This window comes from Streptomyces sp. NPDC058534 (assembly GCF_042717365.1).
Lineage (GTDB): Bacteria > Actinomycetota > Actinomycetes > Streptomycetales > Streptomycetaceae > Streptomyces.
The window spans coordinates 1-56,407 of sequence record NZ_JBHXNW010000050.1 but is presented as its reverse complement, the minus strand read 5'-3'; the positions used below and the strand labels follow the sequence as shown (position 1 = coordinate 56,407).

54 protein-coding genes (1 of these 54 cut by a window edge) are annotated in these 56,407 nt (G+C 70.3%); 20 read left to right on the top strand and 34 right to left on the bottom strand.

All coding sequences use genetic code 11. From position 1 onward, the window contains the following. The 3 genes from ACFWR9_RS27475 to ACFWR9_RS27465 all read left to right on the top strand — a co-directional run. On the top strand, positions 1-3,417 hold the 3' portion of the coding sequence (locus ACFWR9_RS27475) for a DUF6531 domain-containing protein (RefSeq protein WP_383846560.1). 1,188 nt of this gene lie to the left of the window's left edge; only the last 3,417 of its 4,605 coding nucleotides appear in the window; its start codon lies beyond the left edge, outside the window; the stop codon is at positions 3,415-3,417. Positions 3,418-3,431: 14 nt separating this feature from the next. After that, positions 3,432-3,959: a hypothetical protein gene (locus tag ACFWR9_RS27470; RefSeq protein WP_383846559.1), complete on the top strand. Its 528-nt coding sequence runs from the start codon at positions 3,432-3,434 to the stop codon at positions 3,957-3,959. Between the two features lie 130 nt (positions 3,960-4,089). After that, positions 4,090-4,422 (top strand): hypothetical protein, encoded by a 333-nt coding sequence (locus tag ACFWR9_RS27465; protein WP_383846558.1) that lies wholly within the window; start codon positions 4,090-4,092, stop codon positions 4,420-4,422. A 342-nt stretch (positions 4,423-4,764) separates the two neighbouring features. On the opposite strand, the gene ACFWR9_RS27460 is transcribed toward ACFWR9_RS27465, so the two are convergent. Then, positions 4,765-5,805, bottom strand: coding sequence for a hypothetical protein (locus tag ACFWR9_RS27460; RefSeq protein ID WP_383846557.1), 1,041 nt, complete (start codon positions 5,803-5,805; stop codon positions 4,765-4,767). After that, entirely contained in the window at positions 5,793-6,455 is a 663-nt protein-coding gene (locus tag ACFWR9_RS27455) for a hypothetical protein (RefSeq protein ID WP_383846556.1), read from the bottom strand. The genes ACFWR9_RS27460 and ACFWR9_RS27455 overlap by 13 nt, the downstream gene beginning before the upstream one ends. A 256-nt stretch (positions 6,456-6,711) precedes the next feature. On the opposite strand from ACFWR9_RS27455, the gene ACFWR9_RS27450 reads away from it, so the two are divergent. Continuing rightward, positions 6,712-7,086 carry a DUF192 domain-containing protein gene (locus ACFWR9_RS27450; RefSeq protein WP_383846555.1) on the top strand — a complete coding sequence of 125 codons (375 nt, stop codon included), beginning with the start codon at positions 6,712-6,714 and terminating at the stop codon, positions 7,084-7,086. Between the two features lie 125 nt (positions 7,087-7,211). On the opposite strand, the gene ACFWR9_RS27445 is transcribed toward ACFWR9_RS27450, so the two are convergent. Together ACFWR9_RS27445 and ACFWR9_RS27440 are read right to left on the bottom strand one after the other, a co-directional pair. Then, positions 7,212-7,772, bottom strand: a complete 561-nt coding sequence (locus tag ACFWR9_RS27445; RefSeq protein WP_383846554.1) for a hypothetical protein — start codon at positions 7,770-7,772, stop codon at positions 7,212-7,214. A 97-nt stretch (positions 7,773-7,869) separates the two neighbouring features. Then, positions 7,870-8,361 carry an ATP-binding protein gene (locus ACFWR9_RS27440; RefSeq protein ID WP_383846553.1) on the bottom strand — a complete coding sequence of 164 codons (492 nt, stop codon included), beginning with the start codon at positions 8,359-8,361 and terminating at the stop codon, positions 7,870-7,872. Positions 8,362-8,627: 266 nt separating this feature from the next. Here ACFWR9_RS27440 and ACFWR9_RS27435 point away from each other — a divergent pair, with 266 nt between their 5' ends. Next, positions 8,628-9,479 carry a helix-turn-helix domain-containing protein gene (locus ACFWR9_RS27435; RefSeq protein WP_383846552.1) on the top strand — a complete coding sequence of 284 codons (852 nt, stop codon included), beginning with the start codon at positions 8,628-8,630 and terminating at the stop codon, positions 9,477-9,479. Between the two features lie 9 nt (positions 9,480-9,488). Beyond that, positions 9,489-9,680, top strand: coding sequence for a hypothetical protein (locus ACFWR9_RS27430; protein ID WP_383846551.1), 192 nt, complete (start codon positions 9,489-9,491; stop codon positions 9,678-9,680). A gap of 9 nt (positions 9,681-9,689) precedes the next feature. On the opposite strand, the gene ACFWR9_RS27425 is transcribed toward ACFWR9_RS27430, so the two are convergent. The 12 genes from ACFWR9_RS27425 to ACFWR9_RS27370 form a co-directional block, all read right to left on the bottom strand. Further along, complete coding sequence (locus ACFWR9_RS27425) at positions 9,690-10,310, bottom strand: OmpA family protein (RefSeq protein WP_383846550.1); 621 nt, start codon at positions 10,308-10,310, stop codon at positions 9,690-9,692. A 7-nt stretch (positions 10,311-10,317) separates the two neighbouring features. Continuing rightward, the gene (locus tag ACFWR9_RS27420; RefSeq protein WP_383846549.1) at positions 10,318-10,896 is read right to left on the bottom strand and encodes a hypothetical protein; all 579 of its coding nucleotides are present in this window, start codon (positions 10,894-10,896) and stop codon (positions 10,318-10,320) included. A gap of 33 nt (positions 10,897-10,929) precedes the next feature. Further along, positions 10,930-11,529 carry a pilus assembly protein TadG-related protein gene (locus ACFWR9_RS27415; RefSeq protein WP_383846548.1) on the bottom strand — a complete coding sequence of 200 codons (600 nt, stop codon included), beginning with the start codon at positions 11,527-11,529 and terminating at the stop codon, positions 10,930-10,932. Next, positions 11,526-11,726 (bottom strand): Flp family type IVb pilin, encoded by a 201-nt coding sequence (locus ACFWR9_RS27410; RefSeq protein WP_383846547.1) that lies wholly within the window; start codon positions 11,724-11,726, stop codon positions 11,526-11,528. Before ACFWR9_RS27410 ends, ACFWR9_RS27415 begins: the two co-directional genes overlap by 4 nt. Before the next feature lie 345 nt (positions 11,727-12,071). After that, on the bottom strand, positions 12,072-12,971 hold the full coding sequence (locus ACFWR9_RS27405; RefSeq protein ID WP_383846546.1) for a DUF5936 domain-containing protein: 900 nt from the start codon (positions 12,969-12,971) through the stop codon (positions 12,072-12,074). 46 nt (positions 12,972-13,017) lie between these two features. Beyond that, on the bottom strand, positions 13,018-13,962 hold the full coding sequence (locus ACFWR9_RS27400; protein WP_383846545.1) for a type II secretion system F family protein: 945 nt from the start codon (positions 13,960-13,962) through the stop codon (positions 13,018-13,020). Positions 13,963-13,971: 9 nt separating this feature from the next. Then, a complete protein-coding gene (locus ACFWR9_RS27395) occupies positions 13,972-15,309 on the bottom strand; it encodes a CpaF family protein (RefSeq protein WP_383846544.1) in 1,338 nt (445 codons plus the stop codon). Between the two features lie 18 nt (positions 15,310-15,327). After that, positions 15,328-15,726, bottom strand: coding sequence for a TadE/TadG family type IV pilus assembly protein (locus ACFWR9_RS27390; RefSeq protein ID WP_383846572.1), 399 nt, complete (start codon positions 15,724-15,726; stop codon positions 15,328-15,330). Between the two features lie 13 nt (positions 15,727-15,739). Beyond that, complete coding sequence (locus ACFWR9_RS27385; protein WP_383846543.1) at positions 15,740-16,129, bottom strand: TadE/TadG family type IV pilus assembly protein; 390 nt, start codon at positions 16,127-16,129, stop codon at positions 15,740-15,742. Next, positions 16,126-17,382, bottom strand: coding sequence for a CpaE family protein (locus tag ACFWR9_RS27380; protein ID WP_383846542.1), 1,257 nt, complete (start codon positions 17,380-17,382; stop codon positions 16,126-16,128). The genes ACFWR9_RS27385 and ACFWR9_RS27380 overlap by 4 nt, the downstream gene beginning before the upstream one ends. A gap of 8 nt (positions 17,383-17,390) precedes the next feature. Further along, on the bottom strand, positions 17,391-18,098 hold the full coding sequence (cpaB, locus tag ACFWR9_RS27375) for a Flp pilus assembly protein CpaB (protein ID WP_383846541.1): 708 nt from the start codon (positions 18,096-18,098) through the stop codon (positions 17,391-17,393). A gap of 71 nt (positions 18,099-18,169) precedes the next feature. Continuing rightward, positions 18,170-19,117 (bottom strand): hypothetical protein, encoded by a 948-nt coding sequence (locus ACFWR9_RS27370; protein WP_383846540.1) that lies wholly within the window; start codon positions 19,115-19,117, stop codon positions 18,170-18,172. 263 nt (positions 19,118-19,380) lie between these two features. On the opposite strand from ACFWR9_RS27370, the gene ACFWR9_RS27365 reads away from it, so the two are divergent. Beyond that, entirely contained in the window at positions 19,381-21,120 is a 1,740-nt protein-coding gene (locus ACFWR9_RS27365) for a chitinase (RefSeq protein WP_383846539.1), read from the top strand. A gap of 321 nt (positions 21,121-21,441) precedes the next feature. Here ACFWR9_RS27365 and ACFWR9_RS27360 read toward each other — a convergent pair whose 3' ends face one another. From ACFWR9_RS27360 to ACFWR9_RS27325, 8 genes are all read right to left on the bottom strand, one after another. Beyond that, the gene (locus tag ACFWR9_RS27360; protein WP_383846538.1) at positions 21,442-21,918 is read right to left on the bottom strand and encodes a hypothetical protein; all 477 of its coding nucleotides are present in this window, start codon (positions 21,916-21,918) and stop codon (positions 21,442-21,444) included. Continuing rightward, a complete protein-coding gene (locus ACFWR9_RS27355) occupies positions 21,915-22,895 on the bottom strand; it encodes a hypothetical protein (protein ID WP_383846537.1) in 981 nt (326 codons plus the stop codon). The genes ACFWR9_RS27360 and ACFWR9_RS27355 overlap by 4 nt, the downstream gene beginning before the upstream one ends. Before the next feature lie 388 nt (positions 22,896-23,283). Further along, complete coding sequence (locus ACFWR9_RS27350) at positions 23,284-24,606, bottom strand: Nramp family divalent metal transporter (RefSeq protein WP_383846536.1); 1,323 nt, start codon at positions 24,604-24,606, stop codon at positions 23,284-23,286. A 67-nt stretch (positions 24,607-24,673) separates the two neighbouring features. Further along, entirely contained in the window at positions 24,674-25,402 is a 729-nt protein-coding gene (locus ACFWR9_RS27345; protein WP_383846535.1) for a hypothetical protein, read from the bottom strand. 64 nt (positions 25,403-25,466) lie between these two features. Continuing rightward, the gene (locus tag ACFWR9_RS27340; protein WP_383846534.1) at positions 25,467-26,945 is read right to left on the bottom strand and encodes a GntP family permease; all 1,479 of its coding nucleotides are present in this window, start codon (positions 26,943-26,945) and stop codon (positions 25,467-25,469) included. A gap of 129 nt (positions 26,946-27,074) precedes the next feature. Further along, positions 27,075-27,485, bottom strand: a complete 411-nt coding sequence (locus ACFWR9_RS27335) for a RidA family protein (protein ID WP_114532128.1) — start codon at positions 27,483-27,485, stop codon at positions 27,075-27,077. After that, the gene (locus ACFWR9_RS27330; protein ID WP_383846533.1) at positions 27,482-28,246 is read right to left on the bottom strand and encodes an IclR family transcriptional regulator; all 765 of its coding nucleotides are present in this window, start codon (positions 28,244-28,246) and stop codon (positions 27,482-27,484) included. Before ACFWR9_RS27330 ends, ACFWR9_RS27335 begins: the two co-directional genes overlap by 4 nt. Beyond that, the gene (locus tag ACFWR9_RS27325) at positions 28,243-29,283 is read right to left on the bottom strand and encodes a sugar kinase (RefSeq protein ID WP_383846532.1); all 1,041 of its coding nucleotides are present in this window, start codon (positions 29,281-29,283) and stop codon (positions 28,243-28,245) included. Before ACFWR9_RS27325 ends, ACFWR9_RS27330 begins: the two co-directional genes overlap by 4 nt. Positions 29,284-29,458: 175 nt before the next feature. Between ACFWR9_RS27325 and ACFWR9_RS27320 the strand changes: the two genes are divergently transcribed. The 4 genes from ACFWR9_RS27320 to ACFWR9_RS27305 all read left to right on the top strand — a co-directional run bounded on the left by ACFWR9_RS27320 (position 29,459) and on the right by ACFWR9_RS27305 (position 34,172). After that, positions 29,459-30,754, top strand: a complete 1,296-nt coding sequence (locus tag ACFWR9_RS27320; protein ID WP_383846531.1) for an alanine racemase — start codon at positions 29,459-29,461, stop codon at positions 30,752-30,754. Positions 30,755-30,778: 24 nt separating this feature from the next. Beyond that, positions 30,779-32,389: an amidohydrolase family protein gene (locus tag ACFWR9_RS27315; RefSeq protein WP_383846530.1), complete on the top strand. Its 1,611-nt coding sequence runs from the start codon at positions 30,779-30,781 to the stop codon at positions 32,387-32,389. An 83-nt stretch (positions 32,390-32,472) separates the two neighbouring features. After that, positions 32,473-33,684: a pyridoxal phosphate-dependent aminotransferase gene (locus ACFWR9_RS27310; RefSeq protein ID WP_383846529.1), complete on the top strand. Its 1,212-nt coding sequence runs from the start codon at positions 32,473-32,475 to the stop codon at positions 33,682-33,684. Between the two features lie 65 nt (positions 33,685-33,749). Next, positions 33,750-34,172 carry a hypothetical protein gene (locus tag ACFWR9_RS27305; RefSeq protein ID WP_383846528.1) on the top strand — a complete coding sequence of 141 codons (423 nt, stop codon included), beginning with the start codon at positions 33,750-33,752 and terminating at the stop codon, positions 34,170-34,172. A 182-nt stretch (positions 34,173-34,354) separates the two neighbouring features. Here ACFWR9_RS27305 and ACFWR9_RS27300 read toward each other — a convergent pair whose 3' ends face one another. Next, complete coding sequence (locus tag ACFWR9_RS27300; protein WP_383846527.1) at positions 34,355-36,175, bottom strand: phosphoenolpyruvate carboxykinase (GTP); 1,821 nt, start codon at positions 36,173-36,175, stop codon at positions 34,355-34,357. Between the two features lie 286 nt (positions 36,176-36,461). Here ACFWR9_RS27300 and ACFWR9_RS27295 point away from each other — a divergent pair, with 286 nt between their 5' ends. Together ACFWR9_RS27295 and ACFWR9_RS27290 are read left to right on the top strand one after the other, a co-directional pair. Beyond that, on the top strand, positions 36,462-37,166 hold the full coding sequence (locus ACFWR9_RS27295; RefSeq protein ID WP_383846526.1) for a hemolysin III family protein: 705 nt from the start codon (positions 36,462-36,464) through the stop codon (positions 37,164-37,166). A gap of 31 nt (positions 37,167-37,197) precedes the next feature. After that, on the top strand, positions 37,198-37,929 hold the full coding sequence (locus tag ACFWR9_RS27290; protein ID WP_383846525.1) for a Mut7-C RNAse domain-containing protein: 732 nt from the start codon (positions 37,198-37,200) through the stop codon (positions 37,927-37,929). Between the two features lie 365 nt (positions 37,930-38,294). Here the strand turns inward: ACFWR9_RS27290 and ACFWR9_RS27285 are convergent, their stop codons facing one another. From ACFWR9_RS27285 to ACFWR9_RS27270, 4 genes are all read right to left on the bottom strand, one after another. Next, entirely contained in the window at positions 38,295-39,512 is a 1,218-nt protein-coding gene (locus ACFWR9_RS27285) for a glycosyltransferase (protein ID WP_383846524.1), read from the bottom strand. 177 nt (positions 39,513-39,689) lie between these two features. Further along, on the bottom strand, positions 39,690-41,783 hold the full coding sequence (locus tag ACFWR9_RS27280) for a thioredoxin domain-containing protein (protein ID WP_383846523.1): 2,094 nt from the start codon (positions 41,781-41,783) through the stop codon (positions 39,690-39,692). A 548-nt stretch (positions 41,784-42,331) separates the two neighbouring features. Beyond that, positions 42,332-42,574: a hypothetical protein gene (locus ACFWR9_RS27275; RefSeq protein WP_383846522.1), complete on the bottom strand. Its 243-nt coding sequence runs from the start codon at positions 42,572-42,574 to the stop codon at positions 42,332-42,334. A 216-nt stretch (positions 42,575-42,790) separates the two neighbouring features. Further along, positions 42,791-44,842: an N-6 DNA methylase gene (locus tag ACFWR9_RS27270; RefSeq protein WP_383846521.1), complete on the bottom strand. Its 2,052-nt coding sequence runs from the start codon at positions 44,840-44,842 to the stop codon at positions 42,791-42,793. A 474-nt stretch (positions 44,843-45,316) separates the two neighbouring features. Between ACFWR9_RS27270 and ACFWR9_RS27265 the strand changes: the two genes are divergently transcribed. Beyond that, complete coding sequence (locus ACFWR9_RS27265; protein ID WP_383846520.1) at positions 45,317-45,655, top strand: PKD domain-containing protein; 339 nt, start codon at positions 45,317-45,319, stop codon at positions 45,653-45,655. 270 nt (positions 45,656-45,925) lie between these two features. Beyond that, positions 45,926-49,135: a tetratricopeptide repeat protein gene (locus ACFWR9_RS27260; protein ID WP_383846519.1), complete on the top strand. Its 3,210-nt coding sequence runs from the start codon at positions 45,926-45,928 to the stop codon at positions 49,133-49,135. Positions 49,136-49,161: 26 nt separating this feature from the next. On the opposite strand, the gene ACFWR9_RS27255 is transcribed toward ACFWR9_RS27260, so the two are convergent. Further along, positions 49,162-49,413 (bottom strand): hypothetical protein, encoded by a 252-nt coding sequence (locus tag ACFWR9_RS27255; protein WP_383846518.1) that lies wholly within the window; start codon positions 49,411-49,413, stop codon positions 49,162-49,164. Beyond that, on the bottom strand, positions 49,406-50,266 hold the full coding sequence (gene mca / locus ACFWR9_RS27250) for a mycothiol conjugate amidase Mca (RefSeq protein ID WP_383846571.1): 861 nt from the start codon (positions 50,264-50,266) through the stop codon (positions 49,406-49,408). The genes ACFWR9_RS27255 and mca overlap by 8 nt, the downstream gene beginning before the upstream one ends. A 200-nt stretch (positions 50,267-50,466) precedes the next feature. Here mca and ACFWR9_RS27245 point away from each other — a divergent pair, with 200 nt between their 5' ends. Continuing rightward, positions 50,467-50,865 carry a DUF4307 domain-containing protein gene (locus ACFWR9_RS27245; RefSeq protein ID WP_383846517.1) on the top strand — a complete coding sequence of 133 codons (399 nt, stop codon included), beginning with the start codon at positions 50,467-50,469 and terminating at the stop codon, positions 50,863-50,865. 180 nt (positions 50,866-51,045) lie between these two features. Further along, positions 51,046-51,543 carry a transcription elongation factor GreA gene (gene greA / locus ACFWR9_RS27240; RefSeq protein WP_125492249.1) on the top strand — a complete coding sequence of 166 codons (498 nt, stop codon included), beginning with the start codon at positions 51,046-51,048 and terminating at the stop codon, positions 51,541-51,543. Between the two features lie 57 nt (positions 51,544-51,600). Here greA and ACFWR9_RS27235 read toward each other — a convergent pair whose 3' ends face one another. From ACFWR9_RS27235 to ilvA, 3 genes are all read right to left on the bottom strand, one after another. Continuing rightward, positions 51,601-52,458, bottom strand: coding sequence for an ABC transporter permease (locus ACFWR9_RS27235; protein WP_383846516.1), 858 nt, complete (start codon positions 52,456-52,458; stop codon positions 51,601-51,603). After that, entirely contained in the window at positions 52,455-53,474 is a 1,020-nt protein-coding gene (locus ACFWR9_RS27230) for an ATP-binding cassette domain-containing protein (protein WP_383846515.1), read from the bottom strand. The genes ACFWR9_RS27235 and ACFWR9_RS27230 overlap by 4 nt, the downstream gene beginning before the upstream one ends. Before the next feature lie 162 nt (positions 53,475-53,636). Next, positions 53,637-54,866: a threonine ammonia-lyase gene (gene ilvA / locus ACFWR9_RS27225; RefSeq protein ID WP_383846514.1), complete on the bottom strand. Its 1,230-nt coding sequence runs from the start codon at positions 54,864-54,866 to the stop codon at positions 53,637-53,639. Positions 54,867-55,028: 162 nt separating this feature from the next. Between ilvA and ACFWR9_RS27220 the strand changes: the two genes are divergently transcribed. From ACFWR9_RS27220 to ACFWR9_RS27210, 3 genes are all read left to right on the top strand, one after another. Continuing rightward, positions 55,029-55,535, top strand: a complete 507-nt coding sequence (locus ACFWR9_RS27220) for a MarR family winged helix-turn-helix transcriptional regulator (RefSeq protein ID WP_383846570.1) — start codon at positions 55,029-55,031, stop codon at positions 55,533-55,535. A 110-nt stretch (positions 55,536-55,645) separates the two neighbouring features. Further along, positions 55,646-56,152 carry a sigma factor-like helix-turn-helix DNA-binding protein gene (locus ACFWR9_RS27215; RefSeq protein ID WP_383846513.1) on the top strand — a complete coding sequence of 169 codons (507 nt, stop codon included), beginning with the start codon at positions 55,646-55,648 and terminating at the stop codon, positions 56,150-56,152. A 55-nt stretch (positions 56,153-56,207) separates the two neighbouring features. After that, on the top strand, positions 56,208-56,407 hold a 200-nt coding region (locus ACFWR9_RS27210; RefSeq protein ID WP_383846512.1), incomplete at its 3' end, for a hypothetical protein.

The following is a 56,407-nucleotide window of genomic DNA, read 5'->3' as shown; positions in this document are numbered from 1 at the left end:
GTCGCCTCTGACTACCGATGCGGCTGGTGGTTCGGCCCGACCTGGGCCTCCACCATCGACCAGCGCCTCGAGATCGACGAGGCGGGCATCGTCTTCGTCACCGAGGACGGACTCCTGCTGGCATACAAGCATCCCGGCGCCCCCCACAAGCCGGTACTGCCAGACGCAGGCCCGCGGTGGCCTCTCGTCCTCGGGAAGGACGGCGGTTACCGAATCGACGATCTGACAGGTCGGGTCCGCCACTTCGCCCAGCCCTCCGGCGACGGCATCGCACTGCTCGCTCGTATCACCGACCGCAATCAGCACACGCTGCACTTCGACTACGACGCCGAAGGGGCTCCCTCGGCCATCCGCCACTCCGCCGGATATCACCTCGGTCTGACGACTGACGACGGAAGGGTCGTCGCTCTGACCCTGGTCGGGGCCGGTGAGAACGGTTCAGACGTGCTCGTCAAGCGCTACGGCTACACCGACGGCAACCTCACGGAGGTCTACGACTCCTCCGGGCTCCCTCTGCGTTTCGCCTACGACGAGCGGCTCCGCGTGGTCTCGTGGACCGACACGAACGACAGCCGCTACTCGTATACCTACGATGACCGGGACCGCTGCGTCGCGGAAGGCGGTGAAGCCGGGCACATCACCGTCACACTCGATTACGACGGCCAGAGCCCCGAGTGGCCGGGTTGCCTCATCACGACCCTCACTACTGCCGAAGGCGCGGTCAGCCGCTTCGTCGTCAACGGTGCAAGCCAGGTCACTGCCGAGATCGACGCCCTTGGCGGCACGGTGCTGACGTCCTACGACGAACACCATCACGTCGTATCCCGGACCGACGCGCTCGGTCACCGAACGACACTCAGCCGGGACGGCTCCGGTCGGCCCACGGAGTTGGTCCGTGTGGACGGGGCGGCATTCCGCTTCGCGTACAACTCGGAAGACCTCCTCGAGAGGATCGAGCGACCCGACGGAGGTGCATGGCGCCGAGAGTACGACGACCGTGGCAACTGCACAGCCCTGGTGGATCCTTCGGTGGCAGTCACCCGGTTCACCTACGACTCCGACGGAGCTGTCAGAGAGGTGACCGATGATCTCGGCGGCGTACGGACGGTGCGCTGTGACGCCGCCGGCCTGCCCATCGCCACGACGGACACCCTGCGCGCCACCACCACATGGCGGCGGGACGCCTTCGGCAGAGTTGTTGAGTACTTCGACCCCCGAGGCCGGATCACCCGGCTGACCTGGACCATCGAAGGCCGTCTGACGGGGCTGACGACGCCCGACGGTCAGACCGAATCGTGGACCTACGACGGAGAGGGTAACTGCACGAGCCACACCACTCCGGCCGGTGCAACCACCTGCTTCGAGTACACCCACTTCGACCTGCCATCGGCGCGCATCGGCCCCGATGGGGCGCGCTACGAGTTCCTCCATGACCACAACCTGAGACTTGTCCAGGTGACCAACCCTCACGGACTGGTCTGGACCTACGAGCACGACGCGGCAGGGCGACTTGTGGCGGAGACTGATTTCGACGGACGCCGTCTCTCGTACACCCATGACGCGGCCGGGCGCCTCACCTCACGCACCGACAGCTCCGGCCACACCGTGAATTACGTCTATGACTCCGTCGGTGACCTGGTGGAGAAGCGCTGCGCCGAACGCGTCACCCACTTCGCCTACGACCTGAACCGACATCTGACGTCGGCCACGACCCCTGGTGCGGAGCTGATCCTCACGCGCGATGCCAACGGCAACGTCACTTCTGAGACGGTCAACGGCAGACAGACGACGTATGCGTACGACCCGCTGGGGCGAGTGACCCGCCGCACGACACCGTCCGGGGCTACGAGCACGTGGCGCTACGACGCGGCAGGCAACCGCTCGCGACTCGACGCTTCGGGTCATGACCTGCAGTTCCAACAGGACTGGTCTGGCCTGGAGACCGCCCGGCTGACCAGGGGCGGCACCGTATTCACCCAGACGTACGACGACCTGGGGCGACTTACGACACAGGGCCTTGTGCGCGGCGAACAGGGTTTGATGCACCGGGAGTACGCCTACGCAACCGACGGAAACCTGATCGGCGTACAAGACTCCCATTCCGGGGCCCGCCGGTTCGAACTCGACGCGGCTCACCGGGTCACGGCGGTGAGTGCTGAACAGTGGTCCGAACGCTATGCCTACGACGAGGCGGGCAACGTGACGGCTGCGTCGTGGCCCGACCGCCATCCCGGCGCGGAGGCGACCGGCTCCCGCGCCTACACGGGGACGCGGATCACTCGGGCGGGGCGAACGCGCTACTCCTACGATGCTTCGGGCCGCGTCGTGGCGCGTCGGAAGAAGCACCTCTCGCGTGGGGCGCAGACGTGGTGCTACAGCTGGGACTGCGAGGACCGGCTGACATCCGTCCGTACTCCGGACGGCACCCACTGGCGCTACGTCTACGACCCGCTGGGCCGGCGCCTCGCCAAGCAACGACTGGCACCGGACGGCGAGACGGTGGCTGAGCAGACCGACTTCACGTGGGACGGAGCCGTTCTGTGCGAGCAGACGGCCGACATAGGGGGCGGGGCACGTCGCGTGGCCACGACGTGGGATCACGACGGCTTCCATCCCGTCGCACAGACGGAACGCATCCTTAGCGCTGACACGTCCCAGCAGGAAATCGACTCCCGCTTCTTCTCCATCGTCACGGACCTGGTCGGCAGCCCGACTGAGCTTGTCGACGAAGAGGGAAACATCGTCTGGCACAAACGGTCCACACTCTGGGGCGTCACTGCGTGGAACGCCGACGCCACCGCATACACACCCCTCCGTTTCCCCGGGCAGTACTACGACCCCGAGACGGGCCTGCACTACAACTACTTCAGGCACTACGACCCCGAGACGGCCCGTTATCTCACGCCGGACCCGCTCGGCCTGGCACCGGCGCCCAATCCGGTCACGTATGTGGATAATCCGCACACCGGTGTCGATCTTCTCGGCCTGAGCCCCTACTACAGCGAAATCGCACCCAACGGACAGCGCGGACCCGCCTACGCCGTTGTCACCCCTCAGACGCTGGACGACGCTGCTGCCAACCTCATCGGCAGTCCGCCTGGACGAGGCGCGCGCTATGCCCCTCCGGGGTTCCAGGGTGGGGGTGCCGGGCACTCGCGCGGGCACTTGATCGGGCAGCAGTTCGGTGGCGATGGAAGAGACATGCGGAACATCGTCACCCAGGGGTCCAGTCAGAACAACGGCCCCATCTCAGACGCCGAAGACCTCATTGCCGATCACGTAAGAGGCACGGGCAACACTGTCACCATGAGTGTGACTCCCGAGTACGCAAACGGGGGCAGTGTCCCCAGTCACGTGCTCATCGAGGCCGTCGACGACGTCGGCTGGTCCTTCAGCAGAAGACTGCCCAACATGTAGAAGGAAATCTGATCATGGACACCGCGGATGCCGCCTTGTCTCGCCTCAGTACACTGTGCCCCCCTCCGGCTCGCCCGGCACTCGGTCGGGCCACCGGACACATCACGATCCCGGCCAGCCATAAGGCACTGATCGAAACATATGGAACGGGGTGTTTCGATGAATTCCTGTGGATTTTCGCGGAGGGCGCCCAGAGTGGCCAGCTCGACATCCCCGAGCGCACCCGCGACCTGCGGACCGTTCTACAAAGAAAGAAACTCAACGCAATCCATGACGATCTGGGCGAGCAAAAATTCGATGCCGACGATCTCATCCAATGGGGGGTGACTGACAATGCCGATCTATTGACCTGGATCGCTCGTGGGAGTCCGGAGGAGTGGCCGACCGCGATCATCCAGGCGGGGCAGTTGCGTGCAGTCGTCTCCCCACGCAGTTCGACGGCGACGGTCCTCGACCTACTCACGCGTGCGACGGTCGTTCCGTTCTTCCCACCCGACTTCCCCGCCGATCGTCCTGAGTTCTCCACGAACCCCTACGGCTGACCCACCAGGGCTCGACCCCTGCAGGCAGTCCGCAATCCGCAGGGCGGTCGGACCTCAGCATGCTGGCAGCATTTCGCGTGCCAGGGAACGGTATGAGCGGAATGAGTAAATGGTAGATGTAAGTGCGGAAGTGAACCAGCTGTCCGAGCTCGACGAGCTCACCGGCCCCGCGGCGGCGGCCGTTCTCGACGCTGCGCACTGGGCTGGACATCGCAGGAATCCGGCGAAGGAATGGCCGACGACCTGGCGGCGCGGCGACGCCCATGCGTGGATCCAGGGAGACGGACCCGTGGTTCAGGTGGAGTTCACCGTCTGGCACCGAGACGTCGATGAAGAGCGGCCGATCCGGACCCGTACATCGACGACCTTTATGACGCTGCTTCCGCAGAACTTCCGGGCCTCGTCGCCCAGCTCGAATCAGGGGCCCTCGGAGCCCGGCTGGAGAGCACCGACGAGGATCTGACGGTCGGCTCGGACTATGTCGATCACACCGCGTGGCGGATCTCGGACAAGGTCGTCCTGGCAGGAGCCAAGCACGACGACACCGACATGCCCGTACAACTGGTCGTGGTGGTACGCAACTACGGCATCGACGCGGAAGGCGACGGCGGAGAGTGGCTGTAGCGGGCGCGTGAGCTCGAGGAAACCAACACTGCGGCCCCGGCGGGTGGCCGACCACGAGGAGGACACCGGGAGGGGACGGGCGGCGCTGACAGGACGGGGACGTCGGTGGGACGTTCCGAATACGGATGCCCATCGACGTGGCCACGCAAGGCCATCGGCTCGTCGGCAGCCTCACGCCGTATCAGCGGTTCACGGCCTGGATCTCCTGGACGACGACGTTCTGCGTTGCACCGAACGCTCCGTCGGGGAGATCACCTCCCGCGCCGCCGCTGCCGGTCCAGTGGATCTCCCACGTGACCGTCGCCTGAAGCGGGAATGTGCCGTCGCCCGAGGAACGCAGGTACTTCACTCCGCACGGTGGCGTGGCGTCCGCCTTGCCCTTCGCGTACGGCTCACCAATGCGACCGTCATTGATTTCGCATACGCCCGAAGCCGGGTAGGTCTCGGCATCCGCGGTTCCCGGCTTGATCTCCAGTGAGACCGGCTCCGCCGTGGCCGTCGCCTCGATACCGATGGCCTCCACGGACGCGGTGACCGAAACGGGCTTGAACTCGGCAACGTCCAGCCACGCCCACGTCGGCAGGTTCACTTTGGTCGCCTCGGCGGGCGCAAGTGTCACCTCGGTTCCCGGGACGCGGATCTCCGCGTAGGCGAGTTCGGCGAGGACCTCCGGAGTGACGGCGTTCTCGATGTCGGCGGGCGGGGCATCGCCCGTGTCGACCCAGAAGTAGTCTTCGTCACACGAGTCCCAACCCGGCGGGTAGCTCTTATTGACGTACGAGCTCCACCAATAGCCCTTACCGGTCTTGTCCTTGTTGAAGCCCTTCTTCTCGTCCTTGGCGTTGTACTTCTCCCGCTGCTTGGCATCCCACTCGTACCCCGTAGAGCCGACCTCCCAGATCGGTTCCAGGTACTTCTGCAACTGCTCGGGGGTGTACTTGGGGGCGTACCAGCACGGTGGCGGCGTCCAGGACGTGGACGAGGTCAACGCCCCCGCAGAACCACCGCTGCCGTTCTTGGAGCGATCGAACACCACACCGCCGACGGTGACCCCGACAGTGCCCTCGGGGCCGGTCTCCGCACGCTGTTCCGTTTCCGTGTTCTGCGTGCCGTCCAGAATATCGTCCGCTCGTGCCGAGCCGGGCAGGGCGAGAAATGAGAAAGATGCGCCGACCATGACGGTGATCGGTAGCACTCTCATCGCACGGGTCAGGGCTGGCACTTGGCACTCCCACTCTGCGAGACGACCTTCTGAATCTGCCACACGCCTTCACTGTTCTTCCGGAGTGAGGTGTGGTAGATGACGTAGCTCTTTGCGGTTACCTCAGTTTTCCTGACCTTGTTGGTCTTGAGGTACTTCACATACGCCTTGCCCTGGTCCTCGCAGTATGTGAAGGACGCCGTACCGTCATCGTCGACCGTTACTTCCGGGGCGTAGAAGCGGTAACTCCCTGTGAGCCCCGCCTTCTGATCAACGTAGTTCTGAATGAACTCCTGCGTACCGGCCGCGGCCTCGCCCTCGTAGTAGTAGAGGTATGCCTTGTCGAGTGCGTCCTGGTTCACGATGGCCAGGTCCACGGCCTTGATGGACTGCTCACTGTCGGCAAGCACCGCATCCTTGTCCTTGTCGCCCGTCTTGGGCCACTCGAACTTGTAGGAGAGGTCCGAGGGCAGTTCGATCTCCGGTCGGTCCGCCGTCGACGGTTCGGACGTGTCCGGTGAGGCCGACGGGGTAGAACTGCCCGTGTCCGCGCCCGCGATCTTGTCCTTCGCGTCGGAGGAGCTGTCGTCGCCTCCGCATGCGGACAGCGTCAGGGCCGCAGCGGCGGTCAGCGTGAGCGCTGCGAGTAGGGAGGGGCGGCGGCGAGTCACGGTGGGCTCCTGGGTGGGACGAGGGTTCTCTTCAGCGAAGCAACGCTATCCACCGGGCTCCGGCCGCACCAGGGTGAAACCTGTATCCCCGCGGTGCCCTATGGGTCCAAATCAGCCTTACGTGTGGCTTCTTCGGCCATAACTGTTGCGTAACACGAGAGGGTCCGCACTCCGGTTGCAGGGTCCCGGTGTTGTTCCAGAACATTTCGTAGAGGAAGCAGCAAAGGCTCAGGACGTGGCGGGGAGGCGTGTCGGGATGGGGCGGCGGCTATGGCGGGACGGGACGGGTGTCCTGGTGGTGGAGGGGGAGGCCGGGGTGCCTGGAGTGCGGGTGCCGCTGGAGATTGCCCGGTCGTACCGTGCGCGTGCCCGCGGGTTGTTGGGGCGGGGCTCCCTTGACGGGGCGATGCTGCTCACTCCCGCCGGCAGCGTGCACACCTTCCGGATGCGGATGGCCATCGACGTGGCCTACCTCGACCGGCGGTTCCGCGTCATCGCCGTACGCACCATGCGGCCTGGCCGGCTGGGGCTGCCCCGGCTGCGTTCCCGGCATGTGCTGGAGGCCGAGGCCGGGGCCATGGCCGGGTGGGGGGTGCGGGTGGGGGCGCAGATCCTCGTCGTCGAAGGGTAGGGGCAGGTTGCATCCGTCGGGGGCACGGCCACTGACACCGTATGAGCTGTCCAGCCCCGCTGAGCCGGCTGCCTCTACGTCTCGCCAGGTGCGGCCGCTGTGCGACCGGCCGACTCACCTCGTTGTCAGTTGGAAACGATGTCGAGGACGACCGTCCCGTCCGCTCCGGCAGCTACCTGAATCACCACAGCGTCGGGGCGGGGGGCCGGCCTGGTGCCGTCGCCCAGACCGCCGCAGGAATTGCCGCTGCCGTTGCCACGGAGAACGGTGAGGCACCCCCGCCCCGGACCGCGAGCACTGCCCTTGGACTGGCCTTGACCTGACTCGACCGTGTAGGCGACCTCGTTCGGGCCGACCTCGGTGACGCGCAGGGTCGCCGCTCCGGACGGGCCGCGGAAGTGGACCGTGACCGGCTCGGGCACCAGGATCTGACAGTCACCGTCCGCGCAGGCGCCGATGTCGCGCCCGTCCGCCGCCGACGGCGAGGGGCGCGTGGTGACAGTGCCGTCGGCGACGGAGCCGGACGAGGGTGGAGGCGAGGAGGATTGCGCCGACCCGGTCTTCGCCCCTTGACCATTCTGCGAGGGCACCCCGTCGGCCTCGTGCGAGCCGTCGCAGCCGGTTGTCGTCACCAAGGTCAGCAGCGCCACGATGAGGAGAGACCTGCCTGATGACGTCGCTGCCATCGCCCTCTCCCCCAGCGTTGCCCGCTGCCTCGGTGCAGCCCTCGCCGACCAGCATTCCCAAGTCACTCGGTCAGTATGTCCGGGCGCGGGCGCAGCCTCACGCCAAGTACTGGCGGGCCCGGTCCCTCGGCAGCACAGCCCACATGCGCGTTCCGCCTCCCGGTTCGCGGGCGTCGCCGAAGCCCCAGTCCCCGCGGCACGCCCGGACCACGCAGGCCATGACCCGGAGCGCCGACCTGCGCCGGGCTTCACAGGCGGCCGCGAGGCGGGGGTGCGTGTGGCGGGCGTGGCCGTCGTAGAGGATCACCCGGAGTGCCTCGTCGCGGTAGCGCAGCGCGATGTACACCTCGGCGGTGGGTGTGAAACGGCAGGCACAGGCGACGAGTTCACTCATCACCTGCACCGCGGCCTCGGTCATGCCTTCCAGACCGTGCGTCCGGAGGATGGTGCGCGTCGCCGCGCGAGCTACGGACGCGCTCTGCGGGGCGGCGGGGAGGGTGAGGCTGTACGCCAGGGCTTCCGGGCGCGGCTGCCCGGGGAGCGGGTCGTCGGGGAGTGGGGCGAGACAGGTCGTGAGGGACGCAGGCATGGCAACTCCTCGTTTTGATGGGGTGGTTGATGTCGGCCCGGTGGCTCGTCCCCCTGACGCGAGTACACCCCTCCCAGGGCAGGAGAGTGCGGGCAGGCTCGCGCGATGCCTTTCCGGGTCGATGCGGGTCGTAGTCGACCTGTCACCGAATGTACGGGCAGACAGGGAACGTGTGCCACCTTCTTGAGGAAATTGTCTCCAACGAGTTGGATCGACTGGGGTACTGAGGGCAGACTGGAGGTCGGCCAGGGGGAGGAAGGCGTCGAATGCCAACACGTGCAACACCCACCGTGCGACAGCGGCGAGTGGGTGCAGAGCTGCGCAAGCTACGCATGGCGGCGGGGCGGAACACGGAGTACGCCGCCGGGCTGCTCGGACTGGACAGGACGAAGGTCTCCAACATGGAGGCGGGTGTCCGCGCCATCTCCCCCGAGCGCATCCAGATACTCGCCAGCGACTACGAATGCAGGGATCAGGTGTACATCGACGCACTGATCAGCATGGCTGAGTCGCGCAAGCGCGGCTGGTGGGATCACTACAGGGGCCAGCTTCCGCAAGGTCTACTGGACGTAGCTGAGTTGGAGTGGTTCTCCACACGTCTGCGGAGCCTGCAGACGGTGCACATCCCTGGGCTCCTGCAGTTGAGCGGATACGCCCGCGCCGTATTCGATTCCGCACTACCGCCCCTGCCCAGGTCGGAAGTCGAGCTACGCGTTGCGTTGCGCATGCAGCGGCAGAAGGTCCTGGATCACGACAGCGCTGTCGAATACGTGACCTACGTGCACGAATGCGCGCTGCACATGCAGTTCGGGGGGCGGCGGAACACACGGGAGCAGTTGGACCACCTTTGCGAGGTGTCCGAGCGAGACAACGTCGACCTGCGCGTTCTCCCAGTTGAAGTTGGCGCATTTCCCGGTGCAGGGCACGCTGTCCTCTACGCCCACGGCGTGGTGTCCCAACTCGACACCGTGCAACTCGACTCCGCGCATGGCGGAGAGTTCACTCACGCCGATGCGCAGCTTGCGAAGTACGGTGCTCACATGGACTGGTGGCACGCGAGGTCATTTGATCCGCAGCGTTCCCGGGACCTCATTCACTCCATCGCACGTCAACTCTGAGGAGCCGTCATGGCCGACATCAGCTGGGAAGAGCCGTTCTGCGCAGAAGGAAACAACTGCTTTCGCATAGGTACCGACCCCGAAGGCAACGCCTACATCGCCGTCGCCGGGCAGGAGGACCGCCCTCTCACCGACAGCCGTGAAGCTCTCCGGTCGCTCATCCTGGAGATCAAGGCGGGCAAGGCGGACCATCTGCTCTGAGTCGGTCAGTCAGCTTCCCGTGCGGGGGAAGGAGACCTCTACCCTGCGGTTCTTCTTGCGGCCGGCCTCCGTCGAGTTGTCGGCGATGGGGTACTGCTCGCCGTAGCCGCGGACCTCGTAGGTGATGCCGGCGTCGTTCAGGGACTGGGACAGGACGTCGTGTACGGCGTTGGCGCGCTTCTTGGAGAGTACGTCGCCGTGGGCGGAGGAGCCGAGGTTGTCGGTGAAGCCGAAGACTCGGACGCGGGTGGCGTTCTGGGTCTTGATCTCCTCGGCGATTCCGGTGATACGGGACTTCGACTCCGCGCCGAGTTTCGCGCTGTCCTTGCCGAACAGGACCTCCGCCTGGAGCGCGAGGGTCACGCTCGTGTTGGTGTCCTCGCGGCGTTCGTCGCCGCTCTGTTCCTCCACGACGGACTTGATGTCCAGCACCTTCGCCTGCGCGAGCGTGGCCCCGTCGGGGAGCTTCAGGTCCGGGTCGTTGGGGTCCACGTCCATGGGGGCGGAGGCGGAGGGTTCGGTGCCCGGGGGGTCGTTGGGGTCGTCGTCGGCGTGGGAGGTCGTGGTGCCGTAGATGGTCGTGGCGAGTACGAGCGTGACAGCGGCTGCCAGGCGCGGGGGTGAGGTCATGGCGGGCTCACCCCGAGATTTCGATGGTGCCGGTCGTGAACATGGGCAGTTGAAGTGTCACCTCGGTGGCATCGGCCGGGGGCGCAGGGAACTGCATGAAGACCGGCAAGGTCTCGCCTGTCTTCATCGCTGGGAAGTTGGTGGTCGTGAGTGGGCGCCCGTCCGTGTCACGCAGCACGTAGTAGCGCTTCTTGCCCTTGGAATCCACCAGGGTGGCGCCGCCGAGAGAGCTGCCGTTCCGGATGATCTCGGTCTCGTTTCCGCTCAGTTGGGCGGGAACGTTGACGGTTTTGCTTCCATCGTTCTTCAGATCGCCGCTCACCGTGATGAAGCCCCCCGCATCTCGTTGTGCGGCGGTGACTTTGAGGAACAGACCGTTGGGGCCCTTCAGCTCGGCCAGGGTCTCCTCCGAGTCTCCCTCCTGGGCATCCGGCTGGGCCTCACTGCTCTTGGAGGAGGACGACGAAGCCTCCGGTTTGTCGTCGTCGCCTCCACCACCACAGCCCACCAGGGCGAAGGCCAGCACGACCGCGACGGGCCAGGCGGCCAGTCCTCCGCGGGCCCTTGTTGTGAACCGAATGCTCATGTCTCCGCTTCCTTCGTCCTCGTCGTTCGCTTGTCAGCTGTCGGCCAGATGGACATAGAACAGGTCCTCGGGTTTCGGTAGGTCCGAGAGATCATCCGGCTTCAACTCCCACTCCTCGCCGCCCTGGCAGGAGAGCCTGGGCAGCGCGTCGTCGGCAGAATCTTCGGCGAGCGGCTTGAACGAGCAGCGGGCCTCGATGACGGCGGTCGCGGTCTCGGTCGCCGTCTGGCTTTCCGTGCCCGGCACGATGGTGTCCCCCACGGTGTCGTTGGTCTCGGCGACGACCGTGTAGCCCAGGAGTCCGTCCGGTTCGCAGTCCACGCTCGCGTCGTTGCGTGCCGCCAGCTCATGAGCCCGCCAGCACGCACTCGGCAACGGCGCCCTGCCCTCGAAGATGTCCAGCCATGTATCGGGCTCCAGCACGTTCTCGAGCCATTCGTCCGCAAGACCGTCCCGGGTCTCCATGGCCGCCGCGAGAGCCGCGGCGTCGGCCGCCGTCTGTGCCTCACTGCGAGTCGCGGCGGCCTGGCCGACCGCGAAGTACGCGAACGCGAGAAAGAGCAGGCCCCCCACCACCGTGATGTAGATGGGGAATGCCTGCCCTGCGTCACAGTTCCGGCGAGAAAGCCTCAACCGCCGGTTACCTCGGTGATCTTGTCCTTGATCGCGTTGTAAATCGTCTGCCCGATATCCGTCCCCGTGATCGCCAGCACGATCGCCACCACCACCGCGATGATCCCCAGGTACTCCACAGCCGTCTGGCCCTTGTCGTTGCGGGCGGCGGCGCGGGTGTGCAGGTGGGCGGTGGTGGTGTGGAGCCAGTTGGTCATGGTGTTCCCCTCCAGGGTGGACGGCTGCTGTGGGTCGGTCCATCGAGGTCGCCCCGGGCGCGCGGTGGATGTGGGGGGCGGGTCGCCGGCCGGTCGTGCCGGGTATCGTGTCGTCCACGAACTCCACCCCCCTCGCGCTCCGTTGGGACCCCGACCTGTCGGGAGTACCAGACAACGACTCTCCCACAGCAGATTGCAAGTGCGAAAGGTATTGCACGGAAGTAGCCCCACTGGGCCTTAGATCATTGGTTGTTGACGTCATCGCTTCGTGTGCAGTCGCACCGTGATGGTTTACGCCGCCCCCTTTCACCGGCCGCGTCATCGACATGACGTTCTCCCCCCTCCCTACTCGCCCGTGATCGTTCCGAAGTCCGTCCCCGAACCCAGGATCAGGCCCGCGCCGAGGAGGATCATCGTGGCCGGGACCATGAAGGTCGTGATCATCATCGTGGCCTTGGGGACGGCTCGCGCGGCCTTGCGGCGGGCGTTCTGGGCGTCGGTGCGGCGCATGTCCTTGGCCAGGGAGACCAGGGTCTCGACGATGGGGGCGCCCAGTTCCTCGCCCTGCTGGAGCGCTGTCACGAACATCGCCACCTGTTCGGAGTCGTTGCGCCGGCGCAGCTTCGCGAAGGCCTGGCGGCGGCTCATACCGAGGTCCATCTGGCGTAGCGTGATGCGGAGTTCGTCCGCCCAGGGGCCCTCGTAGCGCATCGCCACGCGGTCCAGGGCCTGGCGGAAGCCGAGGCCCGCGCTCACCACGACCGCCAGTACGTCCAGGAAGTCCGGGAGCGTGCGCTCGATGACGTCCTTGCGGATGCGGATCGCCGACCATATGCCGACCTCCGTCCAGAACGCGCCGAAGGCCAGGAGGAGGAGGGCGACCACGAACTGGCCACGGAGGAGGAAGACCAGGAAGCCCACCGCGCCCAGGCAGCCGTAGACCGCGCGGCGGGCGGCGTAGCGGTCGATGGTCAGGCCGCCGGGGTTGCCCGCCAGGTCGATCCTGCGGCGGTACCTGGCCACCAGGGCCGGGCCCATCAGGCGCAGGACGGCGGGTGCGTAGCGCATGCCCATGCGGTCGATGAGGGAGTCCACCGGGCCGGTGCGGGTGGAACCGACCTCCAGGGCGAGGGCGAGGTCGTCGGGGAGTTTGGCCTCGGCCCGGTACATGCGGATGCCCGCGAAGACGCCCCACACGGCCACGCCCATGAGCAGGGCGAGGAGGAGTTCGATTCCCGGTCTCATTCCCGTTCCCATTCCCGTTCCCATTCCCGTTCCCATTCCAGCCCCCTCAGACGTCGATGCGAGAAAGGCGGCGGATGAGGACGAAGCCGACCGCGTAGAGGGCGAAGGCGATGATCACCGCCGCCTGGCCGACCGAGGAGCCCGTCATGCGTTCCAGGGCGCCGTCCTTCACGCCGTTCATCAGGAACAACGAGCCGACGCCCAGGACAGGGACGGCGTACGAGGTCATGTTGACCTGGGAGAGTTGGGTACGGACCTCCCGCCGGGTCTCCTTGCGCTCCTCCAGCGTCTCCGTGAGGTTGCGCAGGGCGCTGACCACCTGGCCGCCCGCGCGGTTGGAGAGGACGAGGGTGGTGACCAGCACGACGAGTTCGCGGGACGGGAGGCGGTCGGCCAGTTCGCCGAGGGCGTCGTCCATCGAGGCGCCGATGGCGAGTTGGTCGGCCACCTTGCCGAGTTCCTCGCCGGCCGGGGCCTCCAGTTCCTCTGCCGCCATGCCGATCGCGGTGCGCAGGGCGAGGCCGGCCTGGGTGGCGTTGGCGAGGATGCGGGCGAGTTCGGGAAGCTGGTTGATGAACTTCTCGATGCGTTTCTGGCGTTGCCAGTTGAGGAACTGGACGGCGGCGCCGATGCCCAGCAGGCCGGCGAGCGGGCCGAAGAAGGGGGCCAGGACGGCCTGGCCCACCAGCCACAGGCCGGCGACCGCCGCCACCATGTAGGCGAAGAACTCGCCGGGCGTGATGTCCAGGCCGGTGGCGGCCAGGCGCAGTTCCAGCTTCCTGCCGAGCTTGGTGCGGCGCAGGCGGCGGTCCAGGGTGGGGAAGCGGCGCCGTCGGCCGGTTACCGGTATCTGCCCGGTGGCCGAGAGGCGGTCGACCAGGGCGGCGCGCTGGGCCCGGCCGGCGGCGTAGGAGTGCAGGCCGACGACCGCCAGGACGCAGGTCAGCAGCGTGATGCCGGTGGTGAGCGTGACGAGCGTTTCCAGTTTCATCCGGCGGTCCTACCTGGCCTCTCGGGTGGTGAGCTGGTCCAGGGAGTGGGCGACGCCGAAGGCCTGCGGGACGGGCTGGTTGGCCATGTAGAGGCGCTCGGCGGTGCGGTGCGGGAGGGGGAAGTACTCGTACGCACCGTGCACGCGGCCGTCCGCGGTCATCGGGCGGGCGTTGAAGCGGGCGACCGTGGCCAGGCGGTACGGCTCGCCCCCATGGCTGGCCAGCAGGGCGATCTCGGTGATGCGGCGGGCGCCGTCGGCGAAGCGGGTGAGCTGGACGACGACGTCGACGGAGCTGTTGATCTGGTCGTGCAGGGCGACGAACGGGATCTCCACGTCCGACATCGAGGCCAGGGTTTGGAGACGCATGAGGGCGTCCTCCGCGCTGTTGGCGTGGACCGTGGCGAGCGAGCCGTCGTGACCCGTCGACATGGCCTGGAGCATGTCCAGGGACTCGCCGCCGCGGACCTCGCCTACGACGATGCGGTCGGGGCGCATGCGCAGCGAGTTGCGGACGAGGTCGCGGATGGTGACGCGGCCCTGGCCCTCGACGTTGGGCGGGCGCGACTCCAGGCGGATGACGTGGGCCTGCTGGAGCTGGAGTTCCGCCGAGTCCTCGATGGTGATGATGCGGTCGGACTCGGGGATCAGGCCGGAGAGGGCGTTGAGGAGCGTCGTCTTCCCGGTGCCGGTCGCGCCCGAGACGATGATGTTGAAGCGGGCCTGCACGAGGCCGGCCAGCAGGTACAGCATGTGTTCGTCGAGCGAGCCGAGGCCGATCAGCTCGTGGAGGGTGAAGGAGCGCGGGAAGCGGCGGATGGTGAGCGTCGCGCCGGTGAGGGAGAGCGGCGGGATGATGACGTTGACGCGCTCGCCGGAGGGGAGGCGCGCGTCCACCATCGGGTTCGACTCGTCCACGCGGCGGTTGACCGTGGAGACGATCCGCTCGATGGTCTGCATCAGCTGGTCGTGGGAGGCGAAGCGGAGGGGGAGCTGTTCGACGCGGCCGCCGCGCTCGACGAAGATCGCGTCGGGGCCGTTCACCATGATCTCCGTGACGGACGCGTCCTCAAGGAGCGGTTCCAGGATGCCGAGGCCGAGGGCCTCGTCCACCACCCGGCGGATCAGCTGGGAGCGTTCGACCGTGGACAGGACCGGGCCCTCGCGGCTGATGATGTGGCCGAGGACCCGTTCCAGGCGGGCCCGGCGTTCGGCCATCGCGAGGGAACTCATCTCCGCGAGGTCGATCTCCTCCAGGAGCTTGGCCCGGTAGGAGGCGACCAGGTGTCCGTCCTCGCCCCGGCTGCCGTGCTCCTCGGGCGAGTGGATGCGTGCGCGCAGGCTCATGCGTCCTCGGCTCCTCGGTCAGTGGTCCAGCGGCATGGTGGCCGTCCGGGTGGCGGGGTCGAAGTCCCAACCGGGGACGATCGAGGGGATGTCGACGGTGGCGGTGACCGTCACCTCGTCGCCGCCGTACGAGGGCGGACAGTCGGTGCCGTCCGCCAGCCAGCTGCTGACGGCCGCCGCGCAGGCGCCCTGGGCGCTCTCCTGGAGCGAGGCGCTGCGGGCCCCGGCGCGGGCGGCCGTGCCGGCCTGCTGGGCGGTGTAGGCGATCAGGCCCAGCTGTACGACGGCCATGCCGACGATGATCAGGATCGGGAGGAAGCCGAGGTACTCGATGGCCGCCTGGCCCCGGTCCCTGTCCCGGCCCCAGCCGCAGTTCCGGTCCCGGTCCCTGACCCTGCCCCTCCCGCGTCGGCACATGGAGTACGCCATCTCAGTCGTCCTCCTCCTCGACGGCCCCCGCGTGCCCGTGCACCGTGAACGGGAAGCTGACGGTGCCCGGGAAGAGGATGGGGACCTCGATGCGCACGTCGGCGGTGACGTAGCCGCCCCCGGTGCCGCAGTCCACACCGGCGCCCCCCTCCCACGCGCCCGGCAGCTTGTCCCGGCCCGCCTCCTGGCAGGCTCCCTGCCTCGCCCCCCGGTCGGCCGCCGTGGCCGCCCGTACCGCCTCGTCCGCAGCATTACCCGCGAGGGTGTACGTGTATCCCACGAGAACGAGCTGCCACAGCACCACCAGCGTGGCGACGATCGCCGGAATCATGCCGAGGAACTCGATGGTCACCTGACCGGAGTCCCGGCGCCTGGTCCGTAACCCGCTCATCCCGCACCGTCCCTCCGGCGCCGGAAGCTCGCCGCACCCCGGTCGCCGCGGAAGCGGCCGTGGCCCTTGCGGGCCTCCTCGGGGGCGCTGACCAGGCCGAGTTCGCCGGCGAGGGCCCACAGGGCCTGTTTCACCGTGCTCCGGGAGTCGAGTTCGTGGACGCGGCCGGCGTCCACGGCGCCCTGGAGTTCCTTGAAGTTGGCGGGGACGGCGGTGCCCGCGATCGCGGTGCCGGTGATCCGCTGGATCAGCGGGGGCTGGATCTCCGTACCCCGCGTGTGCCGGTTGACGACCACGGTCGTCTCCTCCGCCTTGCGGATCTGGAGCCGGTCCCACATCCGCACCGCCCGCTTGGCACCCCGTACGGCGACCACGTCCGGGGTGGTGACCAGGAGCGCGGTGTCGGCCATCTCCACGGCGGCCGCGCCGGCCCCGCCGAGCTGGGCGCCGCAGTCGATGACGACGACCTCGTAGCGGGAGCGCAGGGCGCCGACGATCTGGCGGGCGGCGCGGTCGGTGACCTCCTCGCCGCGTTCGCCCTCGGCGGGGGCCAGCAGCAGGGCGAGGCCGCTGTCGTGCCGGAAGACGGCGTCGGCCAGGACACGCGGGGAGAGGTCGGTGATGGCGGCGAGGTCGGCCACGGAGCGGCGGAACTGGACGTCCAGGAAGGAGGCGACGTCGCCGGCCTGGAGGTCCATGTCGAGCAGTGCGGTGGGCCGGCCCGACGCCTGTGCGGCCAGGGCCAGTTGGATGGCGGTGAGGGTGGTGCCCACGCCGCCCTTCGCGCCGCTGACGGTGACGACGGTGCCACCGGCGCCGGTGAACACGTCGCCGCCGCTGCCCAGGTGCCGGCGTACGCCCACCGACCACTGGGCCACCGCCTGGACGCGGCTGGCGAGTTCCTCGTAGCCGAGCGGGAGGGCGACCAGGCCGCGGGCGCCGTAGTCCATGGCGGCCTGGAAGAGGCCGGGGCCGGGGTCGGAGGTGACGAGGATGACGCCGACGGCCGGGAAGCGGAGGGCGACCTCGCGGATCAGTTCCAGGGCCGGCACCGGGCCGATGCGCTCGTGGACGATCACGACCTCGGGCAGTTCGTCGACGGACTCGGCGGCGAGGCGGGCGAGGGTGTCGACGAGCTGGGTGGAGTCGGCCACCGGGGCCACCGGCTCGGCGTCCGGGAGCTGGCTGAGCAGGGTCGTGATGGACCGTACGGCGTCCGCGTCGCCGACTGCCGGGAGGATCCTCGTGGCCATACGGGCTCTCACTTGTCCTTCGCGAGTTCGTACGTCCGGTCCTTGTCGGGGACCGTGGTGTCGCTGCCGGGCGCGATCAGCGCGAGGCGGACGCGCTGGGCGAACGACTCGGCGTAGGTGATGCGCTGGGCGTCGATGGTGGACAGTGCGAAGGTGATGGGGACGGCGTCGGTGGGCTCCCGGTCGCGGCTGTTCTCGTCGGGCTCCAGCGAGGTGAGTTCGCCGACGTCGATGACCCGGGCGTTGGTGACGATGATCTTGGACTGGGCGGGGTCGCCCTCACGCGCGCCCTCGAAGGTGGCGTACACGTTGACGGCGGAGCCCGGCGTGATCTTGCCGGCCACACCGGTGGCCGCGTCGATCATGATGGCGACCTCCTGCTGCCCGGGCCGCAGGGCGGGCTGGTCGACGATCATGTCGGTCTGGAGCAGCGAGCCCGCCTTGAGCTTCGTCACGGCGATCTTGCCGCGGACCTGGGCGAGGTCGGTGACGGCGTTCTTCGACAGCCAGCGCTCCGGCATCTGGATCTTCTCGAACTGCCCCTCGCCCAGCGGCGTGTAGGGCTCCACGTCCGACTTGAGCCGGTACGCGGCGACCTCCGGTCCGACCTTGGACTTCACGTCGTTGACGACGGACAGCACGCCGGCGAACGCGCCGAGGGCACAGAGGACGGAAAGGATCAGCAGGATGATGCCGCGGCGCTGACGGGAGTTCATGGGCCGTGCAACCTCATTGGGGGAATCGGTCGGACCGGATCGGATGGCGGTGCGGACGGAGCGCTGGGGACCTACCCGGTGAGGGCCCGTCTCTCACGGCGGCGGCCGAGGGCGGGATCGCGGCGGTGGCCGAGGGCGGGATCGGTGCGGCGGCCCAGGGCCTTGGCGCCGGGGGCGTCGTAGACCGGCGGCGTGGCCGAGCAGAACACGCAGCGATCGCCGATGACGTCGATACCGCACCAGTGGCAGACGCTCTGCCGCACCGAGGTGACCAGTTGGTAGAGGACCGAGAGGTCGGGCAGGTAGGCGCAGAACTCGGTCAGCCGGCCGGTCCCCCACCAGCCGGGCGACTCGGCGGGCAGCGGCATCTCGCGCAGGCCCTGCACGCGCCAGGACGGGGCGAGGGTGCCGGTGACCCAGTCGGCGGGGTGCTGCCCCTTGGCGACCAGGAGCCAGGTGCCGAACTCGGGTCCGTCCAGGCCCGCTTCGGGTCCGATCTTCACCAGTTGCGGCACGGGGTGGGCGACGACCCCGAACTGGCTGCCCGGCATCCAGGATCTGGCGTGCGTCTTCAGGCCCACCGGGACGTGGTCGAGCCGGGCGACGGAGCCGAGCAGGGCGCCGGCGTGGATGTAGTGGGTGAGGAGGCGGCCGGCCGAGGCGAGGACGCCGGGGCTGAGGTCGCAGGAGGCCAGCTGGCGCAACTGCCGTGCCAGCACGGCGAGTCCGAGTGGTGGCAGGGACGGCCGGAACAGGGCGATGCGGTCGCTCTCCAGAAGGCCGCGGACGGTGTGCAGCCGTCGCTCCACACCCGCCGGGGCGGCCTGCGAGCACACCACGATGACGTGCCCGTGCTGGTCGAGGAGGGACTGGAACTCGGCCAGCACGTGCGCCAGGGGACGCTGGTCGACGTCCTGGAGCACGAGCGCGGGCAGGGTCCGTTCGTCCTGCGGCGGCAGTGCCATGTCGGCACTGGTCACGGCAATGGCAGTTGGCACGCGCGGCTCCCCGTCTCCCATGCCCGTCGGTCCGCCGGCGTTGCCCCGGCACACCCGGATGACTTCACTGCGTGACTACCCGAGCACTGTATCCACGCGTCTGTGACCGGAGAACAGCGTTTCTCCAGCTGTGGAACAACTTATGTTGCACAAGGTGCGGCAAAACGGGGCAGGTTGAGCATTTTCGCGAGGCGACGAGGCTGGTCCGGACCTACCTCTTGACACCTCAATTGGTCTGGACCAACTTGTACATCAACGTCCCCACTCCCCCACCGGAGGCCCCAGTGGAGCCCGTACGCAGACCGCTCGGCAGACGGCCCGGCAGACGGCTCGGCAGACGGCTCGGCAGACGGACGAGGTTCTGGGCGGGAGCCGTCACCGCCGCGCTCGCCCTCTCGGTCACGGCCGTCGGCCAGGCGTCCGCCGCCGACGTCAACAACGCGAAGAACGCCGGCTTCGAGGCCGGACTGTCCAACTGGACCTGCTCCGCGAACAGCGGTACGACCGTCTCCTCCCCCGCACGCACGGGCTCCGCCGCACTGAAGGCCACGCCGGCCGGGCAGGACAACGCCCGCTGTGCGCAGACCGTCGCGGTCAAGCCCAACTCGACGTACAGACTGACCGCGTGGGTGCAGGGCGGGTACTCCTACCTGGGCGTGACCGGCACGGGCACGACGGACGTGTCCACCTGGACCCCGGACTCGTCCTCCTGGAAGCAGCTGACGACGAGCTTCACCACCGGCTCCTCGACGACCTCGGTCTCGGTGTACACGCACGGCTGGTACGGGCAGTCGGCCTACCACGTGGACGACCTGTCCGTCTTCGGCCCCGACGGAGGCGGCGGCACGGACCCCGACCCCACGGTCCCGTCGGCCCCGGCGGGCCTGAGCGTCTCCGGTACGACGTCCTCGACGGCGTCGCTGGCCTGGAACGCGGTGTCGGGCGCCACCGGGTACAACATCTACCGCGGCGGTACGAAGGTGACGGCGGTGACCGGCACGTCGGCGACGGTGACCGGCCTCGCGGCCTCGACGTCGTACTCCTTCCAGGTCACGGCGACCAACGCGGCCGGTGAGTCCGCGAAGTCGGCGGCGGTGACGGCCCGCACCACGGAGCAGGGCGGCGGCGGGGGCGGCGACCTGCCCAAGCACGCGGTGACCGGCTACTGGCAGAACTTCAACAACGGGGCGACGGTCCAGAAGATCTCCGACGTGCCGGCCGCGTACGACATCATCGCGGTGGCCTTCGCCGACGCGACCACGACGCCGGGCGCGGTGACCTTCAACCTCGACTCGGCCGGGCTCGGCGGCTACACGGTCGACCAGTTCAAGGCGGACGTCCGCGCGAAGCAGGCCGCCGGGAAGAAGGTCATCATCTCGGTGGGCGGCGAGAAGGGCACCGTCTCGGTGAACGACTCCACCTCCGCGACCAACTTCGCGAACTCGGTGTACGCCGTGATGCAGGAGTCCGGTTTCGACGGCGTCGACATCGACCTGGAGAACGGTCTCAACGCGACCTACATGACGCAGGCCCTGCGCGCGCTGTCGGCGAAGGCGGGCCCGGACATGATCCTGACGATGGCCCCGCAGACGATCGACATGCAGTCCACCTCGGGCTCCTACTTCCGTACGGCGCTGAACGTGAAGGACATCCTCACGGTCGTCAACATGCAGTACTACAACAGCGGCACGATGCTGGGCTGCGACGGCAAGGTCTACGCCCAGGGCACGGTGGACTTCCTCACCGCGCTGGCCTGCATCCAGCTGGAGGGCGGCCTCGACCCGTCCCAGGTCGGCCTGGGCCTCCCGGCCTCCACCCGCGCGGCGGGCGGCGGCTACGTCGCCCCGTCGGTGGTCAACGCCGCCCTGGACTGCCTCACCAAGGCGACCAACTGCGGCTCCTTCAAGCCGTCGAAGACGTACCCCGCGCTGCGCGGCGCGATGACCTGGTCCACGAACTGGGACGCGACGGCGGGCAACGCGTGGTCGAGTGCGGTGGGGGCGCACGTACACGGCCTCCCGTAGGGGCGGCTGATCCGGCTCGAGCCCCTGGCGCACGGTGCGTCAGGGGCCTTCCACTTGCCGCGCCCCTGCGGCAGGACGGGAGGCCCGTCCCGCGCCGACGGCCTATGCGAAGTGACTACGTCGTCAAGGCGCCCCGTACGCCGCCGCGCTCGCCCTCGGCAGTGTCGCCCACATCCGCGTGCTGCCGCCCTGCTCCCTCGCCTCGCCGAAGCCCCGTGTGCCGTCGCAGGCGCGGCATACGCAGGCCAGGACGCGGAGCGCTGCGCGGCGGCGGGTGTCGCAGGCTGTGGCTGCGGTAGGGCGCCGGGTGTCGCGACGTGGCTACTGTTCGATGAGGGCCCGGACGTCCTCCGGGCGCTGCCCGGCGGTGACGGCGCAGCCCACGCTCACCGGTGAGAACACGGCCCGGACCCCGCCTTCGGGGTCCGGCTGCCCCTCCTGGGAGAAGGCGCCGCTCGGCAGACCCCAGTAGCCGTCGAGCCAGACCGCGCAAGTGTCCTCGCCGGTGGGGCAGTGCGCACGGACCCGGTCGGCCAGCGGCACTCCCATGGCACGGTCGTTCAGCGTGAGCCGGATGACATCGCGGTCGCCTTCGTCATCCGGGTCGATCCCGACCGCGCCGGCGATGATCCCCAGGCGCTTCGGGTCGAAACGCATGACCACCGGCAGCCGTACGAGTCGCTGGGGAGTGGTGTCCGCGGCCTCGTTGAGCCAGCCCAGCAGGGGGCCGGAGGGAGAGACCGGTGGTCCGGGGACGAAGGTCCGAGGGGGCTGGGACTCGGGCATCGGCATGGTCACGAGATATCCATCGCGTCGTCATCGGCCGTCACGGGTGCCGCCGCCGTCACACCCGAGGCGCCCGTCACGTGAGTGCGCTCGGCACCCTCGCGGGTGGTGTCCGGGTGATTCCAGACCCAGTGCTTGCCGCCCGCGGCTCTGCGCGCTTCGTTGATTCCATCATGGACCATCTCCGGCTTCGCGTCTCCCGCCTTCAGCACCTTGTCCAGCACCGGGCGCTCCACCTGACTGACACACCACAGCCACAGCTGGTCGTCCGACCAGGCAAGCACGTCGGACAGTTTCGAAGTGGCGACCTGCTGCAGGCCCTTCAACACCGCCTCGCCCTTGTCGACTGAGGCGTCCAGGGCTATGCCGGCCTGCCCCAGCTTGGCCCCCAGCGAGTCGAGCGTCTGCCCCTTGAAGTCGTTCAGGCTCCACTTGGCGACCTTTGCACCAGCCGCGTTGAGTCCGATCAGACCTTGGAGGACGTTGACGGTGTCGGCGCCGTCCGCGTCCATCTCCTCATCCACGTTGATCTTCGACCGGTCGTCGGTGTAGGCGAAGTGCTCGTCCCACAGGCACGCCTTCGCCTTGGTGGGCCACGGGTCCGCGACGGCCCACTCGTGATCCTGCTCGTTGTTGGATCCGATGAGAACGAAGGCGTGGTCGAGACCGGCTGTCGATGCCTTGCGGAGGTGCTGGCCCGGTGCGAACTTACGCAGGTACGCGAACGCGACCGCGGCGTTCTCGCCGCAGTTGCCGCCGTGCGCCCAGCCCGCCTTCGCCGCGGTCAGGTCGCTGGGGCTGGGCTGACCAAGGACCCGGCTCAGGTCCCAGAAGGCGTTCTCACGCATGACCGCCATGCGCATGGCCGAGTTGAACAAGGTCGAAGCCAGGGGGTCCTGCTGATTCCCGGAATTCTGGATGGCATCCGACTTCACGTAGTTGACCGCGGCAGTCGCCTTCCCGAGGCGGGCCTTGGCCGTGGCGGACACCGTGCGCTCCGCGGGCGCCCGCTGGACGACCCGGACCGCGGGCGCTCGCTGCACGATGCCGTGACCGCAACCCGCGCCGTGCCGGTGCTCCGCCTGAGCCCAGGAATGTCCCTCCTGGCGAAGCCTCTGTACGACTGCGGCGTTGCCCGCGGCGCTCTGCAACGCGGGCAGGCCACGGAGCGGAGCGCCCGCTCTGCCCGCGGAGGCGCGGTCCGTCGTGCGGTCTTGACCGGCGTTGGACCTTCCAGCCTTGCCATGAGCGTACATAGATCCTCACCACGCGAGAGTGCAATGCATCCTATGTACGCGCTACTTGGCGGCACGGCCAGGTACCCGGGGGCAGCATGGGGAGGACTTCGGGGCAGTACGTGAGGAAGCGGCCGGCTGCCTAGAAGAACTCCGACCACGGCTGGTCCCAGATCTGCTTCACGCACAGGACCAGGAACAGCAGCCCGGCGACGGCGAGCATGCCGTTGCTCAGCCAGCCGTTGCGCCACTCGCGGGGTGTGCGGGTGGAGTTGAGCAGCCACAGCAGGGTCAGGGCGAGGAAGGGCATGAAGGCGGCGCCCAGGACGCCGTAGATGATGATCAGGCGGAAGGGCTCGTCCTGGAAGAGCAGGACGATGGGCGGGAAAGTGAGCCAGAGCAGGTATGCGCGGAACGGCCAGGAGCGTTCGCGGCGGCCCGAGGCCAGTTCGTCGCCGCGTGCCTCGCGCTCGCCCCGCTGCCGGGCCAGGAAGTCGGCGAACATCAGGCTCACGCCGTGCCAGACGCCGATCAGGGAGGTGAAGGAGGTGGCGAAGAAGCCGATCAGGAAGAGCTTGCCCGTGGCCGTGCCGTACTCCTGCTCCAGGATGTCGCCGAGCTGGATCAGGCCCTTGTCGCCGCTCGCGATCGCGACGTTCGCCGAGTGCAGCAGTTCCGCGCCGACGAAGAGCATGGCGATGACGAAGATGCCCGTCGTGGCGTACGCGACCCGGTTGTCCAGGCGCATGACCTTCATCCAGCCGGTGTTGGTCCAGCCCTTGGCGTTGACCCAGTAGCCGTACGCGGCCAGCGTGATGGTGCCGCCCACGCCGCCGATCAGGCCGAGGGTGTTGAGGACCGAGTCCTTCTCGTCCGGGAGGACCGGGAGGAGGCCGGCGAAGGCGTCGCCGAGGTTGGGGGTGACGCGGATCGCCAGGTAGACGGTCACGACGAACATGACGCCCACCAGGACCGTCATGACCTTCTCGAACACGTTGTACTTGTTGAACCAGACGAAGACCAGTCCCACCAGACCGCAGGCGATGCCCCACCATTCGAGGTCCATCACGCCCGGGAAGAGGGCTTGGAGCGGCAGGGCACTGGACGACATCGCGGCCGCGCCGTAGACGAAGCCCCAGATCACGGTGTATATCGCGAAGAACCACGTCGTCCAGCGGCCGAGGCTCGCCCAGCCCTCGAAGATCGTGGTCCCGGTGGACAGGTGCCACCGGCCGCACGCCTCGGCCAGGGAGATCTTGACCAGGCAGCCGATGACCGCGGCCCACAGCAGCGTGTAGCCGAAGTTGCTGCCCGCGATCAGGGTGGCCACGAGGTCGCCGGCGCCGACCCCGGTCGCCGCGACGACGATGCCGGGGCCGATGTAGCGCCAACTGGACTTACGGGGGGCCGAGTCGGTCCCGCCCGCCGCGCCTGTGTCTCTGGTGTTGCCCGTGATGTCCGCCATGAAGGTCAAGAAAGCTCATGGTCGCCGGTCGGACAAGAGGGCGTGCGCGGATCTTCACCCGATGCGCTTACTCCTCGGCGTCCGCCGCGGGCTTCCCGTCGGACTTTCCGTCGGACTTCCCGTCGGACTTCCCGTCGGACTTCCCGTCGGACTTGGAGAGCGACGTCGCGCCGGGCTTCGGGGCGGCCTTCGCCTCGGACTTCGCGTCCGGCTCGGCGTCCTCCTTCGCCTCGGACTCGGGATCGGCCTCGGCCTCGTCCTCCGCCTCGTCGTCCTCGAAATACGCGTCCAGGACCTCGTCCAGGGCGGACTCCCACTCCGCGAACCGGCTCCGGGACGTCGCCTCGATCTCGATCGGGTACCAGCGGCGGTCCGACGTGTGCACCGTGACGGTGAACCGCTTGCCGAAGCGGCCCGTCTCGGTCTCCACGGCTCCGACCTCGTCCCAGCGGAACTCGCAACTCTGGTCGTCGAGGGAGAGACGTACGCCCTTGTGGTCCGCGATGATCCGGGCGCGGCGGTCGGCGGCCTCGAAGACGGGGCCGTCCACGGGGGCCGCCGCCTCCTCGCCGGGTTCCGCGGACTCCTCGGCGGACTCCCGGGCGGGCGGTACGGCGTCCGTGACGCCGTCCGCCTCCACCTCGGTCTCCGCGCCCGCGCCCGCGCCCGCGTCCGTCTTGTCGCGTCTCACGTCCTCCGGCTCACCGGACACGGGCGCGGTGAGCCCGGGGATGAATGCCGGGTCGAATCCGGCGCCTTCCAGGGGCTGGCTGCTCGATCCTCTGCGCTGCTCCACATTGGGCAGTATGGTCGACAAACCTGTGCCGGAGACAGTCGGCCCCAACTTCGTTATCAGACGCCTACACGAACAGGCTCAGTACCGCCGCGACCGCGAAGCCCGCCAGCGACAGCACGCTCTCCAGGACGGTCCACGTCTTCAGGGTGTCCCGTTCGCTGATGCCGAAGTACTTGGCCACCATCCAGAAGCCGCCGTCGTTGACGTGCGAGGCGAAGATCGAGCCCGCCGAGATGGCCATGATGACCAGGGCGACGAACGCCTGCGAGTGGTCGCCCTCCGCGAGCAGCGGCGCCACGATGCCCGCCGTCGTGACGATGGCCACCGTCGCCGAGCCCTGGGCGACCCGCAGCACCAGGGAGATCAGGTACGAGAGGACGATCACCGGGAGGCCGACGTCGTTGAAGGTGTCGGAGAGGGCCTGGGCGACGCCGCTGCCCTTGAGGACGGCGCCGAAGACCCCGCCCGCGCCGACGACCAGCAGGATGTTGCCGACCGGCTTCAGCGAGGCCGTCGAGACGGTCTCCAGGGACTTGCGGGACCAGCCGCGCCGGATGCCGAGCAGGTAGTAGGCGAGGAGCAGGGCGATGGTCAGAGCCACGAAGGGGCTGCCGAAGAACTCGATCACCGAGCGGAGCGTGGACGGGTCCAGGGCGATGGAGGAGAAGGTCGCGGCGAGGATCAGCACCAGCGGGGTGCCGATGATGCCGATGACCGTGCCGAGCGCGACCGGGCTCTCGTGCGGGGCGACGCCGGACTCGCGCTGCTCGGCGATGACGGCCTGCTTGGCCTCGTCGGCCGCCTCGACCATGTCCTGCGGTACGGCGACGAAGATGCGGCGGCCGATCCAGGCGGAGAACACCCAGGCGGCGAGTACCGCGGGGATGCCGCAGACGATGCCCATGAGGATGACCCAGCCCAGGTCCACGTTGAGCAGTCCGGCGGCGGCCACCGGGCCGGGGTGCGGTGGCAGGAAGGCGTGGGTCATGGAGAGGCCGGCCAGCAGCGGCAGGCAGTAGAGCAGGACCGACTTGCCGGAGCGCTTGGCGGCGGCGTAGACGATGGGCGCGAGGACGAAGATGCCCACGTCGAAGAAGACCGGGATGCCGAAGATCAGGCCGGTGAGGCCCATCGCGAGCGGGGCGCGCTTCTCGCCGAAGAGGCCGAGCAGGCGGGAGGCCAGCACCTCGGCGCCGCCGCTGACTTCGAGGATCGCGCCGAGCATGGTGCCCAGGCCGACGATGATGGCGACATGCCCGAGGATGCCGCCCATGCCGGACTCGATGGTGGAGACGGCGTCCGACTTCTGGACGGTGCCGAAGAGTTCCGTGACCGAGAGGCCGGCGAGGAGGCCAACGGCTATGGAGACGGCGAGCAGCGCGACGAAGGGCTGCAGCCGCACCTTGATGATCAGGAAGAGCAGCAGCACGATGCCGATCGCGGCGACGGTCAGCAGGCCCGCCGTGCCGTCGATCAGAGTGAGCAGACCGCCGGTGTGCGGTGGGGTCTCGGCGGCGGCGAGCTGGAGGGACACATGGGACATTCGGGGGTCCTCTGGCTAAACACATGGTGCTTTCGGGCAGGGCGGGGCGCGGCACGGCGCCCCCTGGGGGCGGGGAGCGCCGTGCCGTGCGACAGGCGGTTCGGGAACGCGGAAGACCGAAGGTGCGGGTCAGCCCAGGACGGCGAGCGCGTCGATCTCGATGAGCAGGCCCGCGGGCAGGCCGACGTAGACGGTCGTGCGCGCGGCGGGCGGCTGGGTGAGGCCCTGCTCCGCGAAGTACGCGTTGTAGATCTCGTTCATCTCGGCGAAGTGGTCCACGTCCGTGAGGTAGACGCGGATCATCATCACGTCGTCCCAGGAGGCGCCGCCCTCCTCCAGGATCGCCTTGACGTTGGCGAGGGTCTGGAGGGTCTGCTCGCGCAGGGTCGGGCCGGCCGGGGTGGGGGCCTTGCCCTCCTCGTGGGGAAGGAAGCCGACCTGGCCGGCGACCTGGAGGATGTTGCCCTTGCGGACGCCGTGGGAGAACTTCGCCGGCGGGGTGGTGTGGGTGGCCGGGGTGAGGGCGATCTTGTCGGTCATGTGGTGACTTCCTTGACTGGGGTCCTGCCGGAGTACTCGCCGCTGATGGCGTCCGCCGTACGGCGCACCAGCGGGAGCAGGGTGAGGAGTTCGTCGGCGGTGACGACGACGTTCGGTGCGGAGACCGACATCGCGGCGACCACCCTGCCGTCGGCGCCCCGGATGGGGGCGGCGACGCAGTTGATGGACTCCTCGTGGCCACCGAGGTCGGTGGCCCAGCCCTGTTCGCGCACCTTGGCCAGCTCCTTGAGGAAACCGTCGGCGTTCGGTGTCGAACGGGCCGTGTACATGGGGTAGTCGAGCTCTTCGACCACGGCTCGGCGCTCGTTCTCGGGGAGGTCGGCGAGGAGCAGTTTGGCCACGGCCGCGACGGTGATGGCGACGGGCTTGCCGATCCGGGAGTACATGCGGACCGGGTAGCGGCTCTCCACCTTGTCGATGTAGAGGACCTCGCCCTCCTCGTGGACGGCGAGGTGGACGGTGTGTCCGACCTGCTCGTTGAGGCGTACGAGGTGGGGGTGGGCGATCTCCCGGACGTCGAGGTTCTCCATCGCCTCCTGGGCCAGGGAGATGAGCCGGGCGCCGAGGCGGTAGCGCTGGTCGGACTGGCGGTAGACGAAACCGTGGTCGTGCAGGGTGCGCAGGAGGCGCAGCGCGGTGGACTTGTGCACGCCGAGGCGGTCGGCGACCCGGCCGAGGTCCGCGGGGCCCTCGGCGAGCAGCGGCAGGATGCTGAGCGCGCGGTCGACGGTCTGACTCATGGTGTGCGTGCCTCCTCGTCGGCCCTGTCGCCGGCCTGGGTCCAGCCGGGGCCGAGTCGCAGTGTCCCCCACGCGGTGTCGTCGAGGGCGGCGAGGCGGTCGGCGTGGTCGCGGGCGGGGGGTGTGGCGAGGTCGCCGGGGACGGTGAGGGCGGCGGCGGCCATGAGGTGGCCGTGGCGCAGCCGCTCGCGCACGGGCAGTCCGCGCAGGGTGGCGGAGAGGAACCCGGCGGCGAAGGCGTCGCCCGCGCCGACGGCGGCGACGACGTCGACGGTGAGGGCGGGGACGGAGGTGACGTCGGTGCCGTGGAAGGCGGTGGCGCCGGTCGCGCCCTGTTTGACGACGAGGACGCCGGGCTCGGGCAGCGCGGCGCGCACGGCCTCGGGACCGCCCAGGCCCCACGCCTCGTCCTCGCCGACGAAGACGATGTCGGCGCCGCGGGCCAGTTCGAGCAGTACCTCGGGGCCGTCCCCGGCGTCGCGCCACAGGCCCGGGCGGTGGTTGACGTCGAACGAGACGAGGGGGCGGCCGGGGCGCCGGGCGGTGAGTTCGCGCATCAGGCCGAGGCAGTCGGCGGAGAGCGCGGGCGTGATGCCGGACACGTGCAGGACGCGTCCGGAGCGGATCGCGTCGAGGTCCATGGTGCGGACGGACATCGCGGAGGCCGCCGAGCCCGCCCGGTAGTACGCCACCTCGTGGGCGTCGGTGGCGCGGTCGCCGGCGGTGCGGAAGTAGATCCCGGTCGGGCGGTCGGGGTCCCGGCGCACGAGGGAGACGTCGACGCCCCAGGCGCCGATGGCCTCGACGAGGTGGTCGCCGAAGCCGTCGGCGCCGACCCGTCCTGCCCAGCGCGTGGCGTGCCCGGCGGCGGCGAGCACGCAGGCCACGTTGGACTCGGCGCCGCCGATGGCACGGTCGAAGGAGGGGACGTCGGCGAGGCGCCCCGGCCGCGCGGGCAGGAAGGTGACCATGGACTCGCCGAGCGCGACGACGTCCACGACGTCGGGGGCGGTGCTGGTGGGTCCGGTGGCGGTCACGATGGTGGGGGCTCCCTTGCGGCTCTGCGGCTCTGCGGGTCTACGGCTCTCGCGGGTCTCGGGGGATCCGTTGACCCCGCGTTGGCCGAGATGTTAGACACCAGTAAGCGACATACGCAATGACCGTTGCACACAATGCAACAGAGCATGCAACACTGCGACTCATGGAGGCTCCATGGCCCTCGACACCGGCACCGATGCCCTCGCCCGTCTGGCCGAGGAGCACGTCGACCACCGCTTCAAGGGCCTCCCGCCGGACGCCGACGGCCTGACCGTCGCCGAGCTGGCCGGCCAGCGCCGCAACCTCTTCACCGACGGCTTCGCCACCCCCGTGCTCGCCCTCTCCGCCGAGCGCCTGGAGCACAACCTCGCGCTGATGGAGACCTACGCGGCCCGGCACGGCCTCGCCTTCGCGCCGCACGGCAAGACCTCCATGGCCCCGCAGCTCTTCCACCGCCAGATCGAGCACGGCGCCTGGGGCATCACCCTGGCCGTGCCGCACCAGGTGCGGGTGGCGCGCGCCTTCGGCATCGGGCGGATCTTCCTCGCCAACGAACTGGTCGACGCCGCCGCCCTGCGCTGGATCGCTTCCGAGCTGGACGCCGACCCGGACTTCCGCTTCGTCTGCTACGTCGACTCCGTGCGCGGCGTCGAGCTGATGGACGCGGCGCTGACCGACGCGGGGGCCGCCCGCCCGGTGGACGTCGTGGTCGAACTGGCCGCCGGTGCAGGGGCCCGGACCGGGGCGCGCACGGAGGCGGACTGCGCGGCCGTCGCCGACGCGGTGGCCGGTACCCGGACCCTGCGGCTGGCCGGGGTCGCCGGGTACGAGGGGGAGGTGCCCGAGGCCGACCCGGAGCGCGTGCACGCCTGGCTGCGGCGGCTGGTCGCGCTGGCGGTGGACTTCGACAAGGCCGGACGGTTCGGCGCGGGCGGCCTGGACGAGATCGTGCTGAGCGCGGGCGGCAGCGCCTGGTTCGACGCGGTGGCCGACGTGTTCGCCGAGGTCCCCGGCCTGTCCCTGCCCGTACTGAAGCTGCTGCGCTCGGGCGCCTACGTCTCCCACGACGACGGGCACTACCGGGAGGTGACCCCCTTCAACCGCGTCCCCGCCGAGGGCACCCTGGAACCCGCGTTCCGGCTGTGGACCCAGGTGGTCTCCCGCCCCTCCCCCGAGCAGGCCTTCACCAACGCGGGCAAGCGGGACGCGGCGTACGACCTCGACCTGCCGTTCGCCCAGGTGGTACGCCCCGCGGACGGCGGGCCCGAGCGCCCGGCCACCGGCATCACGGTCAGCGGCCTGTCCGACCAGCACGCCTGGCTGCGCACCGCCCCGGAGGCGGAGCTGGCGGTCGGGGACTGGCTGGGCCTGGGTCTGTCCCACCCCTGCACGTCCTTCGACAAGTGGCAGCTCATCCCGGTCGCGGAGGCGGACGGGACGGTCGTCGAGTACATCCGCACGTTCTTCTAAAAACTCCGGAAAGGGGAGCGGGACATGGAAGAGCTGGTCATCCGGGACGCGGACGTCGTGGACGGCTCAGGCGCCGACTCGTACCGCGCGGACGTCGTGGTCGACGGCGGCCGGATCGTCTCGATCGTCAAGGAGGCGGCCGACGCCGGCTGCCAGCGCCCCCGGGCCCGCCGGGAGCTGGACGCCGAGGGCCTCACCCTGGCCCCGGGCTTCATCGACATGCACGCCCACAGCGACCTGGCGCTGCTGCGGGACCCCGACCACAGCGCCAAGGCCGCGCAGGGCGTCACCCTGGAGGTCATCGGCCAGGACGGGCTGTCGTACGCGCCGGTCGACGACCGCACCCTCGGCGAGGTGCGCCGCGCCATCGCCGGGTGGAACGGCGCCGGCGACGACATCGACTTCGACTGGCGGTCGGTCGGCGAGTACCTGGACCGGCTCGACCGGGGCATCGCCGTGAACGCCGCGTACCTGATCCCGCAGGGCACGGTGCGCGCTCTCGCGGTCGGCTGGGACGACCGGGACGCGACCGACGCCGAGCTGGAGCACATGCGGCGGCTGGTCGCCGAGGGCATGGAGCAGGGCGCGGTCGGCATGTCGTCCGGGCTGACGTACACGCCCGGCATGTACGCGAAGGACGCCGAGCTGACCGAGCTGTGCCGGGTGGTGGCCGGGTACGGCGGCTACTACTGCCCGCACCACCGCTCCTACGGCGCCGGGGCCCTCCAGGCGTACGAGGAGATGGTGGAGCTGACTCGGGAGGCGGACTGCCCGCTGCACCTGGCGCACGCCACCATGAACTTCGGCGTGAACAAGGGCAGGGCCCCCGAGCTGCTGACGCTGCTCGACGAGGCGCTGGCCGCCGGGGCCGACATCACGCTCGACACGTACCCCTACACCCCCGGCTGCACCACCCTCGTGGCGATGCTGCCGAGCTGGGCGAGTGAGGGCGGCCCGGAGCAGATCATGAAGCGGCTGTCGGACGACGACACCGCCGAACGCATCCGGCACCACATGGAGGAGATCGGCGCCGACGGCTGCCACGGCGTGCCCATCGAGTGGGACCGGATCGAGATCTCCGGCACCGGCGACCCGGCGCTCGGGGAGTACGTCGGCCGTACGGTCATGGAGTCGGCCGCCCAGCGCGGCGAGGCCCCGTGGACGGTCGCCCGGAACCTGCTGCTGGCCGACCGGCTGGCCCCGTCCATCCTCCAGCACGTCGGCCACGAGGAGAACGTGCGCGCGATCATGCGGCACCGCGTCCACACCGGCGGCTCGGACGGCATCCTCCAGGGCAGCAAGCCGCACCCGCGCGCCTACGGCACCTTCCCGCACTACCTGGGCCACTACGTGCGCGAGCTGGGCGTGCTGCCCCTGGAGGAGTGCGTGGCCCACCTCACCTCGCGCCCGGCCGCCCGGCTGCGGCTGCCGGACCGGGGCCTGGTCCGCGAGGGGTACCGGGCGGACCTGGTGCTCTTCGACCCGGCCACGGTCGCGGCGGGCAGCACCTACGAGAACCCGCGCGTGCTGCCGACGGGCATCCCGTACGTGCTGGTCGACGGGCGGTTCGTGATGGCGGAGGGGCGGCGGACGGACGTGCTGGCGGGACGGTCGGTGCGGCGGAGTTCCCGGTGAGGGACGAAACCCGCCCATACCGTGCGTCTCAAGTGGCGGATAACACGACCCATGGAACGTAACCGGGTCGTAAGCTCACGGACATGCAGGTGATCCAGTCGACCAAGCTCGCCAACGTCTGTTACGAGATCCGGGGCCCGGTGCTCGAGGAGGCGATGCGGCTGGAAGCGGCCGGGCACCGCATCCTGAAGCTGAACACGGGCAACCCGGCGGCCTTCGGCTTCGAGTGCCCGCCCGAGATCCTGGAGGACATCCTCCGCAACGTCTCGACGGCGCACGGCTACGGCGACGCGAAGGGTCTGCTGGCCGCCCGCCGTGCGGTCGTCATGCACAACCAGACCCTCGGCATCGAGACGGACGTCGAGCACGTCTTCATCGGCAACGGCGTCTCCGAGCTGATCGTGATGGCGATGCAGGGGCTGCTCGACGACGGCGACGAGGTCCTCGTCCCGGCGCCCGACTACCCCCTGTGGACGGCCGCCGTCTCGCTCTCCGGCGGCACGGCGGTCCACTACCGCTGCGACGAGCAGTCCGACTGGATGCCGGACCTCGCCGACGTGGAACGGAAGATCACCGACCGCACCAAGGCGCTCGTGATCATCAACCCGAACAACCCGACGGGCGCGGTCTACGACGACGCGATGCTGCGCGGCCTGACCGACATCGCGCGCCGGCACAACCTGCTGATCTGCTCCGACGAGATCTACGACAAGATCCTGTACGACGAGGCCACGCACACCCCGACCGCCGCGATCGCCCCCGACCTGCTCACCCTCACCTTCAACGGCATGTCGAAGGCGTACCGGGTGGCCGGGTACCGGGTCGGCTGGATGTCGGTCTCCGGTCCGCGCGCGCACGCCGAGTCCTACATCGAGGGCCTGACCGTGCTGGCGAACATGCGGCTGTGCGCCAACATGCCGGGGCAGCACGGCGTGGTCGCGGCGCTCAGCGGGCGGCAGACCATCAAGGAGCTGGTGCTGCCGGGCGGGCGGCTGCGGGAGCAGCGGGACGCCGCGCACGCGGCGCTGACCAGCATTCCGGGTGTGACCTGCGTGAAGCCGAAGGGCGCGCTGTATCTCTTCCCGCGGCTCGACCCCAAGGTCTTCAAGATCAAGGACGACCGGCGGATGGTCCTGGACCTGCTGCGGCAGGAGAAGATCATGGTCGTCCAGGGCACCGGCTTCAACTGGCCCGAGCCGGACCACTTCCGGGTGGTGACGCTGCCCACGGCCGGTGACCTGCGCGAGGCGGTGGACCGGATCGGGAACTTCCTGGAGGGCTACAGCCAGCCCTGAACCCTCTCAACTTTAGATTGAATCCAATGTAGGATGGCTTCCTGGAGCAATCAGGAGGCCGTCCCATGTACGAAGCGATCCGCGGCAAGTCGGTCCACAGCACGACGGCCGGCACCACCTCCGACTTCCCCCACCGGTCCCGGGAGGAAGAGCTAGACATCCAGCTCGCCGGCCACCTCGCGGCCCTGCTCGCCGTCACGGACGAGCTGCGCGCGCTGGCCCCCGCCGCCGACCTGGACGCCGCGGCCGAGCGGCTCGCCGAGCAGGTGACCCGGCTGCGCGGCGGCCGGGCGCCGGTCCGCGTGCCGGTGACCGCCGCCCACCCCGAGCCGCACCCGGCGGCCCTGCACCGCCGCGCGCACACGCTGGCGGGCCGGGCCCTGGTGGTCGCGGCCTCCCGCGCCGACACGGCGGCCGCGATCCTGACCGCCGAGCGCATCGACGGGCACGCCGCCGCGCTCGCCCCGGGGTACGCGTCGGCCTCGTAACGTACGCCGAAGGGCCGGGTCCATCGCACGCCGTTGTGCGGGGACCCGGCCCGAGCGGGGTGTCCGCCCGGCTCCAGGACATCGAGCTACAGGAGCGGGAAGAACCCCATCGCGGCCGGCTTTCGTGACGACTTCACTGGTCAGGGCTAGTCGAACCGGCCGCGAAGCGGGGAGGCGGGAGGTCAGCCCAGGCGCTGCACCAGCGCCCGGTACTGGTCCCACAGCTCGGTGGGCGTGTGGTCGCCGAAGGTGTTGAGGTGCTCGGGCACGAGCGCCGCCTCCTCGCGCCACACCTCCTTGTCGACGCTGAGCAGGAACTCCAGGTCGGCGTCGGCGAGGTCGAGGCCGTCGGTGTCGAGGGAGCCCTTGGCCGGCAGCACGCCGATCGGCGTCTCGACGCCCTCCGCGCGGCCCTCCAGTCGCTCCACGATCCACTTCAGGACGCGGCCGTTCTCACCGAACCCGGGCCAGACGAACCTGCCCTCGTCGTCCTTGCGGAACCAGTTGACGTAGTAGATCTTCGGCAGCTTGGACTGGTCCTTGTCCTTGGCCACGTCGACCCAGTGCCCCATGTAGTCGCCCATGTTGTAGCCGCAGAACGGCAGCATGGCGAACGGGTCGCGGCGCAGCTCGCCGACCTTGCCCTCGGCGGCGGCGGTCTTCTCGGAGGCCACGTTGGCGCCGAGGAAGACGCCGTGGTTCCAGTCGAAGGACTCGGTCACCAGCGGTACTGCGGTGGCGCGGCGCCCGCCGAAGAGGATCGCCGAGATCGGCACGCCCTTGGGGTCCTCCCACTCCGGCGCGATGATCGGGCACTGCGCGGCGGGGGTGGTGAAGCGGGCGTTGGGGTGCGCGGCGGGCGTGCCGGACTCGGGCGTCCAGTCGTTGCCCTTCCAGTCCGTCAGGTGGGCGGGCGTCTCCTCGGTCATGCCCTCCCACCACACGTCGCCGTCGTCGGTGAGCGCGACGTTGGTGAAGACGGAGTTGCCCCACAGGGTCTTCATCGCGTTGGCGTTGGTGTGCTCACCGGTGCCGGGCGCGACGCCGAAGAAGCCGGCCTCGGGGTTGATGGCGTACAGGCGGCCGTCCTCGCCGAAGCGCATCCAGGCGATGTCGTCGCCGATCGTCTCGACCGTCCAGCCGGAGATCGTGGGCTCCAGCATGGCGAGGTTGGTCTTGCCGCAGGCGGACGGGAAGGCGGCGGCCACGTATTTGGGCTCGCCGGTGGGCGGGGTCAGCTTCAGCACCAGCATGTGCTCGGCCAGCCAGCCCTCGTCGCGGGCCATGACGGAGGCGATGCGCAGGGCGTAGCACTTCTTGCCGAGCAGGGCGTTGCCGCCGTAGCCGGAGCCGTAGGACCAGATCTCGCGGTCCTCGGGGAAGTGCGAGATGTACTTGGTGCTGTTGCAGGGCCAGGGGACGTCCTCCTGGCCCTCGGCCAGCGGGGCGCCGAGGGTGTGCACGGCCTTGACGAAGAAGCCGTTGTCGCCCAGTTCGTCCAGGACCGGCTGTCCCATGCGGGTCATGGTGCGCATGGAGGCGGCGACGTACGCGGAGTCGGTGATCTCCACGCCGAGCGCGGAGAGCGGGGAGCCGAGGGGGCCCATGCAGAAGGGCACGACGTACATGGTCCGGCCGCGCATCGAGCCGCGGAACAGGCCCTTGTCACCGGTGAAGATGGCCCGCATCTCGGCGGGGTCCTTCCAGTGGTTGGTCGGGCCGGCGTCCTCCTCCTTGGCGGAGCAGATGAAGGTCCGGTCCTCGACGCGCGCGACGTCGGAGGGGTCGGAGGCGGCGTAGTAGGAGTTGGGCCGCTTGATCGGGTCGAGTTTGCGGAAGGTGCCCTTCGCCACGAGCTCCCCGCACAGGCGCTCGTACTCGGCCTCGGATCCGTCACACCAGACCACTTCGTCCGGCTGGGTCAGTTCGGCGATCTCGTTCACCCACGAGATCAGCTCCTGGTGATTGGTGGGGACGGGGGGAGCAGCGATGTCGCGCGCCACGATTGCTCCTAGATGAGGGGTTTTTGGTTGGAGGCCCCGTGGGGGCTGCGACCCGGACGCGTGACGTTGACCTCTTGGGCGCTCATCCGGTGTCGACCGCACTCATTTGATCATCCGACGGGATCGCCCATCTGTCCAGAGGGCGTCACACATGAGCGGAGTGAGGATCGCCACGTGCACGCGGCGGGAATGCGGGGAACGGTGCCCCGTGAGACGATGGCCACTCGCCGTTCGTCGTACGCCCGTACTGATGCGTAACTTACGGAACCGTAGGTACGATGCGCTCATGACTGCGTCCGTCCCCGACGAGCCCAGGGACACGCCGGCCGCCGGCCGCGGCCCCGTGGCGATCTCCCTGCCGCATCCGGTCAAGCCGAAGCTGCGCGGCTGGCTGCACCTCGCCATGTTCCCGGCCGTCCTGGTCGCGGGCCTGGTGCTCACCGCCCTCGCCGAGTCGACCCAGGCCCGCGTCGCCTGCGGGATCTACGTCCTGACAGCCTGTCTGCTGTTCGGCGTCAGCGCGCTCTACCACCGGGGCAACTGGAGCCCACGCATGGACGGCGTGCTGCGCCGCCTGGACCACGCCAACATCTTCCTCATCATCGCGGGCACCTACACCCCGCTCACGATGCTGCTGCTGCCCGGCGCCAAGGGCGAGTGGCTGCTCTGGGGCATCTGGGCGGCCGCCGCGGCCGGCATCGTCTTCCGCGTCTTCTGGGTCGGCGCCCCGCGCTGGCTCTACACCCCCTGCTACCTCGCCATGGGCTGGGCGGCCGTCTTCTACCTGCCCGAGTTCATGCGGGCCGGCGGCATCGCCGTCCTCGTCCTGGTGATCGCGGGCGGCCTGCTCTACAGCGCCGGCGGTGTGATCTACGGCCTCAAGCGCCCCAACCCCTCCCCCCGCTGGTTCGGCTTCCACGAGGTCTTCCACTCCTTCACCCTGGCCGCGTTCATCGCCCACTACGTGGGGATCTCGCTGGTCGCCTACTAGGGCGGCCGGCGGCACGAGGAAGGTCCACCGGGTGAACGGTCCCGAGATCCGCGTCGAGTTCGCTCCCGAACTGCACCTGTTCGTGCCGCGCGCCCGCCCCACCGGGGCCGCCCGCGCCACCGCCGACGGGGTCTCCACCCTCGGGCACGTCGTCGAGTCCCTCGGCGTCCCGCTGACCGAGGTCGGCGCCCTCCTCGTCGACGGCCGCGAGGTCCCGCCCGGACACGTCCCCGCGGGCGGCGAGTCGGTGCGCGTACGGGCCGTCGCGCACCCCCAGGAGGTGCCCGGCGCTCCCCTGCGCTTCCTGCTCGACGTCCACCTCGGCACCCTCGCCCGCCGGCTGCGACTGCTCGGCGTGGACACGGCGTACCAGTCGTCGGACCTCGGCGACCCGGCACTCGCCGCGCTCTCGGCGGCCGAGCGGCGGGTCATGCTCAGCCGCGACCGGGGCCTGCTGCGCCGCCGCGAGCTGTGGGCCGGCGCCTACGTCTACAGCACCCGCCCCGAGGAACAGCTCCAGGAGGTCCTGGCCCGGTTCCGGCCCGAGCTGCGCCCGTGGACCCGGTGCACCGCGTGCAACGGACCGCTGACGCCGGCCACCAAGGACGAGGTGGCCGACCAGCTCAAGGGCGGCACCGAGCGGTCGTACGACGTGTTCGCGCGGTGCGGTGACTGCGGGCGCGCGTACTGGAAGGGCGCCCACCACGACCAGCTGGAGGCCATCGTGGAACGCGCCCTCACCGAGTCCGGGCGGGAGAGCTAGGGTCTGTCGTTTGGATCAGGCCGGCTGAGACGCACTGCGCCCTTCAACCCACCCGAGCGGGGCGTGGTGCGTGCAGCTGCAAGGCGGCTGGGGGCACCTCCCACGCCTTTAAGGCAGTGGGGGAGTGCGTGCCACGCCCCGCGAAGCCGGCATGATCCAAACGACAGGCCCTGGGGCCGTCCGGCGGATCAGGTCGCGGGGGGCCGGGCGGCTCGTCGGCGCCGGAGAGCGGGGTCTGGCGCGCGCAGCCGCAAGGCGGAGGGGGCGACAGGCCGGATCCCCGGCCGCCGACGACGACGCGACAGACGTGCGCGCGTGCCGGGCCCCGCGACCCGGCAAGATCCCCACGACACCCCCTGGCCGGGCTATCGCCGGCGGCCCTCGCCGCGTCGCCCGCGCGGGAGGTAGACGAGCGCCTCCGTGCCGGCGAAGCGCAGGACGAAGGTGATGACCAGGGCCAGCGCGGTGGCCGGCAGTACGGCCAGGCCGAACTGGCCGACAAGCAGGGCGATCAGCGGGATGCGCAGCACCAGGTCGGCGTTGGCGATCAGCGCGAACCGCAGGGTGCGGTCGGCCCAGTGCCGGTGCCGCCGCCGGTCGTGGAAGAGCAGCCGCTCCAGCAGCAGGAAGTTCCAGGCCACGCCGAACTGGTTGGCGACGATCTCGGCCGGCAGGTAGTGCAGCCCGGCCGACGTCAGCGCCCACAGGGCGGCCAGGTTCGGCACGAAGCCGCTCAGCCCGATCAGCCCGAACACGATCATGCGGGCCAGCGGTGCGGCGGTCCGCAGCCCGACCAGGTGGCGCAGGAAGCGGAGCCCTTCCCGCGCGGTGGACTTGGACTCCCCGGCGAACCGCTCCTCGAAGACGAACGGCACCTCGGCCACCGTGCCAGGTCGGTCGCGGACGGCGAGTTCCAGCAGGATCTTGTAGCCGAGCGGCTTGAGCGCGTCGGCGGTGACCTCGGCGCGGCGGATCGCGAAGAAGCCGCTCATCGGGTCGCTGATGCCACGCAGCCGGCGCGGGAAGAGCGCCTTGGTCAGCCAGGTCGCCGCCCGCGAGACCGCCACCCGGTAGCCGCCGGCCAGGCCCGCGCGGCTGCCGCCCTTCGTGTAGCGGGAGGCGACGACGAGCCCGGCCTTCGTCCGCTCGCCGGTGGCGACCAGTTCCGGCACGAGCGAGGGCGGGTGCTGGCAGTCGCCGTCCATGACGACGATCCAGTCCGCCCCGGCCGCCCGCATGCCCTCGACGACGGCACCGCCGAGCCCGCCGGCCGGCTCGTCCCGGTGCAGCACGGTGACCGGGAAGGGGCAACCGGGCGCCGCCGCGCGGATCACGTCCGGGGTGTCGTCGGTGGAGTCGTCCACGAAGACGACCTCGCAGGGCAGCCGGGCCGGCACGGACTCGGCTATCCGCCGCAGCAACTGCCGTATGTTCCCCGACTCGTTGAAGGTCGGTACGACGACGGTGACGGCGGCCGGTTCGGGCGGCGCCGAGAGCGGCTCCGACAGCGGCTCCGACAGCGGCTCCGAGGGACGTACGGCCGGACGGCCCAACGCGCCGGGAACGGTGGACTCGTGGCTCATCGGGCGGCTCCGGAGGGCTGGATTCGGCGGATCTCGATGCGGTCCGCACCGGTGCCGAAGACGGCGGCCGGAGCCGAAAGGTTCATGGCGGACGCGACGTCGGGCAGATCGGCCCGCCCCGCCGGGGGCCCGGACGCGTCCGCCCGCCACCCTTCGACTACCCCCTCACGATCCGTCTCAGCCGTTCAGCGCGGCCCGCAGCCGCTCCGGATCGGTCGTCGGCGCGTCACAGGTGAAGTTCCGGCAGACATACGCGGCCGCCGCCCCGCCCACCAGCGGCCGGCCGGCCAGCAGCGGGAACTCGTCGCTCCCCTCCACGCCGAAGGCGACGACCGCGCCCGGCGCCGTGCCCAGCAGCGCCGTACGGTGCAGTCCGCGCGCGGCGCCGTCGGCGGCGTCCGGTCCGACGACGGCGACCTCGCGCGGCCCGTCGAGCAGCGCCTCGGCGGCGGCGAGCCCCCAGCCGACGAAGCGCGGGACCCGCGGGCCGAGCGCCTTCACCACGCCGAGGGCTTGCTCGGCGGCGGTGCGGTGCGGCTCGGAACCGGTGTGGGCGGCGTAGGACAGCAGGGCGTTCGCGGCGGCGCTCCAGCCCGACGGCGTCGCGTTGTCGGTGGGGTCCTGCGGTCGGCGGATCAGCCGCTCCGCGTCGGCCGCCGTGTCGTACAGCGAGCCGGAACCGTCCATGAAGCGGGTGAGGACGTGGTCGAGCAGGAACCCGGCGAAGTCCAGCCAGACGCCCTCCCCGGTGACCGACGCCAGCGCGAGGAAGCCCTCCGCCACGTCGGCGTAGTCCTCCAGCACCCCGGCGTTGGCACCGGCCCGGCCGTCCTTGCTGGTGCGGGAGAGCCGGACCTGCTCGTCGAGGTGCAGCCGGACCAGCAGGTCGGCGGCGGCCACGGCGGCCTCCACCAGGTCGGGGCGCTCGAAGTAGGCGCCGGTCTCGGCGAGCGCGGCGATCGCGAGGCCGTTCCAGGCGGCGACCACCTTGTCGTCCCGGCCGGGCGCGGACCGTCCGTCCCGCGCGGCCAGCAGCCGTTCCCGGACCGAGGCGATCCGCGCGGCGTCGAAGACGCCCTCCTGCTGCGGCAGTTGCAGCACGGAGGCGCCGTGCTCGAAGGTGCCCTCCTCGGTCACGCCGAAGTACTGGGCGGCGAGTTCGGCGTCCTCGGCGCCGAGCACCTCGGTGAGCTGCGCAGGCGTCCAGACGTAGTACGCGCCCTCGACGTGGCGGCCCGTGCCGCCCTCCCGTCGCCCGCCACCGCCCTTGTCCGGACGCGCTTCGCGCGGCACCTCCTCTTCGCTGTCGGCGTCCAGCGCGGACGCGAACCCACCCTCCGCGGTGCGCAGTTCGCGCACCATGAAGTCCGCGGTCTCCAGGGCGACCCGGCGGGCGAGGTCCGAGCCGGTGGCGCGCCAGAGGTGGGCGAAGACGCGGCACAGCAGCGCGTTGTCGTAGAGCATCTTCTCAAAGTGCGGTACCAAAGATCCACCAGCTCGCGGCATGAGCACGTACCGGTGGAACCCGCCTCCCACCTGGTCGTACAGGCTCGAACGAGCCATCGCGCCGCACAGTCCTTCCGCCATCTCCAGCGCCGCCACGGAACCGGCCCGCGCATGGTGACGCAACAGGAACTCGATCACCATCGACGGCGGGAACTTGGTGTCTCCCTTGAACCAGCCGCTGGCGGGATCGACGTCCCGGGTCAGTTGGAGGAGCGCCAGGGCCTGGGTCTCCTCGGTGGGCGCCCCGGCGTCCCCGGTGCTCAGCTCCCGCTCGGCGAGGTCCCGAGTGATCTTCCCCGCGACTTCTCCCACCTCGTCCCGCCGGCTCGTCCAGGCGTTGTGCACGCCTTCGAGCACCTGACGGAAGGGCGGCATTCCGTGCCGGGAATCGGGCGGGAAGTACGTACCGAAGTAGAAGGGCTCGCCGTCCGGGGTCATGAACACGGACATGGGCCAACCGCCCTGCCCGGTGGCGGCTTGAACGGCCTCCATGTACACAGCGTCCACATCGGGGCGCTCTTCACGGTCCACCTTGACGGACACGAAGTGCTCGTTCATGTACGCGGCGACATGGTCGTCCTCGAAGGACTCGTGCGCCATGACGTGACACCAGTGGCAAGCGCTGTAGCCGACGCTCAAGAACACGGGGACATCGCGCCGCCGGGCTTCTTCGAACGCGTCGGCCTCCCAGGGCCACCAGTCGACGGGGTTGTCCGCGTGCTGGAGGAGGTATGGGGACGTGGCCTGCGCGAGTCGGTTGGGCATACCCCCATCCTTGCGCACCCGCCTCCACCCCGCCCATGCGCCACGGAGCAGCGCACGAACGGGTCCGTGCCGAACCGCTGAACTGTCTTCCTCGCCGTCGCTCAGCGGGCCGGGGTCGGATCACCCGCGCATGGTCGGTGTACTCACGCCGGAAGAGGTTGTGGCCGGGGTTCAGACCCGTATGCCTCAGCGCCCAATCTTGGGCGGTCTCCGGATCACCCTGCGGCCCGGACGACTCGCCGCACCTGATGGACGTGCAGAACAGTTCCGCCGCAGTGCCGCCCTCAGGCGCGTGCTGGATCGCGGCCCGCATCGGTAGCTCCCGGTGCCCAGTCGTTACACGGTCCCGACCGCAACGGGAGATCATCCGGCCCTGGCACGACAAGTTCAGCAGGGTGTTCGGCGGAGCGCGCTGCGGCACGCAATGCGCGGGCAGCTGTCTCGCGCACCGGACGCCGGCACATGGCTGCCGGCTGCGTCGAGCGAGCCATCGGCGCCCCGGGCGGGAGGCGGCGCGGGGCGTCACCGGCTGCCGGTCGGCCCCGGGCCTACGCCCTCAACGCCACCGCCGAGAGCGCCTTGGCGGTGGGCTCGATTCCCCGGAACCCGTCTCCGAGGTATCCGCCGATCACGACGACGGCCACCGCCGCGCCGAGGGCGAGCGCGAGCCGTTCGCCTCTCGGCGCAGCGGTCGCGCCAGCCGGCGGGGCGGTCCAACGGTAGACGAGCATGCCGGTCGCACAGGCCCCGGAAACAACAACGGCGGTGATCAGATCAAAGGTGATGTACAAGGACCCTCCGGGTTCGGAGTACGCCGGCGAAACGGAACGTCTCGGCAATGGGCGCAGGCAGACGGACTGGATCACGGACAGAACGGACAGATGCGACACCCCTCGCTCGGAGGGCTGCTTGAGGTGGCCACTCGGCGTTCGGCTCCTGTCGGAACTGAGCCGGTGTGGCGGTGAGGAGCCGGCCGGGCCCGGAGCCCGCGGACGGATTCGACGGCCTCATCTCGCCAGAAAGCCGTTCAGCACCTTGCCGCGGACGTCCCGCGTCATCGCCAACTGGTCGAGCAGCCGCCGCTCGTAGGAGTCGAAGCTCGCCATGGCCTCGCCGATCGAGCGCTGAACGTCGATATCGGGAAGGGGGACAGGCAACATCCCGAGCACCTCAAGCGAGATGGTCCGCAACGCCAGGCTCCCGGTCGAACGGGTGTCGAGCCACTCCCTGGCTTCGGGGCCGCGCAGGAACGCCGCCAGGTAGTGGGAGTCGACTGCGTCGGGCGGACTGATCACGAAACAGCCGGTGCCGCAGAGCCAGCCCTGCTGCTCATCTCCGACCACGGCGCACCGCCCGAGATCGCCGCGGCGGGCGACCACGATGTCCCCGCGCCGCAACCGAAAGCGGTCAAGTCGTTCGGCATGCTGCTCGGAGATGAGTTTGATGCCGTCCACGGTGAAGCCGATGTTCGAGATGTCCTTCGGCATCACAACGGGAATCCCGCCGGAGCCTACGTAGTCCTGGGCTCGGACCAGGCTTCCCGACGGACCTGCGAGCAGCCGCACGGAACGGCCACCGGCCGCCGACCCGCCGCCGACCACGTCCTTCAGCGACACGTTCCGGTATCGGACACCGTCCAGTGCCAGTTGGTCCTGCGCGCCGGCGATCCGAGCCAGTTCCGCTCCGAACTCCGACGTCTCGCGGTTGCGCCGTCCAAGCTCGGCCAGCTTGGCACCCAGGTCCGCGGCCCCGTCCGGTCCGCGCTGCGTCCGAAGATAGGTCCGCGGATCCAGGTTGCCCGCGTTCTCGACAAGTTCCGCGTATGCGACCGATCGCGAGAAGCCCGGCTCGTTCACGTCATCGGAACCTTCGAGCCAGAGCCGGAAACGGTCTCCGATGCGGTGGACGTCCTCGCCCGACAGCACGCGGGGCCGCTCCGACGACCGGCCGCCCGCGCTCCGCGCGTCGATGAGGAGCGCGGAGTCACCTCGGTGTGCCAGCCGGGATGAACGGCCACGGCCGAGTACCCAAACGTGCACGGCGATGCTGGTGCCCGTAAAGAGATGCGTCGGCAGGGCGATCACCGCGAGAACCGCGCCCAGAGCGACCATCTCGCCGCGGATCGACGCCTCCGCTCCTCCCGCCCAGGCCGCCCGCGCGGGCATGACGACTGCCGCGATCCCGCCCTCCTTGAGCTGAGACCAGACCAGCTGCAGCCAGGCGTAGTTGGCGCTCGACTCCGGTGGTGCGATGAACCGCCGCCAGTCCCACCCGTCGATCCGCTGGTGGAACGGCGGATTACTCAGCACCCGGTCCGCACGGCCTGGAACCCCGTCCCGCAACAGCGTCGCCGGATCCGCCGGTTCCACCCGCGGCACGCTCACCCCGTGCAGTGCCAGGTTCAGCATCGCCGGACGCACATTGCTCCGGTCCACCGCATACGCTTCGAACGAGCTGTCACCGACCGGTCCCCGCTCGGCCAGGTGCCGAGCGGCGGCCGCGAGCAGGCTGCCGGTGCCGCAGGCCGGATCCATGATGCGGTCTCCCGGGCGAGGGGCCGCGAGATCCGCGAGCAGATCAGCGACCCCGCGCGGGGTGTAGAACTCCCCTCCCGGCAACGCCCCCTCCGCCGCGTGCCGTTGCAGCAGCAGCTCGCAGACGTCGGCCACCGCGACCTCTCCGAGACTCGGGCCCCGGTCCAGCGCCGCAACGAAAGCCGTCATCCAAGCGGCATCGTCCGGCCCGCCGCCGAGGTCAAGGTCGGCCGACCACGGCAGCGGGAAACCCGGACGCCTGGCCGCCTCCTGAAGAGCCCCCCGCAGGTCGGCCACGGGGGAGAACCCGACGGCGGCCTCCGCCGAGGCGCGTTTCCAACGCCGCACGAAATCGCTCCCGGGCCGGCCCTCCACCTCCGCGAAGGCGGCCAGCACCAGGATCGCCAGCATCGCGTCGAGGTCACCGGCCGTGCCGCGGCCGCGCCGATAGGGCGCGTACGCCCGCCACAGTCGCTCGGTGAGCAGTGCTGCCGGATCTTCCGCCTCTTCGGCGAGAGCTTTCATTGCGCCGACCCCCTTAGGTCTTTGCGCAGCATTACTGCGCAATCTTCAGGACGAGGTGCTGACCATCAGCCGACGACTGATGGATCGTCACAGGAAGCAGAATAGCGGCAAGAACGTGCGACTCTAGAGGAGTGCGCCCCGTAAGGGCTTCGACTCTTCTCACTGCGCAGCAATACTGCGCAGCGAGAGGGGTGGCGGCTCCACGATGTCAACAGCCGATTCCTTCGACGCGACCGGGGCGACTGCGCGCCCACGCACAGCCGACACGTGACGCACGCCACAGTCCGGGCCGAGGGCGGGCAGGCGGTCACGGTCCCGGGCGTTGCGTGAGTGAGCGGGAACGTCGCGTGTATCAGACCCTGTCCTGACGCGGTCGGGGTGCCGACGCGGCTGCACACCCGGGCGCCGCACCCGGGCAGGTGCGCGACGCCCTCGTGAACGGCGCCGGCCGGGGAGAGGTCGGCAACCCGGGCGGTGGCTCCCCGAACCTGCTGCTCAACGTGTCCGGGCCTGGGCGGCGACGACCCCGCGCCGGGCAAGCCGACGGCGGCGTTCACGGCCGACTGCTCGCAGTCGGAACCGTCCTGCGCCTTCGACGCCTCCGGCTCCACCGACCCGGACCCGGACGGTGACATCGCCTCCTACGCCTGGGACTTCGGCGACGGCGACGGCGGCAAGGACACCGGGGTAACCGCCTCGCACCGGTACCCGGCCGCCCAGCAGAACCTCACGGTCACCGACCGCACCGGCCACGCCGACACGGCCTCCCGCACCGTCCAGTGCCGGAGCTTCGGCCTCTGCTTCGCCGGCTGACGCACAGCGAGACGCCGGACCACACCCGCACGATCCCGCACCATCCCGCACGACCAGGGCGCGCCCGGAAGCCGATGCCGGGCGCGCCCGCCGCCGCGTGCCGTACCGCCGTACCTCGTACGGGCCTCTCCCCACGGTCTCCTCGACGCAGCACACTTGACTCACGCACAACCGGGGAAGGACCCGGGGATGGGGCCGGGAGGGTCCCTGGGGCTCCTGGGGTCACCGGGGCACCCGGGAGGACGCGGATGCCGCCGGAGGGGGCGCGACATGCGGGACAGTCATCGGGCAGAGGCCGACGGGCTGCTGAGGCGGGCCGTGGAGGAGGAGGTACGGCGCTCGGGCGGACGCACGGACGGGAACGTGCTGCTGTCCCGGGCCCGCGCGGCACTGGACGCGATGGCGGGGACCTCCGCCGAGGAGTACGACGCCTACACCCACGCCCTCGACGAGGCGACGGCCGGGCAGCTCACGTTCCGGCAGCGGTACGCCCGTGAGGGCGCCGGCACTCCCCTGCTGGTCGCCGCCGTCGCGGCGGTCGCCGCGGTGGTGGCCGACGTGGCGCTCGGCACCGGCACCGGCACGGCGGTGGGCGCGGGCGTGGCCGTCGGGATCGTCGGCGCCGCGGCGACCGTGGTGAAGGTGGTCGGGTCCCATCTGCCGGCCGCCCACCACCGGGCCGGGGCCGTCAGCCAGCCCGGCGGGCCCGAGCAGTTGCGGCTGCAGTGGCTCACCGCGCTGGAGGTGCGCGGCATCCGGCCCTTCCTGGACCAGCAGCGGATGCTCGCCGCGTCCACCGCTCCGGCCAAGACCGGGCCGAAACTGCGGGGCGCCGACAAGAGCGCGGCGGCCCGGGGGCGCAGCGCGCTGGAGCAGTCCTTCGGGCAACTGCCCGAGCCGGAGGAGGCGTTCGCGGGCCGCCGGCCGGAGATGGCCCAGCTGCGGCAGTGGGTGCAGGCGGCCCGCGCGAGCACGGAGACGAAGCCGACGGTGGTGGTGCTGCACGGGGCGCCCGGCAGCGGCCGTACGACGCTCGCGGTGCGCGCCGTCCACGAACTGCGGGACTACTTCCGCGGGGCCTGCCTGGTCGACCTGCGCGGCGACGGCGCCGCGTCGGGGGGCGAGTCGCCGCTGAGCACCAGGGACGCCCTGCTGCATCTGCTCAACCGGCTCGGCGCACCGCGCGAGCAGTTACTCTTCCGTGAGCGTTCCTCCGCGGACCAGCAGGTCAAGCGGCTGAGCGAGCTGTACCACCAGCATCTGACAGGCGTACCGGTCACCGTGGTCCTGGACGACGCCGCGGACCCCGAGCAGGTGCGCACCCTGGTCCCGGAGCGGTCCGACAGTCTGGTGCTGGTCACCGCGCGGGAGCCCCTGGAGCTGCCGCCCGACCTGCCCGCGCACGTGTACGCGCTGCCGGTCGAGGCGCTGGACGCGGCGGGCGCCGAGGAACTGCTGGGCGCCGCCGCACAGGACGCCTCGGGGCCGTACGACGCCGACTCCAGCGACCAGATCCGGGAGTTGTGCGGCGGGCTGCCGCTGGCGCTGCGGGTCGCCGGTTCGTCGCTCGGCCCGCGCTCGCCGCGCGCCCTGGCGGCCGACCTGGGCGCGTACGGTCCGGTGGAGCCGGTCGAGCGCGCCCTGTGGCTGCGCTACACCGACCAGCCGGAGCCCGCCCGGCGGCTGCTGCGCCGGCTGGCGCTCGCGGGCCGCACCTCGATGGGGGCGGCGGCCGCCGCCGCGCTGCTGGCCACGGACGAGACCGAGGCGACCAAGCAGCTGACGACACTGTCCCGGGCGGGCCTGCTCGACCACGTCCGGGGCAGCCGCTACCGGCTGCACGACGTCGTCCGCGCCTTCGCCCGCGCCCGGCTCGCCGACGAGGAGGAGCCCGGCGAGCGTACGGCGGCACAGGAACGGCTGATCGCCAACTACGGCGAACTGGCGGACTCGGTGCTGCGCCTGGTCGACGGCAACATGTCGACCCGCTCCAACCAGTTCGGGCAGTACGGCTTCACGTCCCTGGACGAGGCGCTGCGCTGGCTGGACGACGAGTCGAGCTTCATCACGGCGGCGCTCAGACACGCGGAGGGCGTCGACCAGGGCGCAGTGCTGAACCTGCTGGGCGCGCTGTGCGACTACTGCCTGCTGCGCGGCGACCTCTACCGGCTGGGTGAGATCAGCGAGCTGGCGCAGTCCGTGGACCAGGGGCTGCTGGTGCGCTCGGTGCAGTGGCGCACCGGCATCGCGGCCCGGCAGCTCGGCGAGCTGGACAAGGCGCGCACCACCCTCGCCTCCGTGGTCGACCTGTACCGGGAGGCTCATCACGACGCGGGCGCGGCCCGTGCCCTGTGCTCGCTGGGCATCACGCTGCACCACCAGGGGAACCTGACCGACGCGGCGGCGAAGCTGCGGGAGGCGCTCGACCTCCAGGCCTCGCCCGAGCTGGACACGGACCGGGCGTGGACGCTGCACGCGCTGGCGGCGGTGCAACGCGACCGGGCCCGGCTGGCGGAGGCCATGGACCTGCTCACCGAGTCACTGGTGCTGCACCGCGCGGGCGAGTCGCTGCACGGCCAGGCGTGGGCCCACTTCCAGCTCGGGCAGCTGCACCTGCGCATGGGCGACGTGCCTCGCGCGGAGTCGGACCTGCGGGCGGCCCTGGAGCTGTACGGCCGGACCCAGGACGCCCGCGGCGAGGCCTGGGCGCTGACCCAGCTGGCGCGGGCCCGGCTGGTGGACGGGGACGTGGCCGTGGCGGTGGAGGAGCTGCGGTGGGCGGCGACCCGGCACCGGGAGAACGAGGACGCGCGCGGCAAGGCTTGGAGCATCTACTACCTGGGCCAGGCGCTGGAGGAGACGGGCGCCCTGGACCAGTCGGTGCGTGCGCTGGAACGCTCCCGCACGATGTTCTCGCGGATGCGGGACGCGTACGGCCTGGCCTGCGCCCGGCACCACTCGGCGCGGGTCACCCGCGACCAGCGCGCCGCCCAGACCGGCTCGCTGCGCAACTCCGGCTTCGCCCGGCAGCTCCTGGTGGACGCGCGCGCCGACTTCCAGCGCATCGGCGTCGGCCACGGCGAGGCGTGGACCTGCCTGGAGCTGGCGGTGGTGGACGCGGGAAACGCCCGTACGCCGCAGGCGCTGGCGCTGTGCGACGAGGCGGCCGCCCTGTTCGCCGCGTACGGCGACCGGCGGGGCGAGGACTGGGCCCGCTTCCTGCGCTGCACGCTGCTGCCGTACGCGGCCCCGGGCGGCGTGGAGGTCGGCACGGCGGTGGCGCAGGAGGAGCTGGCCCAGCTGTCCCGGGCCGGCCACCCGGCGCGGGACGCCAAACTCGACGAGTACGTCTACGCGTACCAGCTGCTCCTGGAACGCGGCGTCCAGCTGGAGTCCGGCTGGCAGGCCTGGCGCCTGGGCATGGTCCCGAACCGCCAGGCCCGGGAGATCATGGGGGTGGCGGTAACGGCCCGCTCGTGACCGCGGCCGCCCTCCCCCGGCCGGCGCTAGCCGCGCTGCGGCTTCGCCGGCTCACCGCCGGAGGCTCCGGAGGCTTCCGCCTTCGGGTCCGGGGTCTCCTTGAAGTCGACCTTGCCCATGTGCCGGGTCATGGACCGCATCAGGGCCCACACCGCCAGGGCCATCACCGCGAAGACGATGAACCCGAGGACACCGGGGGTGACCTTGTCCTCGTCGAGTTCGGCGAGGGTGACGAGGTGCGTCATTGCCAGGCTTGCGCTTGCACTCATGTCAGGCATTGTCCCGGACGCCGGTGAAGAGGTCGTCCTCGGGGAGGGAGGTGTCCACGAGGGACTTCGCCAGCTCGTACTCCTCGGTGGGCCAGACCTCCTTCTGGAGCTCCATCGGCACCCGGAACCAGCCCCCGTCGGGGTCGATCTGCGTGGCGTGGGCGATCAGCGCCTTGTCACGGATCTCGAAGAAGTCCGCGCAGGGCACGTGCGTGGTGAGTGTGCGCTCCTTTCGCTCGAACTCCGACCAGCGCTTGAGCCAGTCCCCGTACGGCGACTCCATCCCGCGGTCCAGCAGCGCGTGGTGCAGCGCCTCGGTGCGGGGGCGGTTGAAGCCCTGGTTGTAGTACACCTTCACCGGCTGGTACGCCGTCCCGTACTCGGCCTCCGGGTACTTCTCGGTGTCGGCCGCGCCCTCGAACGCCACCATCGTGATCTTGTGGGTCATGATGTGGTCGGGGTGCGGGTACCCGCCGTTCTCGTCGTAGGTGGTGATCACCTGCGGCCGGAAGGAACGGATCTTCCGCACCAGCTCACCGGCCGCCTTGTCGACGTCCTCCACGGCGAAGCAGCCGTCCGGCAGCGGCGGCAGCGGGTCGCCCTCGGGCAGGCCGGAGTCGACGAAGCCGAGCCACTCCTGCTTGACGCCTAGGATCTCCCTGGCCTCGTCCATCTCCTTCCTGCGCACCTCGTGGATGTTCTCCTCGATGTACGGGTCGCCCTGGAGCTTGGGGTTGAGGATGGAGCCGCGTTCCCCGCCCGTGCAGGTCACCACCAGTACGTCCACCCCCTCGGACACGTACTTCGCCATGGTGGCCGCGCCCTTGCTCGACTCGTCGTCGGGGTGGGCGTGGACGGCCATCAGTCGCAGCTGGTCAGTCAAGACTCAATCCTCGGTCAGTCGGCGCCCGTGTGCGTCGGCGCAATTTATAGGGGCCGCCCCGCAGGGGCGTCGTTGAGGGGCGGCGGTCGGGTGGCGGGCGGGAGGCTTCTATAGTGACCGAATCGGGAGCCGAATAATTCCGGGGCCCGGGAAGACCGGCTCCTGCCGAGAGGACGATCATGAGCACGGCCACCTCGCGAAGGCCCGAGGGCCGCTACGGCCGTTCCTCGGACGAACGGGCCGACCGCACGCTCAAGGTCGTCGGCGCCGTGCTCGGTGCCGTCCTGCTCGCGGTGATCGGCTGGTTCGGCTACCACTACGTCGGTCAGAACAAGATCAGTGGCGAGCTGATCGGCTTCGAGCTCGCCGAGGACTCGGTACAGGTGCACCTGGAGGTCCGCAAGGACGCCGGTGTCACCGGCTACTGCACGGTGCGCTCCCAGGCGGAGGACGGCGACGAGGTGGGCCGCGCGGACTTCCGCTTCGACGGGGACGGCACGCGCATCGACAAGGTCGTCACGCTGCGGACGAAGGCGGCGGGCACCACGGCGGAGCTGCTCGGCTGCCACCCGGAGTGACCTGACGGCGAACGTCAGCGCGAATCCATGGGCTCCCACCTGCGATGACAGGAATCTGGCGGCTTATGTCCTCCCCCTTTGGCCACTGAATTGTTAGGCTCGTGGTTTCGCCCTTCCGTGAAGGAACATCCTTCTGGGTAGGGCGTTGATTTGTATTCCCAGTACCAACGAGGAGCACCCGTGACCCAGACCAGCGAGAACGTCACCTGGCTGACCCAGGAGGCGTACAACAAGCTCAAGGAGGAGCTTGAATACCTTACTGGTCCTGCGCGCACCGAGATCTCTGCCAAGATCGCCGCGGCCCGTGAGGAGGGCGACCTCCGTGAGAACGGCGGGTACCACGCGGCGAAGGAGGAGCAGGGCAAGCAGGAGCTCCGCGTGCGCCAGCTGACCCAGCTGCTCGAAAGCGCCAAGGTGGGCGAGGCCCCGGCCGCGAACGGCGCGGTGGCCCCCGGCATGGTCGTCACGATCGCGTTCGACGGCGACGAGGACGACACGCTGACCTTCCTGCTCGCTTCGCGCGAGTACGCGAGCTCGGACATCGAGACCTACTCGCCGCAGTCCCCGCTGGGCTCGGGCGTCATCGGCCACAAGGTCGGCGAGGACGCGCAGTACGAGCTGCCCAACGGCAAGCCGGCCTCCGTGAAGATCCTCAAGGCCGAGCCGTACGACGGCTGATCCCACCGTTCATCGTGTTGGAGCCCCCGGCGTCCCGGTGACGCCGGGGGCTCTTCGTCATGAGGCGGCCGAGCGGTACTTGCGCACCGCCAGGGTCCGGAAGACCGCGATGATCAGGACGGACCAGATCACCGAGGCCCAGACGGGATGCTGCATGGGCCAGGCGTCCGACTGCACGACGCCGGGGTTGCCGAACAGCTCGCGGCAGGCCTGCACGGTGGCGCTGAACGGGTTCCACTCGGCGATGTGCCGGAGCCACGGGGTCATCTGGCTGGAGTCCACGAAGGCGTTCGACACGAACGTCACCGGGAACAGCCAGATGATCCCTCCCGAGGTCGCCGCCTCCGGGGTGCGTACGGAGAGCCCGATCAGCGCTCCGATCCAGGTGAAGGCGTATCCCAGGAGCAGCAGCAGAGCGAAGCCCGCCAGGATCTGCCCGGCGTTGGTCGGGTCGGCGGAGCCGGTGCGCCAGCCCACGATCAGCGCGACGATCGCGAGGACGAGCAGGGTGATCGCCGTCTGCACCAGGTCGGCGACGGTCCGGCCGGTGAGCACCGCGCCACGGGCCATCGGCAGGGAGCGGAAACGGTCGACCAGTCCCTTCTGCATGTCGTCGGCGATACCCGCGGCCGATCCCGCCGTGGCGAAGGTGACGGTCTGCGCGAAGATGCCCGCCATCAGGAAGTCCTTGTAGACGCCCGCGTCGGTGGTGTTCCCGATCTGCAGCGAGCCGCCGAAGACGTACGTGAACAGGACCACGAACATCACCGGCTGGATGACCCCGAACAGGACCATCTCCGGGATCCGGGTCATCCGGATCAGGTTTCTCCGGGCGATGACCAGGGAGTCCCTGATGGACTGCCCGACGGGGTTGGTGGTTGCCCCGGCCGGCGCGGCTTCGGTGGCGGCACTCACTTGGCGGCCTCCTTCTTGTCCTGGTGGCCGGCGTCGGCCGTCGGGTCCTGCTCGTCGCCGTCGTCCTCGTCCTCGTCCTCGGCCACGTGGCCGGTGAGGGAGAGGAAGACGTCGTCCAGGGTGGGGCGGCGCAGACCGATGTCGTCGATCTCGATGCCGCGGACGTCGAGTTCGCGGATGACCTCGGCGAGCAGCTTCGCGCCGCCGGTGACGGGGACGGTGAGCTTGCGGGTGTGCTCCTCGACGCTGGTCGAGCCCTTGCCGAATCCGGCGAGCACCTCGGCGGCCGCCCCTATGTGGTCGCGCTCGTGGACGACGACCTCGACGCGCTCTCCGCCGGTGCGGGCCTTGAGCTGGTCGGAGGTGCCGCGGGCGATGACGCGGCCGTGGTCGACGACCGCGATGTCGTGCGCGAGGTGGTCGGCCTCCTCCAGATACTGCGTGGTCAGCAGCAGGGTCGTACCGCCGGAGACCAGCTGCTTGATGACCTCCCACAGCTCCTGGCGGTTGCGTGGGTCGAGGCCGGTGGTCGGTTCGTCCATGAACATGACGGGCGGGGAGACCACCAGGGCCGCCGCCAGGTCGAGCCGGCGGCGCATGCCTCCGGAGTAGGTCTTCGTGGGACGGTCGGCGGCGTCCGTGAGGTGGAATTGTTCCAGCAGCTCGACGGCCCGGGCCTTCGCGGCCTGGGATCGCATCTGGTAAAGCTGGCCGACCATCTGGAGGTTCTCCCGGCCGGTCAGGTACTCGTCGACCGCGGCGAACTGGCCGGAGAGGCCGATGGAACGCCGGACGTCGTTGGGATGCTTGAGCACGTCGATGCCCGCGACGACAGCCCTGCCGCTGTCGGGGCGCAACAGCGTCGTGAGGCAGCGGACGGCGGTGGTCTTGCCCGCGCCGTTCGGCCCGAGCAGGCCCAGGACCGTGCCCTCGGGAACGTCCAGGTCGACGCCGTCCAGAGCCTTTACGTCACCGAAAGTCTTGACCAGGCCTTCGGCATAGATGGCGCCTGGCATATGAGTCTCCACGTCGTCGGGGATGCTTCGGAAAGCCTAGGTTTATGGATTTCGCCGCGTTCAGCGAGCGAATTACGACACACCATAACGCGATGTATCGCGTCTCACAATGCATTTACTCGAACGAGTGACAAGTGGTGGCCGGTGCTTCCGGGATCCGCCTCAGCCGATGACGGGGTAGCCGGCCTCCCTCAGCGCCCTGCCGACCTCGGCGCAGTGCTCCGGGCCCTTCGTCTCCAGGTGCAGCTCGACCTCCGCCTCCGTGAGCCCGAGCCGTGGATCGGTCCGTACGTGACTCACATCGAGGACGTTAGCGTCGACCACTGACAACACCCCGAGAAGCGTGGCCAGGGCGCCGGGCCGGTCCGTCAGCCGCAGCCGGACCGCCAGGTAGCGGCCCTGCGCGGCCATGCCGTGCCGCAGCACGCCCTGCATCAGCACGGGGTCCACATTGCCCCCGGACAGCACGGCCACGACCGGGCCCTCGAACGACCCGGGATCGCTCAGCAGCGCCGCGACCGGACTCGCCCCGGCCGGCTCCACGACCAGCTTGGCCCGCTCCAGGCAGAGCAGCAGAGCGGTGGACAGCTCGTCCTCCGATACCGTACGGACCTCGTCCACCAGCTCGCCGACGATGCCGAACGGCACGTCGCCGGGCCGCCCCACCTTGATGCCGTCGGCCATCGTCGCCGGGTGCTCGACCGCCACGGGGCGCCCGGCGGCCAGCGAGGGCGGATACGCGGCAGCGCCCTCCGCCTGCACGCCCACGATCCGCACGTCCGGCCGCAGCGCTTTCACCGCGACCGCGATCCCGGCCACCAGCCCTCCCCCGCCGATCCCGACCACGACGGTCCGTACCTCGGGGCACTGCTCCAGGATCTCCAGCCCGACCGTCCCCTGGCCCGCGATGACGTCGGGGTGGTCGAAGGGGTGGATGAACACCGCGCCGGTCCGCTCCGCGTACTCCTGCGCCGCGGCCAGGGTCTCGTCGACCACCTGGCCGTGCAGCCGCACCTCGGCGCCGTAGTCCCGGGTCGCGCTGATCTTCGGCAGCGGGGCGCCCTTCGGCATGAACACCGTCGAACGCACTCCGAGCAGCGACGACGCCAGGGCCACGCCCTGCGCGTGGTTGCCGGCGCTCGCCGCGACCACCCCCGCGGCCCGCTGCTCGGGCAGCAGCCCGGCGATCCGGACGTAGGCGCCGCGCAGCTTGAACGAGCCCGTCCGCTGGAGGTTCTCGCACTTGAGGTGCACCGGCGAGCCGACCAGCTGGGACAGGTGCCTGCTGCCCTCCATCGCCGTCACCCGCGCCACGCCCGAGAGCATCTTCTGCGCTCCGCGCACGTCGTCGAGGGTGACGGGTCCGACGAGGGCGGCCGTGCTGTAGCTCATGCCTCCAGCATCGCAGTTCACGGGGGCCCGGGGCCGTTGTGACCAACCTCCGAGACCCGCTTTGCGCAGCGCCGGTACGCCCTGCCGCCCGGCCGCGTACCCTGTCCCCCAATTAGCAGCCCTCCACGAAGTGAGCCCCCGGCCATGCCCACAACACCTGAAATGTCGATGGACATGACGACCGCCGGTGACCCCGGTCTTCTCGAGACGCTCCAGCACGAGGTCGCGCTCTTCGCCCGTCGCGCCGAACAGACCCGGCTCGGCGGGGTCGGGCAGGTCCGCAACTCCATGGACCGCGCCGCCTACCTGCTGCTCAACCGCCTCGACAAAGAGGGCCCGATGGGCGTGAAGGCGCTGGCCGCGAGCATGGGGATCGACTCCTCGACGGTCACCCGTCAGGTGGCTCCGCTCGTGGACACGGGGCTCGTCAAGAGGACGTCGCACCCGGAGGACGGACGCGCGGTGGTGCTCCAGCTGTCCCCGCGCGGCGAGTCGCGGCTGGAGGAGGTCCGTTCCTCCCGGCGTCAGCTGATGGCCGAGCTGACCCACGACTGGGCGCCGGAGGAGCGCGAGGCGTTCTGCGCGCTCCTCGCGCGCTTCAACGGCGCCCTGTCCGCCCGTATGGCCCCTTCGGGCGTGGCGGGCCAGGACGCGCCGTCGGCCTCCTGAGGCGCCTTCCGCGGCTTTACCGCGCGGTTCTGACCGAACTCTTGACCGACGGGGCACCCCTGGCCTGATATGAGACCTCAGGGGTCGTCGCCGTCTGGGCGGGAGGCGCGGTGCGAGAACGGCATGCGTCCCACAGTGCCCGCCGGGCCCGGGAGTTCGAGGCGTTCGTCGCGGGCGCGGCAGGGCGGCTGCTGCATGCCGCCACCCTGCTCACCGCCGAGGCGCCGGACGCCAACCCGCGCGCGCGGCGGCTGCTGTCGCTGTCCCTCGCCCACACGTACGCGTCCTGGGACCGGCTGCACGGCGAGGACCCGTACGACCGGGCCCGGCAGTATCTGGCGGCCCGCTTCGCCCGCGGGGCCTGGCACCGGCACGGCGGCCTGGTCCGGCCCCGGCGGCGCCCCGTGGGCCCGCTGGGCGCGCTCACCCCTCAGGAACGCCTGATCCTGGTCCTCAGGCTGTACGAGGGCGTCGCCGAGGAACAGGCGGCCGCGCTGCTCGGTCTGCCCGTGGAGCGCGTACGCACGATCTGCGACCGGGCGACGGCCACCCTGCTGCGTCCGCCCGCCGCGCCGGCCCGCCCGGTGGCGGCGAAGGCGAAGGCGGCGACGCCGTGACGGGCGGGACGGACAGGGCGGGCGGGACAGCCGGCGCGTGCGGGGCGGCCGGCGCATGTGGGGCGACCGGTGCGGGCGGGACGGGCGGGACGGCCGGTACGGGCGGGACGGCCGGTACGGGCGGGACGGCCGGTACGGGCGGGACGGCCGGTACGGGCGGGACGGCCGGTACGGGCGGGACGGCCGGTACGGGCGGGACGGCCGGTACGGGCGGGAGGGCCGGTACGGGCGGGAGGGCCGGTCGGGGTGCGTGGC

Excerpts from the sequence above, each read along its gene's own strand:
- ACFWR9_RS27470 (WP_383846559.1), top strand. The coding sequence starts at position 3,432 with ATGGACACCGCGGATGCCGCCTTGTCTCGCCTCAGTACACTGTGCCCC.
- ACFWR9_RS27450 (WP_383846555.1), top strand. The coding sequence starts at position 6,712 with ATGGGGCGGCGGCTATGGCGGGACGGGACGGGTGTCCTGGTGGTGGAG.
- ACFWR9_RS27445 (WP_383846554.1), bottom strand. The coding sequence starts at position 7,772 with ATGGCAGCGACGTCATCAGGCAGGTCTCTCCTCATCGTGGCGCTGCTG.
- ACFWR9_RS27440 (WP_383846553.1), bottom strand. The coding sequence starts at position 8,361 with ATGCCTGCGTCCCTCACGACCTGTCTCGCCCCACTCCCCGACGACCCG.
- ACFWR9_RS27435 (WP_383846552.1), top strand. The coding sequence starts at position 8,628 with ATGCCAACACGTGCAACACCCACCGTGCGACAGCGGCGAGTGGGTGCA.
- ACFWR9_RS27430 (WP_383846551.1), top strand. The coding sequence starts at position 9,489 with ATGGCCGACATCAGCTGGGAAGAGCCGTTCTGCGCAGAAGGAAACAAC.
- ACFWR9_RS27425 (WP_383846550.1), bottom strand. The coding sequence starts at position 10,310 with ATGACCTCACCCCCGCGCCTGGCAGCCGCTGTCACGCTCGTACTCGCC.
- ACFWR9_RS27420 (WP_383846549.1), bottom strand. The coding sequence starts at position 10,896 with ATGAGCATTCGGTTCACAACAAGGGCCCGCGGAGGACTGGCCGCCTGG.
- ACFWR9_RS27410 (WP_383846547.1), bottom strand. The coding sequence starts at position 11,726 with ATGACCAACTGGCTCCACACCACCACCGCCCACCTGCACACCCGCGCC.
- ACFWR9_RS27405 (WP_383846546.1), bottom strand. The coding sequence starts at position 12,971 with ATGAGACCGGGAATCGAACTCCTCCTCGCCCTGCTCATGGGCGTGGCC.
- ACFWR9_RS27400 (WP_383846545.1), bottom strand. The coding sequence starts at position 13,962 with ATGAAACTGGAAACGCTCGTCACGCTCACCACCGGCATCACGCTGCTG.
- ACFWR9_RS27395 (WP_383846544.1), bottom strand. The coding sequence starts at position 15,309 with ATGAGCCTGCGCGCACGCATCCACTCGCCCGAGGAGCACGGCAGCCGG.
- ACFWR9_RS27390 (WP_383846572.1), bottom strand. The coding sequence starts at position 15,726 with ATGTGCCGACGCGGGAGGGGCAGGGTCAGGGACCGGGACCGGAACTGC.
- ACFWR9_RS27385 (WP_383846543.1), bottom strand. The coding sequence starts at position 16,129 with ATGAGCGGGTTACGGACCAGGCGCCGGGACTCCGGTCAGGTGACCATC.
- ACFWR9_RS27380 (WP_383846542.1), bottom strand. The coding sequence starts at position 17,382 with ATGGCCACGAGGATCCTCCCGGCAGTCGGCGACGCGGACGCCGTACGG.
- cpaB (WP_383846541.1), bottom strand. The coding sequence starts at position 18,098 with ATGAACTCCCGTCAGCGCCGCGGCATCATCCTGCTGATCCTTTCCGTC.
- ACFWR9_RS27370 (WP_383846540.1), bottom strand. The coding sequence starts at position 19,117 with ATGGGAGACGGGGAGCCGCGCGTGCCAACTGCCATTGCCGTGACCAGT.
- ACFWR9_RS27350 (WP_383846536.1), bottom strand. The coding sequence starts at position 24,606 with ATGGCGGACATCACGGGCAACACCAGAGACACAGGCGCGGCGGGCGGG.
- ACFWR9_RS27340 (WP_383846534.1), bottom strand. The coding sequence starts at position 26,945 with ATGTCCCATGTGTCCCTCCAGCTCGCCGCCGCCGAGACCCCACCGCAC.
- ACFWR9_RS27335 (WP_114532128.1), bottom strand. The coding sequence starts at position 27,485 with ATGACCGACAAGATCGCCCTCACCCCGGCCACCCACACCACCCCGCCG.
- ACFWR9_RS27330 (WP_383846533.1), bottom strand. The coding sequence starts at position 28,246 with ATGAGTCAGACCGTCGACCGCGCGCTCAGCATCCTGCCGCTGCTCGCC.
- ACFWR9_RS27320 (WP_383846531.1), top strand. The coding sequence starts at position 29,459 with ATGGCCCTCGACACCGGCACCGATGCCCTCGCCCGTCTGGCCGAGGAG.
- ACFWR9_RS27315 (WP_383846530.1), top strand. The coding sequence starts at position 30,779 with ATGGAAGAGCTGGTCATCCGGGACGCGGACGTCGTGGACGGCTCAGGC.
- ACFWR9_RS27310 (WP_383846529.1), top strand. The coding sequence starts at position 32,473 with ATGCAGGTGATCCAGTCGACCAAGCTCGCCAACGTCTGTTACGAGATC.
- ACFWR9_RS27305 (WP_383846528.1), top strand. The coding sequence starts at position 33,750 with ATGTACGAAGCGATCCGCGGCAAGTCGGTCCACAGCACGACGGCCGGC.
- ACFWR9_RS27295 (WP_383846526.1), top strand. The coding sequence starts at position 36,462 with ATGACTGCGTCCGTCCCCGACGAGCCCAGGGACACGCCGGCCGCCGGC.
- ACFWR9_RS27285 (WP_383846524.1), bottom strand. The coding sequence starts at position 39,512 with ATGAGCCACGAGTCCACCGTTCCCGGCGCGTTGGGCCGTCCGGCCGTA.
- ACFWR9_RS27280 (WP_383846523.1), bottom strand. The coding sequence starts at position 41,783 with ATGCCCAACCGACTCGCGCAGGCCACGTCCCCATACCTCCTCCAGCAC.
- ACFWR9_RS27270 (WP_383846521.1), bottom strand. The coding sequence starts at position 44,842 with ATGAAAGCTCTCGCCGAAGAGGCGGAAGATCCGGCAGCACTGCTCACC.
- ACFWR9_RS27260 (WP_383846519.1), top strand. The coding sequence starts at position 45,926 with ATGCGGGACAGTCATCGGGCAGAGGCCGACGGGCTGCTGAGGCGGGCC.
- ACFWR9_RS27255 (WP_383846518.1), bottom strand. The coding sequence starts at position 49,413 with ATGCCTGACATGAGTGCAAGCGCAAGCCTGGCAATGACGCACCTCGTC.
- mca (WP_383846571.1), bottom strand. The coding sequence starts at position 50,266 with ATGGCCGTCCACGCCCACCCCGACGACGAGTCGAGCAAGGGCGCGGCC.
- ACFWR9_RS27245 (WP_383846517.1), top strand. The coding sequence starts at position 50,467 with ATGAGCACGGCCACCTCGCGAAGGCCCGAGGGCCGCTACGGCCGTTCC.
- ACFWR9_RS27230 (WP_383846515.1), bottom strand. The coding sequence starts at position 53,474 with ATGCCAGGCGCCATCTATGCCGAAGGCCTGGTCAAGACTTTCGGTGAC.
- ilvA (WP_383846514.1), bottom strand. The coding sequence starts at position 54,866 with ATGAGCTACAGCACGGCCGCCCTCGTCGGACCCGTCACCCTCGACGAC.
- ACFWR9_RS27220 (WP_383846570.1), top strand. The coding sequence starts at position 55,029 with ATGTCGATGGACATGACGACCGCCGGTGACCCCGGTCTTCTCGAGACG.